Here is a 57,671-nt window from a genome sequence, read left to right on the forward strand (position 1 = left end):
CATATGACTTTATGAGCTTGATTGTAGAATTTCTCTCATTCATATAATCCAACTTTGGATGCTCTACTGCATTATTTTGCGGAGGAATCCTTGTCTTTATGTCAAGCTCATCGCACAGTTTGTATAACTTCTTTCGATTATATGCCCTATCTGCATATATCGTGCTTATGTTATACTTGGTATCCACTCTTTCAATAAGATCACAGGCTCCATAGTGGTCGGAATAAACTCCACTACTGTATTTTGCAGCTATAACTTTTTTACTACCTATCTCTAGCATTACATGTAGCTTTCTTGTTTGCTCATAGCGGCGATACTTTCTATCTGTACCATTTGCCTTACTATGGCCTGGAATATTATTGTAGATGCTGATACCTGTACTATCTATAGCAATTTCAATATCTTCCATATCGTTCTTATCAACTCTGCAGTCGTTGATTTTGATATTAAGCTTTTTAAACCTTCTTGAAGCCTGCGAATAGCTGATAATTTGCAAAATTTTCCCTATTTGCTCAAGATATTTCTCTATAAATCCCACTGTTTGCCTAAGACCAATCCTGAATAGATAGGTTATTATGTGAATTAGAATCACTACTTTGTCGCTGTAGACATTGTTGCCACCTGCTACTTTTGGACTATTTTCGTACCAATTTTCAATGGCATCGTTGATATAATGAAAAACATTTCCCCTTTCTTGAAGAAATTTGTTATATTCATTGCAGTTACTGACTTTCATTCTTATTGGCATATTTTTCCTTTGTCGGCTAAATATCTATTTTATAACAAATTCCATCAGTAACTGCCTGTTCTTTCCTTGAGTGGTGCAACAAAGCCATTCCAGTGTCAAGCACTGGGATGACACCGAATAGGCTACTTGAATAATACCGAAAGAGCTACTGGAACGACAAGGGGCTGTTTGAATAGCACCCTTCCGGTGTCTCAAACTACAACAGTTGTGAATAGAGAGTAATACGAAAAATTATACAATCAACGAACTACCTGTCATCTCGTTTGGCTTTTTGAGTCCAAGTAGCTGTAAAATAGTAGGAGCAATATCAGATAATTTTCCATCTCTCAGTTTTAAATTTTCACAAGATATAATAAATGGAACTTTATTTAGAGTGTGCGCTGTGTGAGGTGTGTTATTTTCTTCATCGAACATACATTCCACATTACCATGGTCTGCTGTAACAATGAGTGCAGTATTACCCACTTCTTTGACAACGCTGAGTACTTTTGCAAGGCAATCATCTACAGCGAGCACAGCTTGCTCGGCCGCTTTTATATTACCTGTGTGTCCCACCATATCAGGGTTAGCGTAGTTTACAACTATCAGCGCAAATTCTTGAGAATAAATTTTTTTTACAAGCTCTTCTGTGAGCTCAAAGGCTGACATTTCAGGCTGCAGGTCATAAGTTTTAACTTTTGGTGAAGGAATGAGTATTCTTTCTTCACCAGAAAAAGGTTCTTCTCTTCCACAATTAAAAAAGAAAGTCACATGCGCGTATTTCTCAGTTTCAGCAATGCGCAGTTGCCGTAATTTATTGTCTTCTATTATCTGTCCCAAAGTGTTGGCAAAAGATTCAGGAGGAAAGAGATAAGGGATTTTTAAGTCCGCTTTATATTGCATCATACTTAAAATTGAAGAAAATTTTGCTACCTTAGCGTAATCTGTTTTGCCTAGCAAAATACTTGCCAATTGTATCATTCGATCAGCACGAAAGTTAGCCAATAGCAATCCATCTTCTGGTTTTATACCTTGATAATCTCCTATTATTGCGGGCCTGATAAATTCATCGGTTATATTATTTTGGTAATTTTCATCAATAAGCGATACTGCATCATCATAACGAGGCGCCTTTGCAAATGCGATGGCTTCATAAGCTTCAATTGTTCTTTCCCACCTATTATCACGGTCCATAGCATAATAACGCCCAGAGATAGTGGAGATTCTTATATCATTTTCCTTTATGCTTTCTGTAAATTCTTGAATGCATCTTTTCCCTGAATTTGGCAGTGTGTCTCTGCCATCTAAAAATGCGTGTATTACAACTTTAATTCCGTGCTGTGATATTTTGTTTGCTAAAGATGAAATGTGCTTTTGATGCGAATGAACACCGCCATCTGATATCAATCCCATTATATGGCATATGCCATTCTTACTTTTTAGATCATTAATAAAATTCTGTAGATTTGCATTATTTTCTATCGTTTCGATTTCTTGATTAATACGCTGAAGGCTTTGCATTACCACTCTACCACTGCCAATATTCATATGGCCAACTTCTGAATTGCCTATTTGGCCTTCTGGTAATCCAACATCAGTTCCACAGGCAGATAAACTGCACTTTGGATAATTAGAGCTAATATGTTGCCAACAAGGTGGATTTGAATTGCTAATAGCATTGTATTTACTATTTTCTATTCCATTACCCCAGCCATCTAGTATACATAAAACGACTGATTTAAAGTTCATATAAAAGTTAACATCGAAACCCTCAATGGTACCAAAAACAAACTCTTCTCACAACTTTTGTGTTAAAATAAGAGATAGAAAAAGCTGCTTGGAGGCAATGGTATATGAAGTTTTTCATAAAATATTTTATTAAAGTGATTGACAGTTGCTGAAGTGTTTACTAAAACACTTTCATAGCTTTAATAGTGAGGTCAAATGAGTTATAGCCAATATGTAAAGGATAATACTTTAGCAACATCAGGTGCTATAATTAATGTTGATAGATTAGTAAACTTTTTAAAAAGCAATACAAACATTACAAGACTTATTTTACGATGTTCAAAAATTAATTATGAGGTTATAAAAGAATTAGCTCAGCTTTCTCATCTTACTTCACTTGATCTAAGTTGCAGTTATGTTGGTACAGAAGGTGCAAAGATTTTAGCAAGCGGGAATCTTATAAATCTTACTTCGCTTGATTTAGGAGGAAACGAAATTGGTGATGAAGGTGTAGAGGCTTTAGCCAGTGGAAATCTTACAAGTCTTACTGAGCTTAAATTATATGATAATAAAATTGGCGATAGGGGGGCAAAAGCTTTAGCAAGTGGAAACCTTCAAAAGCTTATTTTACTGAGTTTAGGATGGAATGAAATCAGTAATGAAGGTGCAGAGGCTTTAGCAGCAAGTGGAAACCTTAAAAATCTTATTACACTTAAAGTATATGATAACAGCATTAATTACAGAGATGTACAGACTTTGGCGAGTGGAAATTTGGTGCGTCTTACTTCGCTCATTTACAATTATTGCAGTATTGATGAAACATTGCCAAAAAATGTCCTTCCTCAATTAAAAAGGAAATGTAATAAAAGAAAAATAGGAGAGGAGCCAGATAGCAAGCTAAGTGAAGCGCAGACATCTTTGCATTTTGACAGTAAAGGCTTTAAAACTATATAACTTCACACGTTTTGTCTGTTTAAGAGACAAAAAAAAGGTAGTGAATTTTGGGCTAAAAGTGAAATGTACAGATTGTATAAAATAGTGCTCCCCGGGCCGGATTCGAACCAGCGACCAATTGGTTAACAGCCAACTGCTCTACCACTGAGCTACCGAGGAATAAACTGCTTTCAACTTATCACATTGAACGCCGATTGTAAACGATTTTTATGTAGACTTTAGACCTAGATATCATTCCAGTGCATGGAGCTGTAATCTAGTTCTTATTACCTGATATGCTCATTTGACAGTTAAGTCTTCTCTACCCCTATTTGCATAATACCTTCGTTTACGGTTAAAAGATATCGAGGTAGTAGGGTGTATTAGTTTTTGCAAGCTGTTATTTTGCTATGGATTGCTGTAATGGCATCATCTATTTTATTGTTATCACAGCCTGTTTGGGCAAGTTCGGCATTTCCACCGCAATCCCTTCTGGTTAAAGTAGATACTAGCTCTTTTGCATTGATCTTATTAGTTAAATCTTTACTTACTTTGACAATCAAAACTGTTTTATCCTTTTCTGTTACCATGAAGGCTATTACAGTTTTCGGTTTTTGTTGCTGTAGAGCAAATTCCCTTATGATACTTCCTGGAACGTCAGTAAAAGTGTGGATTACGAAATTTATTCCATTTATTTCAGTACTTTTTATATTTTCTACACTGATAATCTTTTTATAAAGATTTTTTATTTTGGTTTCAAATTCTTTGCGCTCTTGGCTTAAAATACTGAGTCGACTTATTATTTCATTTACTGGTGCTTTTACGCATTCTGCAACTTTTTTTAAGCTAATTTCGTTATTGCGTACATAATTAATTGCTTCTTGACCGGTTAAAGCTTCAATTCTTCTTACTCGAGATGCAACGGAACATTCTGCTGCTATCTTAAACAAACCAATTTCTCCGGTACGCTCCACGTGTGTACCACCACATAATTCTTTTGAATCTCCAATTTTTACAACCCTAACATTATCACCATATTTTTCACCAAATAAGGCCATCGCTCCTTCGTCTATTGCCTCATCCATACCTTGAACTTTTGTGGACGTAGAAAGATTTTCTCTGATTAGAGAGTTTACTATATCTTCTACTGAAGACAGCTGATCCTGAGTGACTGGCTTATTGTGACTAAAGTCAAATCTTAGTCTATTTGGTGCGACTAGAGAACCTTTTTGAGTAACGTGATCACCTAAGATTTTTCTGAGTGCAAAGTGTAGAAGATGTGTAGCTGAATGATTTCTTCTTAAGTCTTGTCTTCTTTTTTTGTTAATACTAGCTGTAACTGTATCACCTTTACGAACTGAACCAGACTCCACTATACATCTGTGTAAATATAGGTCATTAATCTTGTTGGTATTTTCCACTATGATTACGCCTAAATCTGGTGTCATTCCAGCGCGTGACGCTGGAATCTGGATCCCAGTATCAAGTACTGGGATGACAAGAAGGAACTTTCCAATATCTCCCACTTGTCCACCTGACTCTCCATAAAAAGGTGTTTTATCAAGTATAATAGTTATCTTTTCTCCTTCTTTTGCAGAATCAATTACTTCATTTTTAGAGGAAATTATTGCGAGTACTGTTGCATCCTTTACTTCATCACGTTCATAACCAACAAATTCCGTTTTGCCAAACTGATCGATTAAATTAAACCATACTTGTTCAACAGATTTTTCACCAGATCCAGTCCAATTAGCACGTGCTCTTTCTTTTTGCTCTTTCATTGCATTATCAAAACCTTTTTGGTCAAAATTTATTTTCCTTTCTTTCAAAATATCAAGTGTGATATCCAAAGGAAATCCATAAGTGTCATATAGTTTGAATGCTGATTCTCCAGATAGAGTGTCACCTGATTTTAAATCTGCAGTGAATTTGTCCAAGAGATTAATGCCTTTCATTAAAGTGTCTTTAAAGTTTTCTTCCTCTGATTTTAACGTTGTTTCTATTAAGCTTTTAACTCTGATTAGCTCTGGATAAGCATCTCCCATATAAGCCAAACTTGTGCCATCTATGAGTGCAGGAAAAACAAGGTTCAATAGAGAATCATTATATCCAAGTAGGTGGATATAACGTGCTGCTCTCCTGATCAATCTGCGTAGTACATAATTTCTTCCTTCATTTCCAGGAAGCACTCCTTCTGCGATGAGAAATGCAGCTGCACGAAGGTGATCTGCGATAATCTTATGAGCTACTTTATTTTCCGTATTTCCACAGTACTCTTGCGATTTACTTACCAGAGCAGAAAATAGGTCAATATCATAGTTATCATGAACGTTCTGCATAACAGCTGCTATTCTTTCAAGGCCCATTCCGGTATCGATGCATTTTTTTGGTAATTTTTGTAAATTACCTTCTTCATCTTTATTAAATTCCATGAACACCAGGTTCCAAATTTCAACAATTCTGTCGTCTTCATGTAAAGCGGAATTTCCATGATAGTAAAAGATTTCAGAACATGGGCCACATGGACCAGTATTGCCCATGCTCCAAAAGTTATCATCTGTTGTAATTCTTATGATTTTATCATCTGAAAAGCCACTTATCTTACGCCAAATTTCATATGCTTCATCATCAGTGTGGTAAACAGTTATGGATAGTCTGTTTTTATCAAGAGACAATTCTGCAGTAATAAATTTCCACGCAAATTCTATCGCAGTTTCTTTAAAGTAATCACCAAAGCTAAAATTTCCGAGCATTTCAAAAAATGTGTGATGCCGAGATGTATAGCCAACATTTTCAAGATCATTGTGTTTACCACCTGCTCTGAGACACTTTTGACTTGAGACGGCACGTTTCATTTCAGTTTTTTGCGTGCCGGTAAAGATGTTTTTGAACTGTACCATACCAGCATTTGTAAACATGAGTGTTGGATCATGCTCTGGAATCAAAGGAGAAGAAGGAACTTGCTCGTGATTATTATTTACAAAAAATTTTATAAATCTTTCTCTAATTTCGTTTAGCTTCATCGTTTTTACTGAGGTTATCTATGCATAATAAGTTGTAACAGAAGTAAAATCAATTTATCAATCTAAATATTAATATATACATTACTTAGTATAATAAAAGTAACTTTTACATAAAAATTTTAATAAAAAGATATAGGTTTAAATATTTTATCCACTAACATAGAGAAGTATTTGTTAATTCAAATAATATTTTTGTTAATTAATTTAAGGAGTGTGAAATGCCAAAAAAATTCCAAAACACTAAGAATAGCATGCGAAAGAGAGAAACAACAAATAAGCAGGAGATGGATGGTCCAACAATTAGAATTGTATCTGACTTGGAAAGTATAAAACAAAACAGAAGAGTAGAATTTTTAATTAAAGGAGAGAATTTAACAGTAAAAGACCTCTCTATATCTTCTAGAGCAGCTGAGATAGGCTTGGTTACAGGAATAGTAAATTCAATAGACATTCCTCAAGCAATTCGTGAATCGACAATAGATGGAATTATTTTAGGTCTTAAGAATGGAGAAATAGAAAAAAGTAAAGAATATAATTATAGAGAATTTAAGAAAATATATCTAAAAAACCTTGTAGATGAATTGGGTAAGGATAGTTCAAAAAAGCTAAAAGAAAGAACTGATGAAAATAGCCAATTGAGAGAATCTACTACTGAAGAAATTGATTATCAGATGCAGGAAGATGTAACTATCGAATCAGCTTCTTTAACAAAACAAGAATTCGATTTTGCATCAAGCAAAGTAACTACTAAAGAGATTAATGACGTAATAAATGAAATAGAAGAATCAAATGCTAGTTATGGAATTACTCTTGAAGATATAAGTAGTGTTTCCCGTTTTGATAGTAATTCACAAGAAGTGTTAGATCATTCTATATTTAATAGCACAGATGTGGAAGGGCCTAAATTACCCGAAATAAATGGAGGACAGTATATAGGAATAGCAGGGATTGCTGGTGGTATATTTGGTGGAGTGCTAGCAGTAGCTTTTGCAGGATTAGGATACTTTGTATGGCATAGAAAAAATAGGGAAGGTAGCTACGATGTTGAAAAAGCGATGAAAAACCTTCCTGAACAAGCTCAACTTGAGCATTCCGGATCTACATCAGAAATAGAATCTTTGCTCAGCAATGCTACATCGGTAGCACATCTATCTTCTCAGATTAGTGTCGAGTAAGATTCCAGAGTTTGATGGCACAACAGTGCCATCAACTTAGCTCTTACAGCACTTATATGCTCTGGAACCAAAGGAGAAGAAATTTTCCTGTCTTACAAAAAATTTTATAACTCTTTCTCTAATTTTATATCGTTTTTACTAAGGTATAATAAATTGCAATGAGAAATTCAGATATTAATATATGTATTATTTAGTATAATAAAAATATAAAAATCTTAGTGAAAAGATGTGGACTTAAATAATTTATCTTTTATACATAAGGAAATATTGGTCAGCTTGGGGGTCATATATGTCAAGAAGATTTAAAAATACTGTAGGAAAAAAAAGATCAATCAATAAGGAAAAAAGGAATAGATGGATTAGTATTGAATCAGAATTGCGAGATGTAGAACAAAACAGAACAATATATTTTCTATTGGGAGGAGGTGATTTAAAACTTAAGTATGTATGTATGCTTGACGATACATCTTATCGTATTCTTGTTGCTGAAGGAGAAATAGTGCATGCAGAAAATCCAAAAGTGATGATTGATGATATTGTTTCTGATCTCAAGAGTGGAAAAATACGAAGTTATAAAAGATATAATGCCAAAGAGTTTTATGAAAAGTATCTCAAAGAGTTTTTGAGTAATGAGAACTTGCAAAAGCTGGAAGCTGGTGATATTGAAAATACAACAGCAGAACTACCAAACTTAAAACAAGTAATGGAAGAAATGAAAAAATCAAACGCTAGCAATGGAATTACAATGCGAAATATAGAAAGTGTTCAAAATACGACGAATATTTTGGGTAATCCTATGATTCATGATACAAACTTGAGAGAGTTTAAATTATTGGAAACACCTTCAAACGAGAAAAATAATATAGTGTTCACAGTAGGTATGTTAGCAGTAACAGTAGCTTTGGTAGCAGCTGTACCATTTAAATGTTGGTTTTATAATAGAAAAAATAAAAGCCATAGTAGTGCTAAGGAAGAAACTCCATCTAGTTATTTATTAAGTGCAATAACTTTAGAAAGTGGAACTAATTCTATTCGTTAGCCAAAATATTGTAAAAATAGAATTTTTTTATTATTTTTTTACAGTTTCCTCATTTAATAATTTTTATGCTCTAATTATTATACTTAATTTATCATTACCTGTTGTGTAAACAGGATGAGAATTTTCAATAATCTACATCCTTTAGTAAGAAAAAATCAATACATTCACGATAAATTTACCTCATATCTGTGTTTTATATGTGGAATTTCGAATGGAAAATTATGCAGGCAAAGAAAGAAGAATAGTGAATATAGTTACTCAACATTGGAGTGATATAAAAGGATCAGATAGAGAATGGCCAGAAAGACATGAAATAGACACTGCAGAAATCATGGAGTCATGGCAGCATTGTTTTATCATTGAAGTTAAAGATCGAGGTTATATTTGTGAAAATGCAGGAGAAAAAGCTATTGAATTCTATGGTTTTGAAAAAAAGATGTACATCGATGATAAGTATGCAATTGATGCACCATTTTTGCGGTTATATAAAATAGATGCAGTTATTGATAAACTTGAGACTGTAATAGAGAGTAAATGCTCAATTAACGAAGAGGAAGAAAGTGAAAGTGTTAAAATAAGGCAAGTATTGCTACCAATTGGGAATGAAGAAGGTATAACACATATACTGGGTGTGATTACATTCAAGCTGCTTTAAAATACAATTTTAATTTGATTCTTTAATAAAATTATCTATACTCATACTTAATTACTAATAAAGAACTAAATAGTGGTGTTTGTAAATTTGTTTAGAATATGACGAAAATAAAATTAAAAACAAAATCTTCTGTCAAAAAGCGCTTTCACCTTACAGCTAAGGGTAAAGTCATCTCTACTCAGTCAGGTAAGAGACATGGCATGGTAAAAAGAAGTAAATCTAATATTCGTAATCAACGCGGTACAACGATTCTCAATAAATCTGACTCGCGTATAGTTAAACTTTATATGCCTTATGGTATTTAATAAAATGGAGGTAAGATAAAAATGGCTCGGATAAAGCGTGGAACCGCTACTCATGCTCGTCATAAAAAGGTATTAAAATTAGCAAAGGGTTATAGAGGACGGGCAAAGAATTGTTATAGAATTGCATTACAAAGGGTTGAAAAAGCACTACAGTATGCTTATAGAGACAGAAGAAATCGCAAGCGTGATTTTCGTGGTTTGTGGATAATACGTATTAATGCAGCGGCAAGAGAACATGGACTTACTTATGGTAGGTTTATGCATGGTCTTAAACTTGTTGGAGTTGATTTGAATAGAAAAATTCTTGCTGAGATGGCTGTTAATCATAAGGATGATTTTGCTAAATTAATAGAAACTGTAAGTAGTAAGTTAGCAGAAAATTCCTAAAGCAAACACACCTGAAAATATGAGAATTATTTTCATGGGGTCACCGGGGTTTGCTGTTGGTGCATTAAACTTACTATTGAAATTACAGAGTGAAGTAGTAGCAGTATATACCAAAGCTCCAAAGCCTTCTGGACGTAGGCAGAGGTTAACAAAATCGCCAGTACACATCCTTGCTGAAAAAAGTGACATAGAGGTATGTACTCCTGCCTCTTTAAAATCTTCGATAGAGCAAGAAAAGTTTGGAAATTTTAAGCCAGACGTTGCAGTTGTTGCTGCGTATGGATTGATACTTCCAAAAGAAATTTTAAATATTCCCAAATATGGTTGTATTAATATTCATCCATCATTGCTGCCTAGGTGGCGCGGTGCAGCTCCGATACAGCACACAATTTTAGCCGGAGATCAAGAAACCGGAGTTAGCATTATGCAGCTAGATGAAGGATTAGATTCTGGCCCTATTTTAAAACAGAAAAAATTTCTTATTGAAAAAAGCGATAATTATAAGACGTTGTATGATAAATTGTCTGAATTAGGTAGTGATTTACTGCTGAAAGTACTAAACGAAATTGAAAAGCAAGTTCCCTTAAAACAGAGCGATAACGATGCGTGCTATGCTGACAAAGTAAAAGACTATAAAATTTACGCAAGTGACACCTGTGAAATTGCTTATAGAAAGGTTAAAGCATTTTATCCAAAAGCATTCATTAAGGTAGAGAATAAACGTATCAAGATACTTGATGCTGAATTTGAAGCCTTCACTTCAGGACAAGGTGAGATCATTAATGATAATATGCATATAAGTTTAAAAGGTGGTACTTTAATTCCTAAAGTTGTACAAATGGAAGGAAGAAATCCTTGCGATATTAAAGATTTTGTTCGTGGCTTAAAATCAAGTTTAACAAAAAAATTTATAGAATAGACTACTTTGAAAGGAGAGTGAGGAGAGCTAAAGCAACTTCTACAATTTGGTATTCCGCTGCTTGTTAGCGGAATCTACAACAAGATACCGCGTTTTGGTGTACGAACATTGCAATTTGCAGGTAATTTGAGTAGTAGATGGTCAGTGCTTGACACTGGAATGGCTTTGTTGCACAGCTCTTCGGATAGTGGGTAATGTATAATAAATTCATGAAGCTATATCAAACTTAGCCATGCCTATTTCAGTAAATTTGTTAAGCAAATAACACTTGAGTAGCAGTTCCTTCTCACGATTAATCTCAGATTTATTCCTAAAACTAAATCCAAATATTTGCTTCAGTCGCGAGAAAAAACTTTCTATATAAGATCTCTTCCAATAATTTATCTCTTTTTTCCACCTCTTCATACCATCTTCATCATATGACTTTATGAGCTTGATTGTAGAATTTCTCTCATTCATATAATCCAACTTTGGATGCTCTACTGCATTATTTTGCGGAGGAATCCTTGTCTTTATGTCAAGCTCATCGCACAGTTTGTATAACTTCTTTCGATTATATGCCCTATCTGCATATATCGTGCTTATGTTATACTTGGTATCCACTCTTTCAATAAGATCACAGGCTCCATAGTGGTCGGAATAAACTCCACTACTGTATTTTGCAGCTATAACTTTTTTACTACCTATCTCTAGCATTACATGTAGCTTTCTTGTTTGCTCATAGCGGCGATACTTTCTATCTGTACCATTTGCCTTACTATGGCCTGGAATATTATTGTAGATGCTGATACCTGTACTATCTATAGCAATTTCAATATCTTCCATATCGTTCTTATCAACTCTGCAGTCGTTGATTTTGATATTAAGCTTTTTAAACCTTCTTGAAGCCTGCGAATAGCTGATAATTTGCAAAATTTTCCCTATTTGCTCAAGATATTTCTCTATAAATCCCACTGTTTGCCTAAGACCAATCCTGAATAGATAGGTTATTATGTGAATTAGAATCACTACTTTGTCGCTGTAGACATTGTTGCCACCTGCTACTTTTGGACTATTTTCGTACCAATTTTCAATGGCATCGTTGATATAATGAAAAACATTTCCCCTTTCTTGAAGAAATTTGTTATATTCATTGCAGTTACTGACTTTCATTCTTATTGGCATATTTTTCCTTTGTCGGCTAAATATCTATTTTATAACAAATTCCATCAGTAACTGCCTGTTCTTTCCTTGAGTGGTGCAACAAAGCCATCCCAGTGTCAAGCACTGGGATGACATCTTTCTTGATCTCTTGTATCACAATGTTCGTACAGCTATGTGCTTGTTAGCGGAATCTACAACGAGATACCGCAGTGGTATGACGTAGTAGCTATATATAGACAAATTTTCTTTTCTTAGATATAATCTTAAGAAACCTTCCATATGAAAATTAAAAGAGCTTTAATATCAGTATACGATAAGACAAATATAATTGAACTTGCATCGTTTTTGATGCAGCAACAAATAGAAATTCTCTCAACAGGGAATACTTATAAAGTGCTATCAGGTGCGGGAATAAAAACGCAAGAAGTTTCAGATTACACACAATTTCCAGAAATACTAGATGGCAGAGTGAAAACTTTACATCCTAAAATTCATGGAGGAATACTCTGTGATCGAAAAAGGCACGAAAAGGAAATGCAGAATCTAGAAATTAAGCCGATAGATCTGCTTATAACTAACTTATATCCATTTTGGAAAACGGTTAATAGCAACTCAAGTGAGAAGCAAATCATAGAACAAATAGATATAGGTGGAGTAGCATTAATTAGAGCTACAGCAAAAAACTTTCATTTCACTTCAGTGATTTCTAGCATTCAAGATTACGAAACACTGAAAGCTGAGATGATCAAAAATAACAATCAGACAACATTAGAATATAGAAAACATCTAGCAACTAAAGCATTTGCTCTGACTGCACAGTATGATTCTAATATTTACAATTGGTTTTTATCACAGGGTAAAAGCAATGAGTTACCAGAGTTTTTTACTTTATATGGATGTAAAGCACAAGGACTCAGATATGGTGAAAATCCTCATCAAAAAGCTGCATTTTATAGCAATCAATTTAGCAAGTATCCACTGGAGAAAATACATGGAAAAGAGTTGAGCTATAATAATATAGTCGACATAGAGTCTGCACTTAACATAATTTCTGAGTTTCAAGAACCTGCAGCAGTGATAATAAAGCACAATAATCCATGTGGCGCTGCTGTTAGTGATAGTGCTTTAAAAGCATATGAAAAAGCTCTATCATGTGATGAAATAAGCAGTTTTGGTGGAATAGTTGCTTTCAATCGGGAGATAGATTTAAAGCTAGCAGAGAAATTAAACGAGATATTTTTGGAAGTGATGATAGCACCATCGGTAAACAATGAGGCACTAAAAATTTTACAAAAAAAGAAAAATTTAAGAGTGATTATTCATCAATCTCTTCAGCAAAATGCAAAATATCAAATCAAAAATGTTGTTGGCGGGTTCTTAGTGCAAGAAAATAATAACCATACAGTAAAAGTAGAAGAAATAAACCGAGTGACAGAATGCACTACAACAAAAAAAGAGAAGGAAGATCTTATTTTTGCTTGGAAAATATGTAAACATGTAAAATCCAATGCAATAGTGATAGCAAAAGACGGTTGTGCTATTGGCATCGGTGCAGGACAAACAAGCAGAATAGATAGTGTGAATATTGCAGTAAAAAAAGCAGGTGAAAAATGTAAAGGCGCAGCGCTTGCTTCAGATGCATTTTTTCCATTTCCAGATAGTATAGTAGAAAGTGCAAAGCATGGAATTACAGCTATAATTCAGCCAGGTGGCTCATTGAAAGATCAAGACGTGATAGCAGCTGCAAATGAGAATAAAATTGCCATGTTTTTCACTGATGTTCGTAACTTTCTCCATTAAGCTTTGTATCCTGTCAAAATTATACCCACACAGGGCTTTGTTGCATAGCAGCTTATAGGTATGAAAATTGTAGTAAATTTATGTAGTTACTTTAAACTCAACTATACCTATCTGTAATTGTAAGCTGTACTCTTGAGCTCCTGATGCGATTTATAGCAAATCCTAAAATGCCTTGCTGTTTTTCCTTATAGACATTCAGCTTACCTTGTACATTAGCCTATCTGGATGACATTTTACTTTTTCTAGAATATAATAATTCCCTAGAAATTACCCTACTCAATTCTATTGTACCTTGTTTAACATTGAAACATGAGTCTGGAATCTAGAAATTTTTTAAGAACAAAAGTTATTCTAAGTTTTTGTTGGTAAGAAAGACTCGATTCCAGTGGGCTTTGTTGCATAGCTCAGATAAAAAGAACTGGAAGTTACTGACGAAATTCACTATAAAACAGGCATTTAACCTACGAAAGAAAAATATGTCACAAAAAATGAGAGTCAGTAACTGCCATGGATATAACAGATTTCTGCAAGAAAGAGGAAATATTTTTCATTTTATTAATGAGGCAATAGAAAATTGGTACGAAAATAGCCCCAAAATGCGAGGTGGAAATTATATTTATAGTAATAAAGTTGTGATTTTAGTGCATATAGTCGCTAGTCTCTTTAGAATTGGCTTAAGACAAACGGTAGGGTTTATAAAAGGATATTTGCAGCAAGTAGTTAGCAGTCATTAGCTATTCGCAGGCTTCAAGAAGGTTTCAATATTAAGATCAATGATTGCAGAGTTGATAAAAACAATATGGAAGATATTGAAATTGCCATAGACAGTACAAGTATCAGATAATACACCTGGTCACAGTAAGGAAAATAGCGAAGTATCGCAGTTATAAACAGGTAAGAAAGCTACACGTAATATTGAGTATAAATAGTAAAAAAGCTATAGCTGCACAATATAGCAATGGTGCCTACTCCGACCATTATGGTGCTTGCGACTTGCTCAGCTTTCAGCATGCTATAAAAGCATTATATGCAGACAGAGCCTATCAAGCTTTATAAATTGTGCAAAAAATATGATATAAAGACAAAATTTTACCGAAAAATCGTGCAGCGGAGCATACAAAATTGGATTATATGGCTGAAAGGAATGCTTCCATTAGATTATGTGGTAAAGACGGTGTGAAAGAGTGGAAGAAGGAAGCAGTTTATGGAAAAAGGTCATATATTGAAGGATTTTTTTCAAGATTAAAGCAAATATTTGGGTTTAGTTTTAGAAATAGATCTGAAGTAAATCGAGAAAAAGAGTTGCTAATAAAATGTTACTTACTCAATAAATTTACTGATATTGGCATGGCTAAGTTTTAGGTAGTTTCATGAATTTTTTATGCTTTACCCACTATCCGATAAGCGATGCAACAAAGCCATCCAAGTGTAAGCTACTCGGTTGACACCATCATAGAGATCAGCTACTTGGATGATAAAAGTAAGAAATATCGAAGTGTTGTGCTTGTATTAAACAAGACTTGATCTGACACTTTAAAAAAGTAAGTTATAAAATAATAAAAGAAAGGAGTGTTAGATATGAGTACGATACAAACAAAAATACTAAAACCAAAGTTAGGGTTATTAGAACTAGCAAAGCAATTAGGTAACGTATCACAAGCGTGTAAGGTGATGGGTTATTCGCGTGATACATTTTATCGATTTAAGGAGTTATATGAAAGTGGGGGAGAAGGAGCATTACATGAAATAAGTAAGAAAAAACCCCTATTAGCAAACAGAGTTTCCGAAGATATAGAAAGGGCAATAATTGGCATAGCTACAGAATTTCCAGCATATGGACAACAAAGAGCTGCAAATGAGCTGAGAAAAAGGGGTGTAATAATTTCCGAAGGTGGCGTAAGATCTGTATGGCTAAGAAATGACATTGAAACGTTCAAAAAAAGACTTAAAGCCCTTGAAGCAAAGGTTGCACAAGACGGCATAATTTTAACTGAAGAGCAACTTGCAGCATTGGAAAAAGTTAAAGAGCAAAGAGAAGCTCACGGTGAAATTGAAACAGAACATTCAGGTTATTTAGGGTCTCAAGATACTTATTACGTAGGCAATATCAAGGGCGTTGGGCGCATTTACCAGCAGACTTTTATTGATACATATTCGAGAGTGGCTTTTGCTAAGCTTTATACAGATAAAACTGCTATTACCGCTGCCGACTTGCTGAATGATAGAGTAATACCATTTTTTGATGTACAAAACGTGCCATTATTGCGCATTTTGACTGATAGAGGTACAGAATATTGTGGTAAACCAGAAAATCACGCTTATCAGCTTTATTTGGGAATTGAAAATATTGATCATTCAAGAACTAAAGCCAATTCACCACAAACTAATGGCATATGCGAAAGGTTTCATAAAACTATGCAAGATGAGTGTTACAATATTATCTTTAGAAAGAAAATCTACAGTTCTTTAGAAGATTTGCAGATAGATGTTGATCATTGGTTACGCTCTTACAATGAGACCAGGCCTCACTCAGGTAAATATTGCTATGGTAAAACGCCTATGCAGACTTTTCTTGATAGCAAACACATTGCTTTTCAGAAAAATATTAGTAACGTTAAACAAGAGACTGATATTAGTTTTCAATTCTTCTGTCAGTTAATTCGTTGCTGTCAGATTAAGTTGTGTCTAGTACACTCACATAAATCATGAATTGTGCACGCTTCACACAAAGGTTTTTGTGCCTTGCAAATGTATCTACCGTGTAAAACTAGCCAATGATGAGCATAAAGTAGGTATTTTTTTGGCACTACATTCAAAAGAGACTGCTCTGTTTTAAGTACATCTTTTTCTTTCACAAGCCCAACTCTATTGCTCACTCTAAAAACGTGAGTATCAACTGCCAATGTTGGAATACCAAGCCCTGAATTTAAGAACACATTAGCGCTCTTTCTCCCAACCCCTGGTAAAGATACCAAATCATCGAAATTAGTAGGCACTTTGCTATTGTACCTCTCAATCAATATTTTGCTGAGCCCGATTATATTTTTTGCTTTGGAATTATATAAACCAATACTGCTTATGCATTTTCTCAGCTCACTTTGCCCAAGATTCAACATCTTTTCTGGCGTATCAGCGATACTAAATAGCTCCTTTGTAATTTTATTAACACTTATATCGGTCGTCCGCGCTGACAGAACTATTGCAACTAATAACGTAAAATGATTGGTATAATTTAGCTCTATTTTTGGCGCAGGATTTGACTGTTGAAATTTTTCAAATATTAATTCTACTTTTTTTGAGTCCATGCATAGAGCTAAAAGCTTATACTATACTGTTTGCTGTGCAAATTCAATTGCTTGAGGATTAGATAGTCCTTCAGTATTAACATCAGACATATCAGTTTTTACCTCATCAAAATTCCTCTCAGCAAATTTGCTTGCCACTTCTGCAAAACACTTTCTAACAAGAGGCATAATTATCGGCATTAATAGCCTTCGTGGATCATACCGTCCTAACAGATCAGTCTCCTTTTGCACTCTATCTCTTGGATCCTCTTCTAGTAAATCTTTTGTGTGCTTGTCAGCATATATTTCACAGCCTTTTGAGAAAACAGGAGCTAACATTTCAATTAATACTGCCAATAACAATAGTGGACCAAGTACAGCTCCACCAACAGTTAATCCATTAGCAATGAAATTTATTGTAACTAAATAAACAGAAAAAGCAGCTAAAGGATAGTTGATAAGAAGCTTACTACTTAGCTCGATATAGCTCATTTTACTCATGAATTCATCAGTAGAAATTTCTGAATTTTTATACTTTTCCATATAATAATTCACTAATAAACCAGAGGCTCTACTAATAGCGATGTTAAATGCTATGATCCACCATGAAAAATAGCAACCTATAGTAACTGTAGTTAACAGGCCTAAGGGTAGAACACTAAGAGTCCGAATAAATAGTAAGGCATTTTTACGTTCTATAAATCTTAACGCTAATTCTTTTTTATCCTCATCTACTAGGTTCTTTTTTTCCTTTAGAGGAGAAATATAATTGAATAATTGTATGCTTGGCTTTGCTATATATTGATATAACTCTTGCATTAACTTTGCACTTTGTACACTCCTCTGAAAATTATCTAAATTTGGATTTAGCAAAATCCTCTCTATTTGAGCCTGAAGTTCATTATAGCTTTTTAGGTCTTCTCCAAACGAACAATCATTTCTTTTTAGTATAGCAATCAACCCATCAAAATCTTTACCTACAGCTTCTTCCTCACTGATTTTTAGCTCGTTAAACAACTTTCTCCTATAGTGAAACTCTCTTGCCGTTAAACGTCCATTACTTTCAGCATCAACGCTGACTTTAACACAAGGATTTCCTGACTCCAAAGGTTTAATGTACTTTTTTAGCTCTTGATAAGCTTTATAAATCTGATCAAATCTATTTTTGTTTCCACCTTTGTCAGGATGGTTTACAAGTATCAATTTATTATATTGTTTTTTCAGAAACTTGCTAAGAGCTTGATAATCTTTACCTACAATTTGTTCAGCTTTTATCTCTAGTACGTTAAACAGACCATTACTATCATAAAACTCCTGACCAGTTAACTTAAAATGTTGACTCATTACTACACCTCACATAAATACACGATGCTATTAGTATAATATATTTAATGTTTCACACAAGCATAAAAATATCAAGCAACCACTAAGAGAAGAAACCCTCTTTCCCATCATACAAATACAACTTATCCATTCTCACCACATCAAAATTGTGTTCCTCAAATTTGATTAGCAAGTTATTCACATCACTATTTGTAATTTCATTATTTGCAATAAACCTGCAGATTATTTGGTCACTTGAAGACTTTGAGCCTCCTGGCCAAATTGCAAGTCCTTTTGAGTATATTGCTATCATTTTCAGATTACTCGATTCAAATAACCTAACTATTTGATCAAAATTGTTGGATTTGTCCCAAGCAAGCGTTATATCACTACCCACTAGCTTTTTAACTTTGTAATCTTGTTCGTAATTGTCTTGTACTTTATTTATTTTACTATCCGAATCACTGCTAATTATAAGCTCAGATAACGTTGTGGGTTTTTTCCCTAGATTATCTATAACAGCTTTTGCAAATTCTTTTGTTCCAACCTTTTGTTTACTCTTTTTCTCCTTATATAAATCAGCGGTATGTACTCCATCTTCCAAAGTCTTGAGCCATGCATCGTAGATTAGTTTTGCAGTACTCACTTGACCAATATAGACCAACATATGTACTGCGGCATTTAAAAGACCAGAAGGATTAGCTATATTTTTTCCTGCAATATCAGGAGCAGAGCCGTGAACCGCTTCAAACATTGCATATTCATTACCTATATTGCTACTTCCTGCAAGCCCTACAGAACCTGAGGTTTGTGCTACTATGTCTGATAATATGTCGCCATATAGATTTTCAGTTACTATAACATCGAAATTCTCGGGTTCTGTGGCAACACGTGCCATTCCAATATCAACTATATAATGTTCCGCCTTTATATCCGGATATTCTTTTGCAATACGATCAAACGCTGCATGAAAAGCGCCGTCAGTCATTTTCATTATGTTGTCTTTAGTCAGGCAAGTTACTTTCTTTCTGTTATGTTTTTTCGCATATTCAAAAGCATACCTGCATATTTTTTCTGAGCCAGATCTAGTAATAATTTTAGTGCATTGGTACGAGTCACCAGTGAGCCTATGCTCTATTCCGGTGTAAACGTCCTCTTCATTTTCGCGTATTACAACAACATCAAATTTATCGAATTTATTTTCTATAACAGGGTGATACGAAATGCATGGTCTAATGTTTGCATACAGCCCTAAGTTCTTTCTGAGTGCAACGTTTAAGCTTTTGTGCCCTTTACCTTGAGGGGTTGTTGTTGGAGATTTGAGTAATATCTTTGTCCTTTCGATAGATTCCCAACCACTTGGAGAAATGCCGTGAGACCATTCTTTACTATAAACACACTCTCCTATTTCAATAATATCTACTGAAATCTTTGCTTTCGCTTCACGCAATATCGATAGCACCGCTTCCATAATTTCTGGTCCGATACCATCACCATACGCAACTGTGACTGATGTTGACATAACTTCCTTAACTGTAAATGATTTAATGTTAATTCAAATAATATAGTGGCACAAGCAGCTAGTACTGTACAAGTTGACATATTTACAGTTATTTAATAACATGTTCTTATGTCAGTTAGTAATGCGGGTGGGGTTATATGGATACTAAAATAAGCTATGCAAGAGTTACGAGACGCATTTTTGCATTTGCGTTTGATCATATTTTATTAACGGCGATAAAGTATTTTATTGGATTTAACGTTGGATGTACCTTAGGTTCTTTAACACCCAATGCGGTTAAAATAATTTCAGACAACGCAACAATTCTTAATGTAACAGGGCTAATATTGGCATTAGCATTTTATGCATTTACGATAATAGAATTCGGCGGAACTCCGGGACAATTATTGCTTCGTATGCATATAAAAGACAAAAATACACTTGAAAAAATCACTATAACACAAACAATAATCAGAACAGGAACTTTTGGAGTGTTATATTTTATAATTTTTTATACAATATTGAGTATTTCTAGTCTATTTATAATTTTACCAATTATTATCATATTGTTTGCAACATTTGATAAGCATAAACAGTTCCTTAATGACAAAATTGCAAAAACAGTAGTGATAGACTATAAACCTAGTTGATGTTTTTCTTTAGTTGTTATCACCAAGGGTGTTATTCCAGCGCGTGACCCACATCTGTACGAACATTGCAATTAGCAGGTAATTTGCATAATAGACGGTGTCATTCCAGTGCTTGACACTGGAATGGCTTTGTTGCACAGCTCTTCGGATAGTGGGTAATGTATAATAAATTCATGAAGCTATATCAAACTTAGCCATGCCTATTTCAGTAAATTTGTTAAGCAAATAACACTTGAGTAGCAGTTCCTTCTCACGATTAATCTCAGATTTATTCCTAAAACTAAATCCAAATATTTGCTTCAGTCGCGAGAAAAAACTTTCTATATAAGATCTCTTCCAATAATTTATCTCTTTTTTCCACCTCTTCATACCATCTTCATCATATGACTTTATGAGCTTGATTGTAGAATTTCTCTCATTCATATAATCCAACTTTGGATGCTCTACTGCATTATTTTGCGGAGGAATCCTTGTCTTTATGTCAAGCTCATCGCACAGTTTGTATAACTTCTTTCGATTATATGCCCTATCTGCATATATCGTGCTTATGTTATACTTGGTATCCACTCTTTCAATAAGATCACAGGCTCCATAGTGGTCGGAATAAACTCCACTACTGTATTTTGCAGCTATAACTTTTTTACTACCTATCTCTAGCATTACATGTAGCTTTCTTGTTTGCTCATAGCGGCGATACTTTCTATCTGTACCATTTGCCTTACTATGGCCTGGAATATTATTGTAGATGCTGATACCTGTACTATCTATAGCAATTTCAATATCTTCCATATCGTTCTTATCAACTCTGCAGTCGTTGATTTTGATATTAAGCTTTTTAAACCTTCTTGAAGCCTGCGAATAGCTGATAATTTGCAAAATTTTCCCTATTTGCTCAAGATATTTCTCTATAAATCCCACTGTTTGCCTAAGACCAATCCTGAATAGATAGGTTATTATGTGAATTAGAATCACTACTTTGTCGCTGTAGACATTGTTGCCACCTGCTACTTTTGGACTATTTTCGTACCAATTTTCAATGGCATCGTTGATATAATGAAAAACATTTCCCCTTTCTTGAAGAAATTTGTTATATTCATTGCAGTTACTGACTTTCATTCTTATTGGCATATTTTTCCTTTGTCGGCTAAATATCTATTTTATAACAAATTCCATCAGTAACTGCCTGTTCTTTCCTTGAGTGGTGCAACAAAGCCATCCCAGTGTCAGCTACTTTCATGACAAGAAAAGAAGCACTGGTTTCACATGAATCTGAACAGATATCATGTTTTTCTTTAGTTTACTGCTTGCAAAGTGACTTTTTTCGTTTCTGCATGAGCTAAATTAACTACCAATATCATACCTGAAGAACCCACCTGACCATTCTAGAAAATTTAATGCTGAGTACACTTTACTTTTAGCTTCTTCCACAGTGTTTCCTTCTCCTACTATATTTAGTACCCTTCCGCCATCGGAAATCCAATTACCATTTTCATCTAGCTTAGTACCAGCATGAAATACTAGCACTCCAGGAATGTTTTCAATTTTATCCAATCCTTTAATTACCTCTCCTTTTTGATAATCACCAGGATAGCCTTTACTTGCAACGACTACACAAACTGTAGTTTTGTGATTAAACTCCACCATTTTTGTATTTAACTTGCCTTCTGCAACTGATAACATCAACTTTAGCAAATCACAATTTGGATCAAGTCTAGGTAACATAGATTGTATTTCCGGATCCCCAAACCTAACATTATACTCAAGAAGCTTTGGACTATCTTTGCAAATCATTAAACCAGCAAAGAGTACTCCTTTATAGGATGTTCCCATGTTAGTCAGTGCTTGAATTGTAGGATATATTATTTTTTGGATAATTTTTTGCTCCATCTCCTTACTTATAATCGAAGGTGATGAGTATGACCCCATGCCTCCAGTATTTTGTCCCTCATTATTTTCACCAACTCTCTTGTAATCTTTTGCACACCCAAGGGTTACTACCTTCAACCCATCAATAAGAGCAAAAAAACTTACTTCCTCTCCAATTAAAAACTCTTCTATGATTATTTCTTCACCTGACTCACCAAGATTTTTCTCCACTAGCATTGAATCTATTGCTGAAAAAGCCTCATTTTCTGTGTGGCATATTATGACACCTTTCCCTGCTGCAATTCCATTTGCTTTAATTACAAGCGGCAATTTTATTTTATTACTACGGACAAAATTTTTAGCTAACCTTTCATCAATAAAACGTTCATACTTGGCGGTCGGTATACCATATTGTTTACATAGTTCCTTCGTAAAAGACTTTGATGCCTCAAGTTTTGCAGCTGCTTGACTTGGAGCAAAAACGTTTATCCCCTCCGCAGTTAAATCATCAGCAAGTCCATTAATTATCGGTTGCTCTGGACCAATAATTACTAGCTCTATATTTTCTTTCTTGCAAAATTGTGTAACATCCACTGAATCTTGAATATTTATATTCACAAAAACTCCAAAATTCTCCATGGCCGGGCGACCAGGAGTAACATATAACTTAGTCAAGATAGGAGACTTCTTTAGAGCCCAAAGTAAAGCATGCTCACGCCCACCAGAACCTATAACCAAAACCTTCATCTTTATTTCCTCGCTTTTCTATATATGTCAAAATTATTGTTTGCTTATAACAGTATCATTACTCATGTATCTTTGCAACACGTTTGGTATTGTAACTGACCCATCGGAATTTTGATAATTCTCCATTATGGCAACAATTGTTCTTCCTATGGCTAAAGCTGAGCCGTTTAAAGTGTGAACGTATTTTTTTGTTTTTCTGTCATTTTCTAAGAAGTATTTAGTGTTCATTCTTCTTGCCTGGAACGTACCGCAATTTGAGCAGCTTGATATTTCTCTATATTTATTTTGCTCAGGTAACCATACCTCTATGTCATAAGTCTTTTGTGCAGCAAAACCCATATCGCCACTGCAAAGTAGCATTACTCTATACGGTAGTTCTAATTTTTTTAATATTTCCTCAGCAGCATTTGTCATGCGTTCAAGCTCATCATTTGACTGGTCTTCAGTTGTGATGCTTACCAACTCCACTTTACCAAATTGGTGTTGCCTTATCATACCTCTTGTATCTCGTCCTGCGCTACCAGCTTCTTTACGAAAACATTCTGAATATGCAGTAAAACGAATAGGCAGTTCTTTTTCTTCTATTATTTTGTCAGCAACTAAATTTGTTAAAACTACTTCACTTGTGGGAATTAATCTTAATTTATCGGTAGTTAAATATGAATCATCAAAAAATTTTGGTAGTTGACCAACATTATACATCGCCCTATCCTTTACTAAAACTGGATGATGCACTTCAGTATAACCAAATTCATTAACATGTGTTTCCAGCATAAAATTTATTAATGCTCGTCCAAGCTTAGCTAACTGTCCTTTTAGTATTGTAAACCTTGATCCAGAAATTTTTGCTGCTTGTTCAAAATCCATCAAGCCTAACCTTTCTCCGAGTTCATAATGAAATTTTGGTGTAAAATCAAATTTTCTTCTCTTTCCATATTTTCTGATTTCTACGTTGGAGCTCTCATCTTCACCTGTTGGTACATTTTGTGCAGAAATATTTGGTAAGTTAGATAAAATATCCACTAACTTATTTTTTTCTGTTTGCTCCTTGAGGCTGATTGTCTCTATCTCACTTGTGATGCTTTTTGATAACTTTACTTGTTCTTCACATGGGCTTTTGTTCATTTTAAGCCTCTTTATTTCTTCCGTGACCTCGTTTCGTTGCTTATTTAAAGCTTGCAATTTAGTAGTCAGTGATCTTTTTTTATGGTCAATCTCTAATATTTCTTTTGCAGTAAATTCTTTCACCCCTCTGCTTTTTATTGCTTTTTCAAATCCTTTAGGGTTTTTGCGTATATGTTCTATATCATGCATATGTTGTGCTATTACTAACATCATTACTCTACTTCAAAAGCTTTGAATGCTCAATATTTTTACATATAAATGCTAATATTGATTTTACCTTCATAATTTGCTAGAATTAATAAACGTGAAATATAATATGTTAGCCATCATAGAAAGATACAATAAATCTAAAGAGAGTACTCACTTCACTAAACTTAAGGCTAGTGGAAGATTTGCTGTCTACGCTTTTTGTATATATTTGGCGACTACATTTACCATTGGCTGTTTGGGATTAATAATGGGATCTTTCCTCTTAACCTTACCACTTGCTATGCTCATCTCCAACCCTATAGCTTGGATCTTAATGGGAATAGTGCTTGCAGCGACATACAAGATGGTTATTGAACCTTTATTTTACTTGGTAAAAGGTTATGTTGATGAAAAAGGAACTGTAAAGGAAGAAAAGAGTCCAAAAGAGCAAAAATTCACAAGAAGTAAATCACTGGATAGTGGACTAGATACTATATCAAGACAAACAAATGATTCGGATCAGAGGGTACGTAGAAATTCCTATTCTCCATCTACAGATAGTGGTATTGTACCAGGAAGTGAACCTGCCTCAAGTAACAATAGTCGTAGAAATTCTAATGCTTCAGGAGATAGTGGTTTGGGTGGCAAAGAGTTTCATGAAAATTTACAAACTCTTATGCATCAGACAAATAGAGAAAATTACTATTACTGGCTACAAGAACATGATATTTCTCATATTGCAAGAGCTGTATATAACTATTCAGAAAATTCAAGTGGCAATGTAGTTTTTTGTATTCCTGGTGATGTGAGTACTTTAAACTCAAAACTGAAAGAGTATAAAATAGAACAAGGGAACACAAAAAAAATCTTTGCCTCGATTATTAATTTAGGAGGAAATCACTGGGTAACACTGATAGTCACATGTAATGGTAACAGACAATTTAGAGCTTATTATTGTGACTCATTTGGTAATAAATTACCAAATGAGGTTGAAGGAAAGGTAAAAGACGATATAAGTCTTGCTAATGAGATTGCTGAGAAGTGTCTAGTACCCTTAAATAATGAGGTGGGAAGTTTAATACGGAAAAGAGAAAATAATCCAGATAATGCTAGCCTTAAAGAGAAAAAAGATGATGTTGAAAAAACATTAGGTCATGCAAGAGAATATAAAAATAAGTTAGTTAGTAAGCCAATTGATACTAGTTATATAGTGGGCATATTGCAGGAAACCTTAGAGATAGGAAATGATAGCATAAAGAGTTCTGCGGTTGATCAGCAAAAAGATGGCTGTAATTGTGGAGTATTTGCTTTAGAAAATGCTCATAGGATTACGGAAATGCTCAACGAGGATAAATCATTTGATGAAATTGACAGAGAGTTATCAAAGTACAAGCCTAGTCCAGGACAATTGCACGAGAAGAGAAGAGAGTTCGCAAAAGCACTTATGGAGGATGAAGAGTGGAAAGAATCCATTGCTGAAGGTGGAATTTTACATGATACTATACAGCAGCTCATTTCTGAAGATAGTAAGAAAGAGGAGGCACAATCTACCATAAGTTCGATTATTCAAAATGTTACCACAACGTGTGCAAGACGTTTGGGCTTAAGTAATTAATCTATAAAATCTATGTCCCTACAAATAGGAAGTTTGACGATTGATTCTCCTGTTATTTTAGCGCCAATGTCTGGAGTGACTGACTATCCATTTAGGAGTATTGTAAAGAAACTTGGTGCAAGTTTGCTAGTCTCAGAAATGATTGCAAGCAGAGCTATGATCATGCAAACTCGCCAGAGCATGCAAAAAGCAAAAGTCGATGAACTAACCGCTGTACAACTTGCTGGTTGTGAGCCTGATGTTATGGCGGAAGCTGCAAAGTTAAATGAGGGCATGGGTGCAAAAATCATAGATATAAATTTTGGTTGTCCAGTTAAAAAAGTTGTAAACGGTTACGCAGGGTCAGCACTTATGCGTGATGAAAAAAAGGCTGCTGAGATAATAGAAGCTGTAGTCAAGGCAGTGAGTGTGCCAGTTACAGTAAAAATGCGTACTGGATGGAATGACGAAAATCGTAATGCTCCGCGCTTGGCAAAAATTGCAGAAGATTTGGGAGCAAAGATGATTACTGTACATGGAAGGACAAGGGCACAGCTTTATAATGGTCAAGCAGATTGGAAATTCGTTAGAAATGTTAAAGAGCAGGTAAAAATTCCAGTTATAGTAAATGGAGATATTAAGAGTTTGAATGATGTTCAAAGTGCACTTAAAGAATCTGGGGCAGATGGAGTAATGATAGGTCGTGGTGCTTACGGCAAACCTTGGCTGATTAATCAAGCAATAAACTTTTTGAGTGGAAATAAAGTTTCTGAGCCAACAGCCTCAGAGAGATTAAGCATAATACTCAAGCATTATGACAGTATTCTTGAGTACTATGGAAGCGATACAGGAATAAAGATGGCCCGCAAACATATAGGATGGTACAGTAGCGGGCTTCAAAACTCATCTGAATTTCGTGTAAGAGTAAATAACATAATAGACAGCACAGAGGTGAAAGAAAATATAATCGATTTTTTTAGTTAAAAACAGATTAAACATACTACCTCATTAGATATATTCAATTTGACTGATCATAGTGCGATGCCACCACACTCTCTTCTTCATCAGAATGTAATTGATAACTATTATCACTCAGCAATTTTTCGTCATAAGTCTCAATATCAAAATATTTTTCATATTTATCTATATTTTCACAAAGCGAAAGTGCTTTCACCTTATTCATAATCAGACCCGTACCAGCAGGAATTAACCTTCCTACTATAACATTTTCTTTTAACCCACTCAAAGGATCACTCTTTCCGCAAAATGCTGCTTCCGTAAGTACTTTTGTTGTTTCTTGGAAAGAGGCAGCAGAAATAAAGGAATTAGTTTCAAGGCTTGCTCTAGTAATTCCCTGCAGAATAGGAAGATAATGAGCAGGTCGTTTTCCAGAGTTATTCATAGCATCATTTTCTCTATCAATTTCCAGCCTGTCAATATTTTCTCCAATTAAGTACATAGTATCACCAGGATCGGTAATTTCTACTTTTTGTAGCATTTGCTTTAAGATCACTTCTAAATGCTTGTTATCTATGCGCACACCTTGCAATCTATAAACTTGCTGTATTTCAGAAATCATATAGTGTGCTAACGCTTCTAACCCAAGCACACGTAGAATATCATGAAGATCAGGATCGCCATCCATCAATAAATCACCTTTACGCACAAAATCACCTTCATTAACTATTACATGCTTACTTCTTGATACTAAATACTCAACTGGAGAAGCTTGCTTATCTACAGGTTTAATTACTATACTGCGTTTTCCTCTACGGTCTTTTTCAGAGAACATTACATAGCCATCTATTTCACTAACGATAGCATGCTCTTTAGGACGACGTGCTTCAAATAATTCTATAACCTTAGGCAAGCCACCAGTAATATCACGAGTTCTAACCGACTCTCTCGGCGTTCTTGTGATAACATCACCTGCATGAACCTTTTGGCCATCCTGTACATTAAGCACTGCACCAACTGGTATAAAGTAACATGCTTCCACACCACTTGAAAGTGTTATTACTTTTTCATTATCATCAAGCAGTGCAATACGAGGACGTAAATTAGCTACACCAGAGTACAATTTCCAATCTTTTACTACTCTATTTGATATCCCTGTAGATTCATCCATCACTTCAGTGATTGAAATTCCATCTTTTAAATCCTGGTAAGATATTGTACCACTCTTTTCCGTAATAATAGGTAGTGTATACGGATCCCATTCCGCAACTTTATCACCAATTTTTACTAACTCACCCTCATTTACATAAAGTTTAGCACCATAAGGCACACTGTGCTTCAATTTTTCACTACCAAGGCTATCAATTAAAACGACTTCACAGGAACGGCTTATCACAATTTTATTTCCGTTTTTATCTATAATTATATTACTATTGTTTAATTTTATTCTAGCATTAATAGAAGCTATAATATTTGAGGATTCAACACCTCTAGTCATTACCCCACCTATATGGAAAGTACGCATCGTTAACTGAGTACCTGGCTCTCCAACAGATTGAGCAGCGATAACACCAACTGCTTCACCTATTGAAACAATTTTACCAGTTGCAAGGTCTCTTCCATAACACAAAGAACACACACCAGGACTTATTTCACAAGTTAAAGGCGATCTAATTTTTATAACATCAAGACCTGCAATGTTGATTTGCTTTACTTTACCTTCATCAATTAGTTCCCCTGCTTTTAATAATAACTCTTTGGTTACTGGGTTATATATATCATTTGCAGCTGTTCTACCCAGTACAACACTCTCTAGAGATGCAACTATAGTACTACCTTCAACTATAGCTCTTACAATAAGGCCATTTTTCGTTTTACAGTCATGTTTTGTAACTATGCAATTTTGAGATACATCAACCAAGCGACGAGTTAAGTATCCAGAGTTTGCAGTTTTAAGTGCAGTATCAGCTAAACCTTTACGCGCACCGTGAGTAGAATTAAAGTATTCAAATACATTTAATCCTTCGCGAAAATTAGAAATTATAGGTGTTTCTATAATTTCACCAGAAGGTTTGGTCATTAACCCTCGCATTCCTGCTAACTGCTTCATCTGGGAAGTAGAACCTCTTGCACCGGAGCTAACCATCATATATATTGAATTGTACTTACTATTTTCATCATACAGAGATATCGCTTTTAACATATCATTCGCTATTATATCTGTGCACTTAGACCACTCATCTATAACTTTATTATACCTCTCACTTTTAGTGATTAGTCCGTCTTGATACTGTGCAGAAAATTTCTTAATTTCACCCCTTGTATAATCAACGTGTGTAGCTTTAGTTTCAGGTATGACCATATCGCAACGACTAAAAGAAGTACCAGAAAATGTAGCATACTCAAAGCCAAGTGTCATCAATTTATCAGAAAATACCACTGTAGCACTTTGACCGCAGCTACGATATACTAAATCAACAATACTAGTTATTTCCTTAACTGTTAATACCTGATTTATTAAATCGAAGCTTAGATTCTCATGTTTAGGAAAAATCTGCCATAATATTAAACGTCCAGGAGTTGTACAAATAGTTTTATACTGAATGTTTCCATCGCTATTGATGTGTTCCATTTTGTACTTTATATGAGAATGAATATGCAGAGTACCGTTGTTTAAGGAATGCTCAACTTCACAAAAAGCACAAAAAAGTGGTAAATCATCCTTCTTAAGTTGCTGTAAAGTTAGGTAGTATATACCAAGCACTATATCTTTACTAGGAACTATAATCGGTCTTCCATTAGAAGGACTTAAAACGTTATTAATTGACATCATCAACACTCTAGCTTCAAGTTGAGCTTCCAATGAAATTGGCACATGTACTGCCATTTGATCACCATCAAAGTCAGCGTTAAATGCTGTACAAACAAGTGGATGAAGCTGTATTGCTTTACCTTCAATAAGGACTGGCTCAAAAGCCTGAATACCAAGCCTATGTAGCGTAGGCGCTCTATTTAGCAAAACAGGATGCTCTTTTATTACTTCTTCAAGCATATCCCAAACTTCTGGCTTTTCTGCTCTTATTAACTTACTAGCAAATTTAATAGTTGGAGCCATTCCATATATTTTAAGCCTTGAGTAAACAAAAGGCTTGAATAGCTCAAGAGCCATTCTTTTCGGTAATCCACACTGATTTAGTTTCAAAGTTGGACCAACAACTATTACAGAACGTCCAGAATAATCTACCCTTTTTCCTAAAAGATTCTGACGGAAACGACCTTGCTTTCCTTTCAGCATATCGCTAATAGACTTTTTATATCCAGTAGCGCCAGCTTTATTTACCAGAGCATTACGACGACTATTATCAAAAAGAGAATCAACTGCCTCTTGTAACATTCTTTTCTCATTACGAATCATAATCTCAGGAGGATTTAAACTTAACAATTTTCTCAATCTATTATTTCGATTAATAATAGTTCTATAATGATGATTTAAATCAGAAACTGCAGGTCGACCACTTTCAAGCGATACCAAGGGACGCAAGTCAGGTGGTAAAATAGGTATAGCTGTAAGTATCATCCACTCAGGTCTGTTTCCAGACTTGATAAAATTTTCAACAATACGTAATCTCTTTATAATTTTCTTTCTTCTCATTTCAGAAGCAACAGACTCTAACTCCTGTCTTAAATTCTTCCTAATTTCATGTAAATCAAGGCGTATTAGCAATTCTCTTATAGCTTCAACACCTTGCATAGCTATAAAGCTATCGACCCCATAGCTATCTTTAGCTTCATTATAAGCTTTCTCACTAATAATTTCACCTTTTTCAAAAGAGGAAACAAGAGGATCTATTACAACATAATTATCACTATACAAAATACTTTCGATATCTCTAAGAGACATATCTAATAATGCTCCAATTCTTGAAGGAAGTGACTTCAAAAACCATATATGAGCAACAGGAGATGCAAGCTCTATATGACCCATTCTTTCTCTTCTTACTTTAGAAGATGTAACTTCTACTCCACATTTTTCGCATATACGGCCCCTATGTCTTCTTTTTTTGTACTTTCCACATAAACATTCATCATCATTGACAGGACCAAAAATTTTAGGACAAAATAATCCACCTTTCTCAACTTTGAATGTACGGTAGTTTGCAGTTGAAACATCTGTTATCTCTCCATAAGACATACGTTTAATACTTTCAGGGCTAGCAATGGAAATGCTAACCTCATTAAAAGATTGCGCGATGTTAGTATGAGATATATCTTCAATTACTATGTCATTTTGCTTCAAATCCACATTAAAACACAAGGAACGCAACTCTTTTATCATGACATTAAAGGATTCAGGAATTCCACATTCAAAGTTACTGTCACCTTTTATTACCGATTCATAAATCTTAACCCTGCCATTAATATCATCAGACTTCACAGTTAACATTTCCTGCAAAGTGTAAGCAGCACCATAGGCTTGCAATGCCCAACATTCCATTTCACCAAAACGCTGACCACCAAAATGAGACTTTCCTCCAAGAGGTTGTTGAGTAACTAAGCTATAAGGTCCTACTGAACGCGCATGAATTTTACCATCTACTAAGTGATGCAACTTAAGCATGTACATGTAACCAACTGTAACTTTGCGATCAAACTTCTCACCCGAGCAACCATCATATAATACAACTTGCCCAGAGTTATCCAATCCAGCAAGTTCAAATAGCTTTACTATTTGTTCATCTTTTGGACCTTCAAATACAGGTGCAGTAACAGGAATGCCATCACGCAACTTATACGCAAATTCAATGAGGTGATTATCATTAATATCGCGAATGTTATTACAAATAGATAAATTACTGCCACAACTATAAACCTCAATCAGGAAGTGACGTAAACTACTGTGTGCATCTTTACAAGAGTTGAAATAATTCTCTACTAATGTAGTCAATTCATTATTTAATTCATCCTTATTAGGCGTATCTAAAATAGAAGCCGTTATTTCATCATCATTAATATCCTCAAATTTTTTATTATCAAGATATAATGCTGCAAATTTTTCAAAATCATCATCACTGAGAGATCTAATTGCCTCACAAAAAGCACGTTTGATTTTATTGATCTCATCAAGAATATTGCCTACTTTTTCTCCTAATTTTTTACAAGCCCAACCTACATGCGTTTCCAATATTTGACCTACATTCATTCGCGAAGGAACGCCAAGAGGGTTAAGAATAATATCAATAGGAGTACCATCTTCTAAATAAGGCATATCTTCTACTGGAACAACTCGAGAAATCACACCTTTATTTCCATGTCTACCAGCCATTTTATCCCCTGGCTGCAAACTATGTTTTACAGCAATAAAAACTTTTACTGACATCGACACACCTTGAGGCAGATCATAGCCTTCATGCAATTTTTCTACTTTTCGCTTAAAGTTTGCTATCGCATGTGATACTTTTTCATCAAAATCTTTTTTTAAGCTCTCAACTTGCTTAGAAATAGATTGGTTTTTCAATCCTATATCCCACCATCCCTCACGTTCAATAAAATTAATACTTTCTCGATCTTGAGAGCCAGAATTAATAAGAATTTTTCTTAATTCATCATAGAAATATTGATTAATAACATTGATTATATGGTCTCGTTCTTTCTCAAAGTCGTTTGCCTCTTTTTGTTTAATAAGAAACGCCCTTTCGTTTTCTTCTTCCCCTCTGCGTGTAAAGACCTGCACATCAATCACTATCCCTTCAATATCTGGAGATGTATATAAAGAGGAATCCACACAATCAAATGACTTTTCACCAAAAATTGTCATTAACAATTTTGTCTCAGGAGGCAATGAAAGAGAATGCTTAGGTGTAACTTTCCCCACCAAAATATAACCTGGACCAACTCTTGTACCAACCTTTACTATACCACTATCATCCAAGTGATAAAGATTTTCTTCATTAACACCGGGTATGGCACGAGTTATTTTTTCCGACCCTAAAGGAGTGTCATGTACAACACATTCAAATTCTTCTATATGAATAGAAGTAAATAGATCTTTTTTAACAACTTCACTAGAAATAATGATTGAGTCTTCAAAATTATAACCTTGCCAAGACATAAAAGCGACTAGCAAGTTTTGGCCAAGTGCCAATTCACCGTTATTAATAGCAGGACCATCAGCTATCACATCACCTTCCTTAACACAATCACCTACATGCACCAGTGGTTTCTGGTTAATACAAGTATTATGGTTAGAACGCTGAAATTTTCTTAGATGATAAATATCTACATCCAAGTAGTTAATTCCTCCTTTGTCAAAAGCACGTATAACTATAGAGTTACTATCTGAGCTGTCAACTATGCCACCACGTTTTGCTAAAACTACAGCACCAGAGCCAGAAGCTACGAAAGATTCCATGCCAGTAGCAACCAAAGGAGCAGTAGGCTTCAATAAAGGTACAGCTTGACGCTGCATATTTGAACCCATTAACGCTCTATTAGCATCATCATTTTCTAAAAATGGAATTAAAGAAGCAGCAACCGATATTACCTGCTTAGGAGATAAATCAATGTAACTTACTTGATTACTATTTACCATTACAAAGGTACCAGCATACCTACAGTATAACATATCATCAACAAAGCAGTTGTTCTCATCAAGCTTTGCGCTGGTATCGGCTATATAATATAAACCTTCATCTATAGCAGACAGATACTCAATTTGATCAGTAACAACCTTATTAACTACTTTCCTATAAGGACTTTCAATGAACCCATATTTATTAATACGAGCGTATATAGCTAAGCTATTAATTAAGCCTATATTCTGCCCCTCAGGAGTTTCAATAGGGCAAATTCTTCCGTAATGAGTTGGATGAACATCACGCACTTCAAATCCCGCCCTCTCTCTTGTTAAACCACCAGGACCTAACGCTGACAACCTTCTTTTATGTGTTATTTCAGATAATGGATTAGTCTGATCCATAAATTGAGATAATTGGGAAGAGTTGAAAAAATCTCTTAAGACATTGGTTAACACTTTTGGATTTATAAAATCAGATGGAGAGACTTTATCTAAACTAGAAGTAGACATAGAATCAACTACTGCCCGTCCCAATTTTAATAATCCAGTTCTAAATTGATTTTCTATAAACTCTCCAACTGAACGGACTCTTCTATTTGCTAAATGATCAATATCATCTACAGATCCTTGACCATCACGTAACAATACTATTTTTCTTATAATTTCAATAATGTCTTCATGTGTTAAAGTAGTTAAATTTTCCTCATAATTTAACCCAAGGCAAGAGTTAAGTTTTAATCTACCAATGTTAGACAAATCATAATATTCCGAACTGAAGAAAAGATTACGAAAAAACTCCTCTACTATCTTTAAAACAGGAACTTCACCAGGACGCAAAACCTTATATATTTCATATAGAGCGTTCTCATAAGACATGTTTTCATCTAAGAAAAGTGTGTTTAATATGTAAGGTCCAACAGAAACATTATCTATGTTCAACACTGATATTTTATCTATAGATAATAATTCAAGCTTTTTTATATCCTCTAATTTTATAGATTCACCAGCAGATAAGACTTTTGTAGAACTAGCACTATCTATTAAATCTTCTGCAAGAAATAAACCACATATAGAATCATAAGGAATTAGATACTCTTTCAATCCGTTATCATATAGATTTTTAGCTAATTTTGAAGTAATACGAACATTGGCTTTAAGTAACACATTGCCTTCAACATTCTTTAAATCAAAAGGAAGCCTCACTCCCTTGAATTTATCAGGGGAAAAAGGTACTCTCCAGCCACTTTTATGTTTTATACACTCTATTTTTTCATAAAATTTATTAAGTATGTCATTATTTGATAAGCCCAAAGCCTTTAATAAAACTGATATTGGCAACTTTCTCTTTCTATCAATACGAAAATACAAATGATCTTTAACATCAAACTCAATATCAAGCCAAGAACCTCTATAAGGAATAACTCTAGCAGAATAGATCAATTTGCCAGAATTGTAAGTTTTTCCCCTATCACTATCAAAAAACACTCCAGGAGATCTATGCATTTGTGAAACGATAACTTTCTCTACGCCATTGATGATGAAAGTACCTTTATCAGTCATCATAGGCAGTTCACAAAAGCGAACCTCCTGCTCTTCAGCAGATTTTATAACAGTTGCAAGCTTAGAATGATCATCATCTTCTTTAATCTCTTGATATTTTTCAAGAGAAACACCATCCTGCATAATAACAAGACGTATAGAAGCAATAACCTGAGCAGAAAAAGTTATACCACGTTTTATACATTCAGATTCACTATACTTAAGATCATCTACCCTACAATTCAAAAATTCGATAGTAGCCCTATGCAAAGGATCAGATATTGGAAAAATTGTATGAAAGATAGCTTCAAGTCTTTCATTACTCTCATTATTAGGAGTAAAGGAATTATATGACCCCTTTTGGACTTTAACCAAATCCAACAAAGAATCTTTTAAATCAATCGACCTGGAATAAGAAACTCTAGGAACAAAAGCACTAGAAGCACACATATAAGAAGAATCAACCATTAAAATACCTTCACTAATTAAAAGAGCTATATCAACATAAAATTAATATACTAACATTTTATTCAAGCTCAACTTTAGTTGCTCCTGCTTCAATAAGTTTTTGCTTTATTTTTTCTGCTTCGTCTTTAGAAACATTAGCAGTCAAATCTTTGGGTAAAGACTCAACTAATTCTTTCGCTTCTTTTAAATTCAATGTAGAATTAACTTCTCTAATAGCTTTAATCACTCCTATTTTTTTGCTTGCATCAATCTCTTTGATTACAACTTTATATTCAGCTTTTTCTTGAGCAACAGGAGCATTAGCATTATCACTAATAGGCACCCCAGCACCAACAGCTCCACCAAGAAAAGAACCACTAGGCAACCCTATTTTTTCTTCTAGAACTTTTACAAGTTCAGAAGCTTCTAATAGATTTAAAGATAATATTTTATCAACCAAATCACTTGTTACATTATTCATACTGACCACCTTATTTAACAACAAATTTATTTTTTAGAACTATAGTAATCCAAAACTCTCATGAGCCTCATAGAAGATGAATTAATAGACAATGCTAACCGAGCAGGAATATCATAAGATATTAAACGCATAATTTTAACACGCAATTCATCCAGAGAGGGAAGCTTAGCCAATTTGTTAACATCTTCCACTGTTAACAATTCATTTATATGAGCCGCACAAATCACAGACATTTTTTCTTTGTTAGCATTAATAAAATCAACTATTAACTTTGCAGCTTCTACTATAGCACTAGAATATATAATAGCAACAGAACCAGAAAATTTACCTGATAAATAAGAAAATTTACCAGTCCTTTCCAAAGCCAAGCAAGCTAGAGTATTTTTAACTACTAACATCCCACCCATTACAGATTTTAGACTATTCCTAAGAATTAATGAATTGCTAACATTCATAGACTTGAAATTTACCAATATTAAGAAATCATTATTTACAAACACATTCATTATGTTTTGTATAAATTCATCCTTATCTTTACGCTTCACAATTTCGCTCCCTTAAATTATATCTTCTACTTTGTTTATTTTATGAGCTTTACCCATAGTTGAATTTAAAAAAACGCTTTTAAAGTAAACTCCTTTCACAGAAGCAGGTTTATTGTCTCTAATTACTTTAAGAAAGGCTTTTAAATTTTCCAGCAAATCATCAATATCAAATTTAATACTTCCTAATTTACCATGAATAACCCCATTTTTATCCGTCCTGAATTTTATTTGACCAGACTTAATGGTTTTAGTAGCTTCCGCAATGTTAGAAGTCACAGTACCAAATTTAGGGTTAGGCATCAGCCCTTTAGCACCCAATACTTTTGCAATAGGAGTGATTTTTGCCATGAAATCAGGAGTAGTGATGCACCAATCAACATTCAACTTTCTACCTTTTTTTATCTCTTCAATTAAATCTTCTCCTCCTGTAATATCAGCACCAGCTTTTTCAGCTTCTAATAAATGTTTATCTTGAGCAAAAACAGCTACTTTAATATTCTTCCCGATACCTTTAGGCAAAACTACTGTACCACGCACCTGCTCTTCAGATTTACGTGAATCTACACCTAAATTGACTGCGATATCAACTGATTCATTAAATTTTGCTGAAGCAGACTCAACAACCTTCTCCAAACATTGCTTAGAATTATCATTATATGTACTCATTTACCTAACCTTCCACAACTTCTATACCCATAGATTTTGCAGTGCCTATAACCATCTTCACTGCTGAACCTTCATTATCCACTTTCATATCAACCATCTTACACTTTGCCACTTTAATGATAGCAGACATAGATAATTTAGCCACTAATTCTTTACCAGAATTACCAGAAGCTTTACTTAATTTAGCTTCCTGCTTAAGCAAATAAGCCACAGGCGGACCGCTGACAGTAAAATCATGAGAGCGATCATCCTTTATGGAAATTCTCACTGTTACTAAATCACCTACTTTATAACTAGCGTTAGCAGCGCTAGTAGCTTTATTAAAAGCTTCACAAAATTTAGGAACAGGTATACCACGCGGGCCAAGTACTGAAGCAATTTTCGGTCCTGGAACTGCTTTTCCAGCTTCCATAAGCAAGTTAATCTTAGCAACTACATTACTCATAATTAATCCTCTATTTTCTCTACTTGAGCCAAATCAAGCTCTATTATTGTTGGCTTACCTAAGATTGATACTTCAATATTAATAATTTTTTTCTCATCATTTACCATATCTACCTTACCAGTAAAATTTTGAAAAAGACCATCATTAATTTTTACTTTTTCACCTTTCTCATAACAATAACTCAACTTTTTCGTTTCTTGAGCATTGTAAAGCGCACTACACATTGAGCGAATCTCATTATCCTCAATCACCTTTGGAACATTACCATTTTTCAAAAATCCATAAACCTTAAGAGATTTTGGTATATTATTAATAAAATTTAATACCTCATCGCATAAATTCATGTATAAAAAGACATAACCAGGAAAGGACTTCCTTCGTTTAGCATTTTTTTTAGATTTTAAATCCATCTCACTTAATTCTTCACAAGGAATAAAAACCCTATTAAAATAATTATTAATATTCAATCTCATAGAATTTTCTAATATATATTGGCGCACTTTCTCTTCATAATTAGAGGCAACTCTTAAAATGTACCACTTATATCTATTAAATTCCTTACGTTTTAAAATTACCTCATCATCTGAAATCATCTCAAAATGACCAGACTCATCACCACAAAACCCAGTCATTTGATTCAAAATATTTTTGCTTTCATCACACAGATGCATACATATATATACTTCACATAACTCTTTTATATCAGATTTTACATCACATACTGTCTGATAAGGAATAAACACCTCCTTAAAGTAAACAGTATTGGTTGCCAACTCGCATATATCCTTCTCATACCCGTAATCGACTTTAATGATATACCATTTATACTTATATTCCATAAATAATTCCAAATAAAGTCTTAATTACGTAAAGAGACATAAAATCTACGAAGCAAAAGAAAATCGAAAAGCATAATATAACAGTTATTACAATAAACAAAGATGACAATACCTGCTGTTTTTTTATCCAAGCAATTCTCCTTATTTCTTGCTTTATATCGCAAAAAAAAACATACAGGTTTTTTAACATTTCTACCATAATATTAATGCAGGAGCGATAGGAATTGAACCTACAACCTCTGGTTTTGGAGACCAGCGCTCTACCAATTGAGCTACACTCCTATAATTCAAAGTTTACTCTAAAATTTCCGAAACAACGCCAGAACCAACAGTTCTACCACCTTCTCTTATCGCAAAACGTAATCCTTTATCCATTGCTATTGGTACTTGCAACTCCACTTCTATACTTACATTGTCCCCTGGCATTACCATCTCCTTTCCATCTAGCAATTTTATGCTCCCAGTTACATCCGTTGTCCTTAAATAAAACTGTGGCTGATAATTTCCAAAAAATGGTGTATGCCTTCCTCCTTCTTCTTTCTTCAATATATACACCTCCGCATTAAATTTCTTATGCGGGGTTATTGTCCCTGGTTTTGCCAATACTTGCCCTCTCTCCACTTCTTCTCTCTTTGTTCCTCTTAGTAGTATTCCTACATTGAGTCCTGCACTTCCCTTATCTAGCAACTTCTTAAACATCTCAACACCAGTACATATCGTCTTTTGCGTCGCTTTCAGACCTATTATCTCTATCTCATCTCCTGCCTTTATCTCCCCCTTCTCTATTCTTCCTGTTACTACCGTACCTCGGCCCGATATTGAAAATACATCTTCTATTGGCAACAAAAACGGCAAATCTATAGGCCTTGGAGGTACTGCCACATACTCATCTAACTTCTCCATCAATTTATCTATTGATTTCTTTCCATACTCACTACTATCATCCTCTAATGCTTTTAACGCAGACCCAACTATCATAGGCACTTCATCACCTGGAAATCCATACTTACTCAGCAACTCTCTCACTTCCATCTCTACCAAATCTATCATATCAGCATCAGCAACATCAGCTTTATTTATATATACCACGATATATCCAACACCCACCTGTTTTGCCAGCAATATATGCTCTCTCGTTTGTGGCATCGGCCCATCAACCCCTGACACTACCAATATCGCTGCATCCATCTGTGCTGCACCTACTATCATATTCTTTACATAATCAGCATGTCCAGGGCAATCAACGTGTGCATAGTGTCTCTTTTCTGTTTGATATTCAACATGCGCTGTTGCTATTGTTATACCTCTCTTTCTTTCTTCTGGCGCTTTATCTATTTGATCATATGCTACAAAATTACCATAATGCTTTGTTATCGCCGCTGTTAACGTTGTCTTCCCATGATCCACATGTCCTATCGTTCCCACGTTTACATGCGGCTTTCCAAATGCTTCTACTATCGCTGTCATAATTACTAACCTTTAATTATACTTTAACTTTAACTCATCAACCACATATTGTGGCACTTGTTCATAACAAGAAAAATGCATACTATACTGAGCTCTTCCCTGAGATATAGAACGCAAAACATTTATATAACCAAACATATTTGCAAGAGGAACCGAAGCAGTAATTATTTTGCTATTATTACCTAAATCCAGCATATCAACAACACTGCCTCTTCTACTATTTATATCACCCATAACATCACCCATATATTCTTCAGGAGTAATGATTTCCACTTTCATTATAGGTTCTAGCATTTTTGGACCAGCTTTATTTGCCATTTCCTTAAAAGCACCTTTAGCAGCAAGTTCAAAAGCCAAAGGACTAGAATCAACATCATGAAAAGCACCATCAAGAAGAGTAGCCTTAAAATCAATCAATGGAAAGCCAGAAATTATACCACCTTCTTTTATCAACTCTAAGCCATTTTGCACTCCAGGTATATACTCTTTTGGAATAGCACCGCCTACAATTTTACTTTCAAACTGAAAGCCAAAACCAGGCTCAAGAGGTTCGAATTTTATTTTAACTTTAGCAAACTGACCAGCACCACCTGATTGTTTTTTATGAGTGTAATCAATTTCAACAGATTTAGTGATAGTTTCACGATATGCAACTTGAGGCGCACCAACGTTAGCTTCAACATTAAACTCGCGCTTCATTCTATCAATAATAATCTCAAGATGCAGCTCACCCATACCTTTCAATATAGTCTGCCCACTCTCTGCATTTACTGACATCCTTAAAGAAGGATCTTCTGCAACCAATCTATTCAAAGCAACACCTAATTTTTCCTGATCTGAGGTGGTTTTCGGTTCTATAGCAATTTCAATAACAGGATCAGGAAATTCCATACGCTCTAATAGTATAGGAAAATCAGATGAACATAAAGTATCACCAGTAATTGTTTTCTTTAATCCAACTAAGGCAACTATATCACCAACTTTAGCTTCGTTTATATCTTCTCTGTTATTTGCATGCATAAGCAACATTCTACCAATTCCTTCAGTCTCATTCTTTCCAGCATTTAATACAGCAGATTTAGATTTTAACTTACCGGAATAAATACGAATAAACGTCAAGCTACCTACAAATTTATCCGTCATCACTTTAAACGCAAGAGCAACGAATTTCTCTTTTTCTGAAGGTTTGATCTCAATTTTCTTTTCTGAATCTTTAGGATCAGTTCCAATAATTACATCAACATCAATAGGAGAGGGTAAAAAATCAACCACACCATCTAAAAGTGATTGCACGCCTTTGTTTTTAAAAGCTGACCCACATAATACAGGGACAAATTTTCCTTTAATGGTCCCGCTTCTCACACACTTTTTCAACAAATCAATTGGCAGATCGTTAGATTCAAAGTAAGTATTTATCGCCTCATCATCCATTTCAGCTGCAGTATCTAATAAAAGATTTCGATACTCTTGAGCCTTATCAAGCAAATCAGAAGGAATATCTTCATAAGAAAATTTAGCGCCTAATGTTTCTTCTTGCCATATAATAGCTTTCATAGAAATAAGATCGATTATGCCTTTAAAATCTTTCTCACTTCCTATTGGCAACTGAATAACTAAAGGTGATGCGCCAAGCTTCGTTTTTATCATATCGATACATCGATAAAAATTTGCCCCTATTCTATCCATTTTATTAACAAAGCAGATACGAGGAACGGTATATTTATCAGCTTGACGCCAAACCGTTTCAGACTGAGGCTCAACTCCAGCAACTCCATCAAATACAGCAACTGCACCATCCAAAACCCTCAAAGATCTCTCAACCTCAATAGTGAAATCAACATGACCAGGAGTATCTATTATATTAATCCTATGATCATTCCAAAAACATGTTGTTGCAGCAGAGGTAATTGTAATGCCACGCTCCTTCTCTTGCTCCATCCAATCCATAGAAGCCGCACCATCGTGCACTTCACCAATCCTATTTTGTTTACCAGTATAAAATAAAATACGCTCTGTTGTGGTGGTCTTGCCAGCATCTATATGAGCCATTATTCCTATATTTCTATACCTAGATATTAAAACTTCCATACCACAATCAATCAGCTAATATTAAAAACGAAGATGAGAAAATGCCTTATTAGCTTCAGCCATTTTATACTTTTCTTCACACATCTTAAATGCACCACCACATTTATTATAAGCATCTAATATTTCAGACTGCAAACAATAAACAGTAGTTCTACCACTCTTTTTGCGAGCAGCAGAAGTTGCTCTAGCAATCCACCTTAATGCCAAAGAAATTGCTCTATCTTGACGAATTTCAACAGGGACTTGATAAGTTGCACCACCAATACGCCGAGAGCGTACTTCTATAGAAGGGGTAACATTTTCTACTGCTGTTTCAAAAATTGATAAGGCATCTTTGCCTATTTTCTTTTCAGCTAAGGACAAAGCACTATAAGCAATCTTTTCTGCAATAGACTTTTTACCACATTTCATAATTATATTAATAAAACGCATAAGCAAGACACTACCATAACGAGAGTCAGGGCTTGTTCTTTTTTTTGCTTTATTACGACGTGCCATAAATTTTAACCAGATTTCTTTACACCATATTTCGAACGGGCTTTCTTTCGATTTTGCACACCACGTAGATCAAGAGCACCTCTTATTATGTGATAACGTACACCCGGCAAATCCTTAACTCGCCCACCACGTATTAAAACAACGGAATGCTCTTGTAAATTATGACCTTCGCCAGGTATATAAGCCGTCACTTCACCGTATCCACTAATCTTTACTCTAGCTACCTTACGTAGTGCTGAGTTAGGCTTTCTAGGAGTTGTAGTATATACCTTAGTGCAAACACCCCTTCTTTGAGGATTGCATTTTCCCAAAGCTGGCACCTTCTTCTTGCGAGTTAACCCTGATCTACCCTTACATATTAATTGATTTATCGTAGGCATATACTGTAAATTTAAAACTCTGAAAATAACTAAGTCTTAGTTATAAAATAATAAACCTCAATAGTCAATATAAAAATAAACATTACTACTCTAATAATCTCAGCCCAATTGCTTTGAAAGCTACTGATAATTATATGCTAAAGCGCATATTGGTTTTAATATTAAGAAATTATCACTTGCTGTGGTCGAATTAATATAGATATGGAACAAGTAATATACTGTGATGGCTATCAAAGAATATGCAGAAAATAATCCTTATAATAGAGCCAAGAGTTTCTAACATTAATGCAAAAATACTAACCGAATTACCAGTAAAGCCAGATGATTTTTACAATCCTACTCTTGACACTTAGATTTAATGCAGCTACCCTAAGTTCAAAATTCTATACTCAATTTTGCTGTTCTTGCATACAAGGAACACGTTTTTAGAATAATGAAAACAATCAGCGCTTTAATTAAAGAAGGGTCAAAGCTACTATCATCACATAGAATTGAATCACCACATTTGGATTGTGAAATCATCATGCAGTACGTACTTGGAGTAGAAAGATCATTCACAATCATGAATCACACCAATCAGGTACCAAGAAACAAAGAGCTTCTATTCTGGAAATTAACAAAAAAAAGAGCAGAAAGATATCCAATATCGCAAATAATAGGTAATCGTGAATTCTGGAGTAAAAATTTTATAGTTAACCAACATGTTCTAGATCCAAGACCAGATAGTGAGACAGTAATTTCAACAGTGTTAAAATATTACCAAAATAAGAAGCAAAAAATAAAAATTGCAGATTTTGGCACAGGCACAGGCTGTTTGTTGATCTCCATACTTAGTGAGTATGAATATGCTATTGGAGTTGGTTTTGAAAAAAGCCTGGAAGCATACAAAATTACCTACCAGAACACAAAGAAACATAATCTTCTCAACAGAGCTAAAATATTTCCAAATTCGTGGACAGAATGTAGAGATTTATTTGATCTTATAATAAGCAATCCTCCATATATTAAAAGAAGTAAGTTAAAAAATCTGCAAGCTGAAGTGCAAAAAGAGCCAAGAATTGCTCTTGATGGTGGTATCGATGGATTGAGCTGTTACCTGAGTATTTTTCCAATATTGAAAAAGTGCCTTAAAAAAGATGGGTTTGCGATACTGGAAATAGGCGAAGATCAGAGCAATATTGACAAAATAATACCCTTATATGGACTGGCTTTTCAGGAATACGTATACGACTTGGCTGGAATGAAAAGATGCATTGTTGTAAAGCAAGATAAAGAACATGACTAGTAGAACGCTAGCTTTCTAAGAACCTGTTCATAATCTCAAGAAAGGCATAAAGTAAGAAATAGAGTGTATAAATTAGGATATATGAGGAGTGTATACCCAAGTGACATAAGTCGAGAGAAGTTTGAGATTATTTCACCAGATCTGGAGTCTTGTGGAAAAAACAAAACCAAGAAAACTTGATTTGTATGAATATATTTTGCGGAGTGTTGTACGCCCTAAAAAGTGGTTATCAGTGGAGGATGCTACCAAAAGAGTTTCCCAAAACGGCGCAATTGTTATGATTATTTCAAAAATGGAGTGAAAAAGTAAAAGGAAATAAAAAAAAGTATTTTGGAGTGCATGTTAAAAAAAATAGTTAGTGTGGTCCGACAAAACAATGTTTGGAAAGAAAAAATCAGCTTTTGCATAATTGACACTCAGAGTGTAAAGAACGCAGACACTGATGAAGAAAAAGGCTATGACGCTGGTAAAAAAATCTCAGGAATAAAACGCCATATCGCACGAGATATAGATGTTTGCTATTTATTCTTAAGCTTGGGAGTGTTAAATAGCATTTTACTTTTTTTAGTATGTAGAGATTTTCTAGGAATTATTCTATTGAATTCTATGATATTATTTTCTGTAGCATTGTTATACATACCATAAGAGTGAACTGACGAAATTTGTAAAGGAGTTTTATGGCTTAGCTACATGGTACTAACACTCAAGTAAATTTTCATCAATGACGCAATTTGCTATGTCTATATCTCACATAGCTTACAACTTGCTTTACTCCTTTTACTTTTCTTGCAATTGCTATTACAGCTTTTAATTCCGCCTTATTTTGAGCTATACCCATCAAATAAACGACTCTATCAACTGTATTAACGCTATAATTAATTGATTTAATATTTCTTTTTCCCAGAAGCCTCGTGCTTATCTCTGCTGTTATCATACCATCTACAGTAACATCTAGCATAGAAGTCATTTTAATTGGTGTGACTCTTATTTCATTTATCACTTCTTTAATCTCTTTTTGCTGCCAAGCTATTTTCTCTGCTGTGAGTTGCTTTTCATGATTATCAACATTTCCAATGAGTAATACTCTTCCTTCACTCACTTTAACTTTTATAGATGAGAACAGTCCGTGTTTTAAGAGTCCCTTATTGATTCTTATTACTATAGTTGTATCATCAATAATGTTTCCCAAGGATTTATCTTGCATTGTTATTGCTGTAGCCGCTGCAGTTGCTGTTACCACTATACCACTTACAAGAGTCGTACAGCCACTCTGTGTAATCAGAAAAATTGCGAGTAAGAAGCTTGCTATTAATCTCATTATTAATTTCCAGAGTTTAGAGCCTTAATTAAAGAATATTAATAAGCTTTTTTTATTGTGTAAATACTATAAATTGAATAAGCCTTGAATATTTCTAAGACAGTACTTATCTTAATAGTGTTAGTTAAAGTAATTTAGGCTTAGACTCATAGTGGAGTTAACCAGTATTATAAGTTCAGTCTGTGGTACTAAAATCTAATCTTTAAATTGCATAAGATGACAGAAGTGGTTATCTATAAGTTAATGAAGGGCTCTTGCGGATATGGCGAAATTGGTAGACGTGCCAGGTTTAGGTCCTGGTGAGCTTGCTCGTGGGGGTTCAAGTCCCTCTATCCGCACTTAAAGTCATGTAACTCAGGTTTTAAGAGAAAATTTATAATCACTAAGTACACTTTTGTTTGTATAAGAACCTGTTCTTAAGGATTGTATTTAACTTAAATTCTGGTAAAATGGCTTTATTAAAACATAAATAAAATATTGATAACAGGTTGTAATGTCTAGTAATATACCTAAAAATGCAGTCGAAGCAGATACATTAAGTAATATATATACCTATAAGGAACTTAGTGTAGATAAACTAAAGTATGAGTATGAAATCACAGTTAGTAGTGATTATATAGAACAAAAGATAAACTCTAGATTACAAGAAATAGCGAAGAATGCAAAATTTCCTGGATTTAGATCAGGAAAGATGCCTTACGATCTTGTTATTACAAATTATAAAAACGAAGCTTTGGAATATGTGATAAACGATACGATTGACTATTGCTCAAGTGATTTAATGAAAAAAATCGAAGTTAAGTCTCACATCCATCCTAAGGTTGATATTATGTCATTACCAAACCTTGATAAAAAGGATAAAAAAGGTGACTTTCTGTACAAATTATCTTTTGAATCGATGCCAAAAGTGCCAGTAATAGATCTTGATAAAATAAATTTGAAGAAAGTTAAGGCAAAAATCAAAGAGGGAGACATAAAAGAATTTATTGATTCTATAAAAACAAAATTTCCTAACTTTGTCTCTGTTGATGATGCTTCTTATCAAGCAAAAAACGAGGATAAACTGATAATTGACTTTGAAGGGCGAATTAGAAATAAGCTCTTTCAAGGTGGAAGTGGCAAAAATTTTACTGTTAATTTAGGATCTGGAACATTTATAAATGGTTTTGAAGATCAATTAATTGGCATGAAAAAAGGGGAAACAAAAAGCTTTAAGTTGAGATTTCCTGAAGATTACCAGGTAATTTCCCTTGCGGGACAGGAGGCTGCTTTTTCTGTTCGAGTTAATGACATTCAGATTGCCAAAGATTTGCAAAGTGATAATGAAATAGCTAGGAGAATTGGTTTTGAAGATCATTCTTCGCTAATAGATCATGTAAAAGAAGTAATTGATAATCAGTGTAAAGAAATGGAAGATCTCTTAATTAAGAAAGAGCTATTTGATTGTTTGGATGCTAGTTATAGTTTTGATTTGCCTATAGAAGTAGTAAAACAGGAACAGCAGAGAGTGGAAAGAGAGTTGAATGCTAAAGATGATTCGTGTAAAGAAGCTGAAAGACGCGTAAAGCTTGCAATGCTATTCATGGAGTTCAGTAAAGAACATGAAATATCATTAACTCAAAGTGATATTATGAATGTTATTGTAAATCAATATGTCAGTAAAGATGTATCATTTGACAGGGTATTTAAACATTTTAAATCAGATGGACAATTTCAGGAATTAGTTAGAGGGCAAGCGCTTGAGTATAAAGTGACGGATTATATGATAGAAAAAGCTAGTAAAGAAGAACAGATTGTTTCTGTGAAAGAATTAAAGGAATTATTTGATAATATTTGATAGGAAAAGGTATGACTCTTATACCAATTGTAGTTGAACAAACTAGTCGCGGTGAGCGGGCTTATGACATATATTCAAGGCTAGTAAAAGAAAGAATAATTTTCGTAACTGGCCCTATTGAAGACAACATGGCCAGCGTAATAGTAGCACAGCTTTTATTTTTAGAATCGGAAAATCCCGATAAAGACATTTGTATGTATATTAACTCACCAGGTGGTGTTGTAACTGCTGGTTTGTCGATCTACGATACAATGCAGTATATAAATCCAGACGTTTCAACTTTGTGTATAGGTCAAGCTGCATCTATGGGTTCTTTGTTGCTTACAGCTGGTGCGGAGGGTAAACGTTACTCGCTACCTCATTCAAGAATTATGATACATCAGCCATCTGGTGGTTATCATGGGCAAGCAACTGATATAGAAATACATGCTAATGAAATTTTGCGAGTTAAGAAAAAATTAAATCAAATTTATGAAAAACATACTGGAAATTCACTAAAAAAAATTGAAGAAATGATGGAAAGAGATAAATTCATGGATCCTGAAGAAGCAATGAAAACTGGCTTAATTGACAGAGTAATAGCTGAGCGTAAAGATATGAAGATTGAAAATATTAAAGTTAAACAAAAGGTAGTTTAATGGATAACAATAATGATTTACACTACTGTTCTTTTTGTAACAAGGCACAAAACGAAGTAGATAAATTGATTACTAACTCTTCAGATGGTTTAAAGGTGTTCATTTGTAATGAATGCATAGAGTTATCCCATAAAGCAATAAGTCAAAAGAAAGAGAGAGCTTTTAATTCAGATCATATATCTGATATGAAGCTATTACTAAAGAAACCTGAAGATATAAAAATTTTTCTTAGTAAGCATGTTGTAGGTCAGGAACATGCGCAACACGTTTTATCTGTGGCTATGTATAACCATTGTCAATCCATGGTGCAACTTCATTCTATAAGTGATATTGAAATTGAGAAGTCAAATATAATGCTTATTGGCCCTACTGGTTCTGGTAAGACTTTGCTAGCAAAAACACTTGCTAAAGTTTCAGATGTGCCATTTGCTATGGCCGATGCGACAACTTTAACTGAGGCAGGTTATGTAGGTGATGATGTAGAAAGCGTGTTGTCACGTCTATTACAAGCTGCAAATTATGATGTTGCAAAGGCACAGCATGGTATAGTGTTTATCGATGAAATAGACAAGATTACAAGAAAATCTGAAAGCACTTCAATAACCCGTGACGTTTCAGGTGAAGGGGTCCAGCAAGCTCTGCTTAAGATTATGGAGGGTACAGTTGCTTATGTTCCGCCACAAGGAGGGCGAAAACACCCGCAACAAGAGTTTATACAAGTAGATACTAGTAATATACTATTTATTTGTGGAGGAGCTTTTGAAGGCCTAAATAAAATTATTGAGGCAAGAAAAAAGGGAACATCAGTTGGCTTTGGAGCAGATATAAGTCAGTCTAAAGCACAAAAGAAAAAAAATGCTTTACGCGATGCTCAACCTGAGGACTTAATCAAATTCGGTTTGATACCCGAATTTGTAGGACGAGTTCCAATAACTGCTGTTCTAGATGAGCTGGATCACGAAGATTTAATACATGTGTTGACAGAGCCAAGAAATGCGCTAGTAAAACAATATAAAGCATTGCTTGCATTTAGTAAAGTAAACCTTGAGTTTTCAGATGAAGCAATATCAGCTATTGCTAAAAAAGCTATAAGCTATAAAACAGGTGCAAGGATATTACGTGCTATCTTAGAGTCACTTTTGCTTGATGTTATGTATATATCCGGCAACGGAGGTTTTGAAGGTAGCACTATAACGGTTACTAAGAAAATGGTAGAATTAGGCAAAGTGACGATTAATCATAATAATAAGGGTAGTGTTATAACGGTTAATGATTAATTTGAGGCATATATTATGAGTATTGGACGTGCTGTAAACTTTAATTCTACTGTATTACCAGTATTACCTCTAAGAGATGTAGTAATTTTTCCAAATATAATGTTGCCTTTATTCGTAGGTAGAGAAAAATCTGTTCATGCACTAGAGTATGCAATAAGTAGCAGTAGTCACCAAAACGAGATTTTTCTCATAGCACAAAAAGATGGTTCTATTGATAATCCAGAGCCAGAGAATCTTTATGAAGTAGGTGTGTTAGCAAACATTATACAACCATTAATAAAACTGCCTGACAATGCAGTAAAAGTCATGATTCATGGGGTAAGAAGGGGAAGAGTTATAGAATATATTAGCTCTCACACTTTGTTACAGGCCAGAGTAGCGTTAGATGGTCATTATGAGTATGGAGAAAATGAAGATAATATTGATTTAGAAGCTTTAAGGCGTTCTGTTATAGATGCATTTGACAATTGGTGTAAACTAAGCAAGAAAAGTCGGCCCGAGATTATTATTGACCCCATTGATCAAGTTAAAGAGGTTAATCAAATTGTAGATATGATAGCTTCGTACTTAAATATAAAGGTATCAGACAAGCAAAACATACTTGAAGTTTATAACCCAAAAGAGCGTTTAAAAAAAGTTTTTGCTCTTATTGAGAGAGAAATAAGTATTTTGAGTGCACAAAACCGCTTGTATAAGACAATTAAATCACAGGTTGAAAGTACTCAAAAAGTTTACTACCTTAATGAGCAATTAAAAGCTATACAGAAAGAATTAGGTGAGTTTGAAAATGGAGATGAAGGGAATATACTCAATGAATTTGAAAAAAAGATAAATGAAACAAAGCTTTCTGAGGAAGCAAAAGAGAAAGCCATAACTGACTTAAAGAGATATAAGAAAATGAATCCCATTTCTCCTGAAGCAACAGTTATATCTAGTTACTTGCATTGGTTGCTTGATTTGCCATGGGGAAAGTACAAAGATGCAAAAATTAACTTAAATGCGGCTAAAAAAATCTTAGATGAAAATCATTATGGCATAGAGAAAGTAAAAGATAGAATAATAGAATTTTTAGCAGTATTAAAGAGAGTAAAAGAGATAAAGGGTCCTATACTTTGCTTAGTTGGACCACCTGGTGTTGGTAAAACTTCTTTAGCTAAGTCTATGGCAAAAGCAGTAGGAAGAGATTTTGTTCGCATATCTCTTGGTGGTATACGTGATGAGTCTGAAATACGAGGACACAGGAAAACTTATATTGGCTCAATGCCTGGTAAAATCATTCAACACATGAAAAAAGCTAATTCATGCAACCCGCTTTTCCTGCTTGATGAAATAGATAAGATGGGTTCTGATTCGCGTGGTGATCCTGCATCTGCATTACTTGAGGTTTTGGATACTGAGCACAATAAACATTTTACAGATCATTACTTGGAAGTTGAGTTTGATCTTTCAAGTGTAATGTTTGTAGCCACAGCAAATAGCTTAAATTTACCGCATCCTTTGCGTGATAGGATGGAAATTATACAATTATCTGGGTATACCGAAGACGAGAAGATCAGTATTGCTACACATCACCTTATTCCAAAATTAAAAAAAGAGCATGGTTTGCATCAGAAGGAGTGGGAAATAACCAATGAAGCATTATACGAGTTGATACGTTTATATACACGTGAAAGCGGCGTGCGAAGCATGGAAAGGGAACTTGCAAAACTCATGAGAAAGGCAGTTAAAGCAATATTAACTGATAAAAATAAGAAAATATCCGTAGAGACTGGTAATTTACAAGATTATCTAGGGGTACGTAAGTATACCTTTGGCATTGCAGAAAATGAGAGTTTGGTAGGGATAGTAACTGGTCTTGCCTATACTGAAACAGGTGGTGATATTTTAATGATAGAGTCAGTCCTAATTCCGGGCAAGGGGGAAATAAAATACACAGGAAAGCTTGGAGAGGTTATGCAAGAGTCTATAAAAGCTGCGTATAGTTATGTGCGATCAAATTGTTTATTTTTCGGTATAAAACCCGAAAAATTTCAAAATAATGATATACATTTGCATGTACCTGAGGGTGCTGTGCCAAAAGATGGTCCCTCTGCTGGCAGTGCAGTATGTACATCTATTGTTTCTCTTATGACAAATATACCAGTTAACAAAAGTGTTGCTATGACAGGTGAAGTAACATTGCGTGGTAGAGTGTTGGCTATTGGGGGTTTGAGAGAAAAATTGCTTGCTGCGCTAAGAGGATCAATCAAAACTGTGATTATACCAAGTGAAAATGAGAAAGATATGCAAGAGATTCCTGCAAATATAAAAGAAGAAATCAATGTAATTTTTGCTGAGAATATTGATGAAGTTATAAAAGTTGCTTTGATGCACCCTATTACTTCAATTGATGATAATAACGAAATTAGTGTGTCTACCTCCATAGAAAATAAGGATAATACCTTCCCTTCATCAGAAACATTAAAGCACTAAATTGAAAAGGTTTATGCAATTTTCGTTTCTTTTTTTTAACCTCAAAGCTCTGATTTGAATATATAAATTACAAGTAACATATATGGCAATTTCATAAGTTCATTTTTCAAGCATATATTGCAATATCTCACTAGCAATTGCAACATCTTGGCGTGGAGTTTTACCATGTTCTATAAACACTGAGATTGCATAGCGCGGATCATGGTAGGGGCCATAAGCGATAAACAATTTATGACTTTCACCTTTAGAGTTTATCTCTGGTGTTCCGGTTTTGCCAGCAATTTGTATACTGCCTAGTCCTTTTCTATAGTTAGAATTCACCACGTCAAACATAGCTTTTCGAACCACACTAAGATGCTCATGATTCACATCAATATCAAGAAAGTCTTGCCCTGATTTACTCATCTCAATGTGGGGAATTACCTCCTTTCCTGTTGCAACCCTCGCTGCAAGAACTGCAAGCTGTAATGGCGTTGTAAGTAAATACCCTTGTCCTATAACTAAGTTAATGGTATCACCTAAATACCACTCTGAATATAGCTTGCGTGCACGCCAATCCACATCAGGCAACAATCCCGGAGCTTCTTCCTTAAACATTCCAATTAATGGTCCACTTCCTATACCAAATTTGCTAGCCATTTCTAGTAGAGAATCTACATTTATTTTTTTTCCTATATTATAAAAGTAAGTGTTGCATGAGAAGGCCATTGCCTCGTTTAAAGATACATATCCATGGACTTTGCTTTTTAGGCAACGAAATTTTCGTTCACCTATTTTCATATAGCCCCTACACGAGAACTTTTCTTCTGGTGTTATTATTCCATCTTTTAAACCCGCAAGCGCATCTATTATTTTAAATATTGAACCAGGTGGAATTTGATATGATAATGCACGGTTTACAAGCGGTAATGAAGGATTGTTTAAATTTTTCCAAGTTTCATTTGATAATCTGCTAGTGAAAAGATTATTATCGTAAGAAGGTGAATTATATAATGCTAAAATTTCTCCGTTATTTATATCAATTACCACTGTGGAACCTTGGTGATCTTTAAATATCTCTGCAATTTTCTTCTGTAAATCAACATCAATTGTCAGCTGTATATCTTGTCCATCTTGCTGCGGTATGCTAGATAACTCTCTCATGGTACGCTTCTTAGAATTTATTTCCTGCTCAGATTTTCCGGTCTTGCCTTTTAATACATGATCATATGTATATTCAATTCCACTAACCCCTGCTTCATTTATGTCTTGCTGTTTTTTTGTATATCCGATTATATGAGAACATATCGAACCAAACGGGTAATAACGTTTATAAAGAGCAGTTATTTTTGTATCTGATGATTTTGTTGTATCAGGTTTAATTTCTGATAACATCTGCAAATCAACTTCCCTAGTAAAGGTTTTTTGCCCATCAAATAAAACAATATACGAAATTTTGTTTACTGCGAGTTCAACGCTATTCCTATCCAAAATCCTGCCTCGTTTAGGCACAATAGTAACAACTTTTATCCTATTATTATTGGATAGCACTTCATATTTTTGTCTATCTCGTACTTGTAAAGTATACAACCTATAACTAAAAATAGCAGAAATAGTAAGCTGAATACCACCTAATATGAATGCCCTGCGGTTGAAGACCTTGTTTTTTGTCCACATAGAATTCCTTTAGAACGCACTCATTCTCCTTTTATTGACACATTTCTAGCTTTCACTACATCACAAACCCTTTCTTCCCACTCACTTAAGGTAACAAGTTTGTAACCCGATTTTTTTAGTATTTCAATAATCTGAGATAAAGCTTCAACTGTATTTGATTTGTTATCGTGATCATGGAACAATATAATCGCTCCATTATGTACATTGCTTAAAACTCTTTCAACCAGAATTTCTGATTTATCGCCTTGCCAGTCCAGAGAATCAACTGTCCATAATATGGAATACATATTTAATCGATTAGTATTTTTGATCAAATTATCGTTATGACATCCATATGGTGGACGAAACCATTTTACATTCTGTTCTGTTGCATTTTTAATTGCCACATTTGTCTTTTCCAGTTCTTGCAATTGCTCCTCACTTGAAAGTGATGTCAACTTCCTATGCGACCAAGAATGATTACCTAATTCATGACCTGCTTTATGGATTTTGTTTACTATTTCAGATGTTTTTTTATTTATACGCTCACCAAGCACAAAAAATGTCGCTTTTGTTTCATTGCTCTCCAGAATATTAATAATATCTCCTGCTCTATTATAAGACGGTCCATCATCAAACGTAAGTGCAACGAACTTATCTTTGTTATTCAATAATTTCTTTATATTACTTAAATTTCTATATGATAGATCCAAATCACAACTGAGCCCACGATATGGTAAGTTAAAGTTACAATCACTACAGAAAACTGCGCTTGAATATAGCAAAAGAAAAGCGATTATTCTTATAAACATATATAATCAGCAAAGTGATAGAGTACTACACTTTTTTGCTAAATTAAACCACTTTTAGCAGCTACTGTTTACTTCGTTACTTTGTCAATATATTATATTAATAACTTTATATAATATAGTATGATTGCAAATATAAATACCGTTGCTCTTCAGGGAACCAGCACAGTAAATATTAATGCACAAATTCACATGGCAAATGGTATTCCAGCTTTTAATATTGTTGGACTGCCGGATAAAACTGTTGCAGAATCCAGAGAGCGTATCAGAGCAGCGTTAAATTCAATCAATCTTCTGTTACCTCCAAAAAGGATTACGGTTAATCTTTCCCCTGCGGATTTGCTTAAAGAAGGTAGTCATTATGACTTAGCTATTGCTGTTGGATTACTTGTTGTAATGAATGTGATACCAGTTGAAAAAGTTCAGTCTTATATAATCATGGGCGAGCTTGCACTAGACAGCAGAGTCATACCAATCTCAGGAGTACTTCCAACAGCAATCAATGCAAAACAGGTAAATAAAGGAGTAATTTGCCCAAGGGGAAATGGAGTAGAAGCTTCATGGGTAAAGAATGTTTCTATTCTGGCTATAGAGAAATTAACCGATATTATCAGACATTTTAAGGGTGAGCAGTTAATTCAGCCGGTAACTTTTAACTATAGCGCTGCGCCCAAAGAAAAAAATTCAGTTCCAGATATAAAGGATATTAAAGGTCAAGTTGTTGCAAAAAGAGCAGCTGAAATTGCAGCAGCAGGTGGACACAATATGCTTCTTGTTGGACCTCCTGGTACTGGAAAGTCAATGCTTGCTAAGCGATTTATAGGGCTATTACCCGATTTGACTGAACAAGAGATGATTGATGTTAATATTATCTCTAGCATAACAAAAGCCAGTAACGAAACATTTAAAGTAACTCGTCCCTTTCGTGAACCTCATCACTCATGTTCCATGCCAGCGATGATAGGAGGAGGAAAAAATGCAAAGCCTGGGGAAATTACCATGGCTCACAATGGTGTGTTATTTCTTGACGAGCTACCTGAATTTCCAAGGCTTGTGCTTGATTCTCTACGCCAACCACTTGAAGATAGAAAAGTCACTATCGCAAGGGCAAATGCTCACATTACTTATCCAGCTAATTTTCAACTTATAGCTGCAATGAATCCCTGCAGGTGCGGTTACTTAGGTGATGCAAGTAGATCGTGCAACAAAGCTCCAAAATGCGGCACAGATTATAGAAATAAAATATCAGGACCTTTGCTTGATAGAATAGACATATGCATTGAAATGCCAAACGTTAGTATACTCTCTCCTGAAATTTCTTCAGAAGGAGAAAGCACTGAAAATATTAGAAAAAGAGTGATAGCAGCGAGGAAAATTCAAGCTGAGCGTTATAGTAAATTGAATATTTATTGTAATGCAGAAGTAAGTGGTGAAGCATTAACTAAGCCAGACGAGGAAGGATTAGAATTACTAAAATACGTACTGAAAGAAAATTACATTTCCAATCGAGGCTACATACGCATATTAAGAGTTGCAAGAACCATTGCAGATCTTGCAAAAAGTGAGGAAATAAAAAGAGCACATATTGCAGAAGCACTAAATTACAGAATAAGAATGTATAAATAAGTTAATTTACTTGACAGGAAACTTTTTTTGCCATATACTACCCTTAGTGAAATTTTAATATTTTTGGAGTATAGTTATGGGAAAACTTGAAGCAATAAAAAATAAATATAGAGACGAAGGACTTTGGTCAGCAGCTAAAGAAGTGCCTGTGCAAGGTTGGGATCTCGTAAAAGAACATAAAGGCAAGACAATTGGTATTTCTTTAGCAGTTATAGCAGTAGCTTCACTTACAGCTGCTTATTTTTTAAGTCCAGCTTATGCAACTTTTGTTGGTACAGTTGGAACAAAGGCTGCAACACTTGTTAGTCCTGCTATTACTGCAATGTCTGCATTTGCAGTTGCTCATCCGCTCATTGCTAGTTTGGTAATTGTTGCTGCAGTAGCAGCTTTAATAACTGCACCTGTGCTTGCATATAAAAACAGTGGTAAATCAGAGGAAATTAAAGCCCTCAATGGCGACATCGACAAAATATCAGCAATAGTAAAAGACGAGAATAAACAACCAGATACTAAGATTAATGAACTTAAAGGAATTCCTTCCTTGGTGAAGGCCCTCTCTGTATAAATTATGCTTTCAACAAAAAGGACAGGCTTCTGTCCTTTTTTACTTACAAGTACTTTCTGTTTTTTTTGCATCTTAAGTAGTGTTATTTGAAAGTATGTAGTCATTATATCTATTAATGTTAAGAATAAGTAAATCTTGTTTACTATTTGCATATATCAAAATGAAAAATGTTTGCATATTGTTAACAAAGATAGTAACTTGTTATCAAGTGAATTCACTAATATTTGAGTAATTTAAATGTCAATTGACCTTAGTTTACCAGAGCTACCTGTATTACACCCAAGGATTACCGTTGTGGGAGTGGGTGGTGCTGGTGGAAATGCTGTGAACAACATGATTCAATCCAATTTACAAGGGGTAAATTTTGTTGTAGCAAATACCGATGCTCAAGCGTTAGAGAAGTCATTATGTGATAAAAAAATTCAGCTTGGTATTAACTTAACTAAGGGCCTTGGTGCTGGTGCTTTGCCTGATGTTGGTAAAGGTGCAGCAGAAGAATCAATTGATGAGATTATGGAGCATATAAAAGATAGCCATATGCTCTTTATCACAGCAGGTATGGGTGGTGGTACTGGAACAGGTGCTGCACCGGTAATTGCAAAAGCAGCAAGAGAAGCAAGAGCGGTAGTTAAAGATAAAGGAGCAAAAGAAAAAAAGATACTGACTGTTGGAGTTGTAACTAAGCCGTTCGGTTTTGAAGGTGTGCGACGTATGCGCATTGCAGAGCTTGGACTTGAAGAGTTGCAAAAATACGTAGATACACTTATTGTCATTCCCAATCAAAATTTATTTAGAATTGCTAACGAGAAAACTACATTTGCTGACGCATTTCAACTCGCCGATAATGTTCTACATATTGGCATAAGAGGAGTAACTGATTTGATGATCATGCCAGGACTGATTAATCTTGATTTTGCTGATATAGAAACAGTAATGAGTGAGATGGGTAAAGCAATGATTGGTACTGGAGAGGCAGAAGGAGAAGATAGGGCAATTAGTGCTGCAGAGGCTGCGATATCTAATCCATTGCTTGACAATGTATCAATGAAAGGTGCGCAAGGAATATTGATTAATATTACTGGTGGTGGAGACATGACTCTATTTGAAGTTGATTCTGCAGCCAATAGAGTGCGTGAAGAAGTGGATGAAAATGCAAATATAATATTTGGT

The 57,671-nt window shown here is 34.5% G+C and carries 44 protein-coding genes, 3 tRNA genes and 2 pseudogenes (2 of these 49 only partly in view); 23 read left to right on the plus strand and 26 right to left on the minus strand.

Annotation, left to right across the window (positions count from 1 at the left end):
- Nucleotides 1–748: the 5' portion of an IS5 family transposase gene (locus ACQ4M0_RS02855; protein ID WP_213863789.1), read on the minus strand. 209 nt of this gene lie to the left of the window's left edge; 748 of the gene's 957 nt are visible here — the first part of the coding sequence; its start codon is at nucleotides 746–748; its stop codon lies off the left edge, out of view.
- A gap of 231 nt (nucleotides 749–979) precedes the next feature.
- Complete coding sequence (gpmI, locus tag ACQ4M0_RS02860) at nucleotides 980–2,476, minus strand: 2,3-bisphosphoglycerate-independent phosphoglycerate mutase (RefSeq protein ID WP_438456647.1); 1,497 nt, start codon at nucleotides 2,474–2,476, stop codon at nucleotides 980–982.
- A gap of 195 nt (nucleotides 2,477–2,671) precedes the next feature.
- On the opposite strand from gpmI, the gene ACQ4M0_RS02865 reads away from it, so the two are divergent.
- Nucleotides 2,672–3,409, plus strand: a complete 738-nt coding sequence (locus ACQ4M0_RS02865; RefSeq protein WP_213864013.1) for a hypothetical protein — start codon at nucleotides 2,672–2,674, stop codon at nucleotides 3,407–3,409.
- A gap of 87 nt (nucleotides 3,410–3,496) precedes the next feature.
- On the opposite strand, the gene ACQ4M0_RS02870 is transcribed toward ACQ4M0_RS02865, so the two are convergent.
- Nucleotides 3,497–3,568, minus strand: a tRNA-Asn gene (locus tag ACQ4M0_RS02870).
- 203 nt (nucleotides 3,569–3,771) lie between these two features.
- Nucleotides 3,772–6,411, minus strand: a complete 2,640-nt coding sequence (gene alaS / locus ACQ4M0_RS02875) for an alanine--tRNA ligase (RefSeq protein WP_438456648.1) — start codon at nucleotides 6,409–6,411, stop codon at nucleotides 3,772–3,774.
- 218 nt (nucleotides 6,412–6,629) lie between these two features.
- Here alaS and ACQ4M0_RS02880 point away from each other — a divergent pair, with 218 nt between their 5' ends.
- The 6 genes from ACQ4M0_RS02880 to fmt all read left to right on the plus strand — a co-directional run bounded on the left by ACQ4M0_RS02880 (nucleotide 6,630) and on the right by fmt (nucleotide 10,891).
- The gene (locus ACQ4M0_RS02880) at nucleotides 6,630–7,586 is read left to right on the plus strand and encodes a hypothetical protein (RefSeq protein ID WP_438456649.1); all 957 of its coding nucleotides are present in this window, start codon (nucleotides 6,630–6,632) and stop codon (nucleotides 7,584–7,586) included.
- Between the two features lie 289 nt (nucleotides 7,587–7,875).
- The gene (locus ACQ4M0_RS02885; RefSeq protein ID WP_007302083.1) at nucleotides 7,876–8,625 is read left to right on the plus strand and encodes a hypothetical protein; all 750 of its coding nucleotides are present in this window, start codon (nucleotides 7,876–7,878) and stop codon (nucleotides 8,623–8,625) included.
- 211 nt (nucleotides 8,626–8,836) lie between these two features.
- A complete protein-coding gene (locus ACQ4M0_RS02890; RefSeq protein WP_019236701.1) occupies nucleotides 8,837–9,280 on the plus strand; it encodes a PAS domain-containing protein in 444 nt (147 codons plus the stop codon).
- A 98-nt stretch (nucleotides 9,281–9,378) separates the two neighbouring features.
- Nucleotides 9,379–9,585: a 50S ribosomal protein L35 gene (rpmI, locus tag ACQ4M0_RS02895; RefSeq protein ID WP_006013548.1), complete on the plus strand. Its 207-nt coding sequence runs from the start codon at nucleotides 9,379–9,381 to the stop codon at nucleotides 9,583–9,585.
- Nucleotides 9,586–9,606: 21 nt separating this feature from the next.
- Nucleotides 9,607–9,972, plus strand: a complete 366-nt coding sequence (gene rplT, locus ACQ4M0_RS02900; RefSeq protein ID WP_007302081.1) for a 50S ribosomal protein L20 — start codon at nucleotides 9,607–9,609, stop codon at nucleotides 9,970–9,972.
- Between the two features lie 19 nt (nucleotides 9,973–9,991).
- Entirely contained in the window at nucleotides 9,992–10,891 is a 900-nt protein-coding gene (fmt, locus tag ACQ4M0_RS02905) for a methionyl-tRNA formyltransferase (protein ID WP_438456650.1), read from the plus strand.
- Between the two features lie 207 nt (nucleotides 10,892–11,098).
- Here fmt and ACQ4M0_RS02910 read toward each other — a convergent pair whose 3' ends face one another.
- Nucleotides 11,099–12,055 (minus strand): IS5 family transposase, encoded by a 957-nt coding sequence (locus tag ACQ4M0_RS02910; RefSeq protein ID WP_213863789.1) that lies wholly within the window; start codon nucleotides 12,053–12,055, stop codon nucleotides 11,099–11,101.
- A 258-nt stretch (nucleotides 12,056–12,313) separates the two neighbouring features.
- Here ACQ4M0_RS02910 and purH point away from each other — a divergent pair, with 258 nt between their 5' ends.
- The 3 genes and pseudogenes from purH to ACQ4M0_RS02925 all read left to right on the plus strand — a co-directional run bounded on the left by purH (nucleotide 12,314) and on the right by ACQ4M0_RS02925 (nucleotide 16,543).
- The gene (gene purH, locus ACQ4M0_RS02915; RefSeq protein ID WP_007301976.1) at nucleotides 12,314–13,834 is read left to right on the plus strand and encodes a bifunctional phosphoribosylaminoimidazolecarboxamide formyltransferase/IMP cyclohydrolase; all 1,521 of its coding nucleotides are present in this window, start codon (nucleotides 12,314–12,316) and stop codon (nucleotides 13,832–13,834) included.
- Between the two features lie 476 nt (nucleotides 13,835–14,310).
- Nucleotides 14,311–15,196: pseudogene (locus tag ACQ4M0_RS02920) on the plus strand (IS5 family transposase).
- A gap of 216 nt (nucleotides 15,197–15,412) precedes the next feature.
- Nucleotides 15,413–16,543: an IS481 family transposase gene (locus tag ACQ4M0_RS02925; RefSeq protein ID WP_438456651.1), complete on the plus strand. Its 1,131-nt coding sequence runs from the start codon at nucleotides 15,413–15,415 to the stop codon at nucleotides 16,541–16,543.
- On the opposite strand, the gene nth is transcribed toward ACQ4M0_RS02925, so the two are convergent.
- The 3 genes from nth to icd form a co-directional block, all read right to left on the minus strand.
- Nucleotides 16,504–17,139, minus strand: a complete 636-nt coding sequence (gene nth, locus ACQ4M0_RS02930) for an endonuclease III (protein WP_438456652.1) — start codon at nucleotides 17,137–17,139, stop codon at nucleotides 16,504–16,506. The genes ACQ4M0_RS02925 and nth overlap by 40 nt on opposite strands.
- A gap of 21 nt (nucleotides 17,140–17,160) precedes the next feature.
- Nucleotides 17,161–18,462, minus strand: coding sequence for a molecular chaperone DnaJ (locus tag ACQ4M0_RS02935; RefSeq protein WP_213864012.1), 1,302 nt, complete (start codon nucleotides 18,460–18,462; stop codon nucleotides 17,161–17,163).
- A gap of 82 nt (nucleotides 18,463–18,544) precedes the next feature.
- Nucleotides 18,545–19,963, minus strand: a complete 1,419-nt coding sequence (gene icd / locus ACQ4M0_RS02940) for an isocitrate dehydrogenase (protein ID WP_264376920.1) — start codon at nucleotides 19,961–19,963, stop codon at nucleotides 18,545–18,547.
- A 137-nt stretch (nucleotides 19,964–20,100) separates the two neighbouring features.
- Between icd and ACQ4M0_RS02945 the strand changes: the two genes are divergently transcribed.
- The gene (locus ACQ4M0_RS02945; protein ID WP_438456653.1) at nucleotides 20,101–20,592 is read left to right on the plus strand and encodes an RDD family protein; all 492 of its coding nucleotides are present in this window, start codon (nucleotides 20,101–20,103) and stop codon (nucleotides 20,590–20,592) included.
- 171 nt (nucleotides 20,593–20,763) lie between these two features.
- Here ACQ4M0_RS02945 and ACQ4M0_RS02950 read toward each other — a convergent pair whose 3' ends face one another.
- The 3 genes from ACQ4M0_RS02950 to serS form a co-directional block, all read right to left on the minus strand.
- Nucleotides 20,764–21,720: an IS5 family transposase gene (locus ACQ4M0_RS02950; protein ID WP_213863789.1), complete on the minus strand. Its 957-nt coding sequence runs from the start codon at nucleotides 21,718–21,720 to the stop codon at nucleotides 20,764–20,766.
- A 213-nt stretch (nucleotides 21,721–21,933) separates the two neighbouring features.
- On the minus strand, nucleotides 21,934–23,205 hold the full coding sequence (purD, locus tag ACQ4M0_RS02955) for a phosphoribosylamine--glycine ligase (protein WP_438456654.1): 1,272 nt from the start codon (nucleotides 23,203–23,205) through the stop codon (nucleotides 21,934–21,936).
- Between the two features lie 33 nt (nucleotides 23,206–23,238).
- Nucleotides 23,239–24,519: a serine--tRNA ligase gene (gene serS / locus ACQ4M0_RS02960; protein ID WP_213864010.1), complete on the minus strand. Its 1,281-nt coding sequence runs from the start codon at nucleotides 24,517–24,519 to the stop codon at nucleotides 23,239–23,241.
- Nucleotides 24,520–24,646: 127 nt separating this feature from the next.
- Between serS and ACQ4M0_RS02965 the strand changes: the two genes are divergently transcribed.
- Together ACQ4M0_RS02965 and dusB are read left to right on the plus strand one after the other, a co-directional pair.
- Nucleotides 24,647–26,134, plus strand: a complete 1,488-nt coding sequence (locus tag ACQ4M0_RS02965; protein WP_438456655.1) for a hypothetical protein — start codon at nucleotides 24,647–24,649, stop codon at nucleotides 26,132–26,134.
- Between the two features lie 12 nt (nucleotides 26,135–26,146).
- Nucleotides 26,147–27,097: a tRNA dihydrouridine synthase DusB gene (gene dusB / locus ACQ4M0_RS02970; protein WP_010402373.1), complete on the plus strand. Its 951-nt coding sequence runs from the start codon at nucleotides 26,147–26,149 to the stop codon at nucleotides 27,095–27,097.
- 34 nt (nucleotides 27,098–27,131) lie between these two features.
- Here dusB and ACQ4M0_RS02975 read toward each other — a convergent pair whose 3' ends face one another.
- The 12 genes from ACQ4M0_RS02975 to rpsL all read right to left on the minus strand — a co-directional run bounded on the left by ACQ4M0_RS02975 (nucleotide 27,132) and on the right by rpsL (nucleotide 43,039).
- A complete protein-coding gene (locus ACQ4M0_RS02975) occupies nucleotides 27,132–35,651 on the minus strand; it encodes a DNA-directed RNA polymerase subunit beta/beta' (protein WP_438456656.1) in 8,520 nt (2,839 codons plus the stop codon).
- Nucleotides 35,652–35,709: 58 nt separating this feature from the next.
- Nucleotides 35,710–36,111, minus strand: coding sequence for a 50S ribosomal protein L7/L12 (gene rplL / locus ACQ4M0_RS02980; protein ID WP_007301986.1), 402 nt, complete (start codon nucleotides 36,109–36,111; stop codon nucleotides 35,710–35,712).
- Between the two features lie 26 nt (nucleotides 36,112–36,137).
- On the minus strand, nucleotides 36,138–36,656 hold the full coding sequence (gene rplJ / locus ACQ4M0_RS02985; RefSeq protein WP_007301987.1) for a 50S ribosomal protein L10: 519 nt from the start codon (nucleotides 36,654–36,656) through the stop codon (nucleotides 36,138–36,140).
- A gap of 12 nt (nucleotides 36,657–36,668) precedes the next feature.
- Nucleotides 36,669–37,322, minus strand: a complete 654-nt coding sequence (gene rplA / locus ACQ4M0_RS02990) for a 50S ribosomal protein L1 (protein ID WP_007301988.1) — start codon at nucleotides 37,320–37,322, stop codon at nucleotides 36,669–36,671.
- Between the two features lie 4 nt (nucleotides 37,323–37,326).
- Entirely contained in the window at nucleotides 37,327–37,767 is a 441-nt protein-coding gene (locus tag ACQ4M0_RS02995; protein WP_438456657.1) for a 50S ribosomal protein L11, read from the minus strand.
- 2 nt (nucleotides 37,768–37,769) lie between these two features.
- Complete coding sequence (nusG, locus tag ACQ4M0_RS03000) at nucleotides 37,770–38,606, minus strand: transcription termination/antitermination protein NusG (RefSeq protein WP_438456658.1); 837 nt, start codon at nucleotides 38,604–38,606, stop codon at nucleotides 37,770–37,772.
- On the minus strand, nucleotides 38,596–38,805 hold the full coding sequence (secE, locus tag ACQ4M0_RS03005) for a preprotein translocase subunit SecE (RefSeq protein WP_012481857.1): 210 nt from the start codon (nucleotides 38,803–38,805) through the stop codon (nucleotides 38,596–38,598). Before secE ends, nusG begins: the two co-directional genes overlap by 11 nt.
- Nucleotides 38,806–38,815: 10 nt before the next feature.
- Nucleotides 38,816–38,888: transfer RNA gene (locus tag ACQ4M0_RS03010), tRNA-Trp, on the minus strand.
- A gap of 12 nt (nucleotides 38,889–38,900) precedes the next feature.
- Nucleotides 38,901–40,073 (minus strand): elongation factor Tu, encoded by a 1,173-nt coding sequence (gene tuf / locus ACQ4M0_RS03015; protein ID WP_265024966.1) that lies wholly within the window; start codon nucleotides 40,071–40,073, stop codon nucleotides 38,901–38,903.
- Between the two features lie 12 nt (nucleotides 40,074–40,085).
- Nucleotides 40,086–42,161, minus strand: coding sequence for an elongation factor G (gene fusA, locus ACQ4M0_RS03020; protein WP_213864004.1), 2,076 nt, complete (start codon nucleotides 42,159–42,161; stop codon nucleotides 40,086–40,088).
- 21 nt (nucleotides 42,162–42,182) lie between these two features.
- Complete coding sequence (gene rpsG, locus ACQ4M0_RS03025) at nucleotides 42,183–42,659, minus strand: 30S ribosomal protein S7 (protein ID WP_006014699.1); 477 nt, start codon at nucleotides 42,657–42,659, stop codon at nucleotides 42,183–42,185.
- A gap of 5 nt (nucleotides 42,660–42,664) precedes the next feature.
- Nucleotides 42,665–43,039, minus strand: a complete 375-nt coding sequence (gene rpsL, locus ACQ4M0_RS03030) for a 30S ribosomal protein S12 (protein ID WP_010406837.1) — start codon at nucleotides 43,037–43,039, stop codon at nucleotides 42,665–42,667.
- A 433-nt stretch (nucleotides 43,040–43,472) separates the two neighbouring features.
- On the opposite strand from rpsL, the gene prmC reads away from it, so the two are divergent.
- A complete protein-coding gene (gene prmC, locus ACQ4M0_RS03035; protein WP_438456205.1) occupies nucleotides 43,473–44,324 on the plus strand; it encodes a peptide chain release factor N(5)-glutamine methyltransferase in 852 nt (283 codons plus the stop codon).
- A gap of 81 nt (nucleotides 44,325–44,405) precedes the next feature.
- Nucleotides 44,406–44,831, plus strand: a pseudogene (locus tag ACQ4M0_RS03040) (transposase); the annotation flags it as partial.
- Between the two features lie 211 nt (nucleotides 44,832–45,042).
- On the opposite strand, the gene ACQ4M0_RS03045 reads toward ACQ4M0_RS03040, so the two are convergent.
- Entirely contained in the window at nucleotides 45,043–45,642 is a 600-nt protein-coding gene (locus tag ACQ4M0_RS03045) for a BON domain-containing protein (protein ID WP_019236651.1), read from the minus strand.
- 256 nt (nucleotides 45,643–45,898) lie between these two features.
- Between ACQ4M0_RS03045 and ACQ4M0_RS03050 the strand changes: the two genes are divergently transcribed.
- The 5 genes from ACQ4M0_RS03050 to lon all read left to right on the plus strand — a co-directional run bounded on the left by ACQ4M0_RS03050 (nucleotide 45,899) and on the right by lon (nucleotide 51,866).
- Nucleotides 45,899–45,980, plus strand: a tRNA-Leu gene (locus ACQ4M0_RS03050).
- 155 nt (nucleotides 45,981–46,135) lie between these two features.
- Nucleotides 46,136–47,479, plus strand: coding sequence for a trigger factor (gene tig / locus ACQ4M0_RS03055; protein ID WP_438456206.1), 1,344 nt, complete (start codon nucleotides 46,136–46,138; stop codon nucleotides 47,477–47,479).
- Nucleotides 47,480–47,490: 11 nt separating this feature from the next.
- Nucleotides 47,491–48,117, plus strand: a complete 627-nt coding sequence (clpP, locus tag ACQ4M0_RS03060; RefSeq protein WP_007301999.1) for an ATP-dependent Clp endopeptidase proteolytic subunit ClpP — start codon at nucleotides 47,491–47,493, stop codon at nucleotides 48,115–48,117.
- Nucleotides 48,117–49,394 carry an ATP-dependent Clp protease ATP-binding subunit ClpX gene (gene clpX, locus ACQ4M0_RS03065; RefSeq protein WP_438456207.1) on the plus strand — a complete coding sequence of 426 codons (1,278 nt, stop codon included), beginning with the start codon at nucleotides 48,117–48,119 and terminating at the stop codon, nucleotides 49,392–49,394. Before clpP ends, clpX begins: the two co-directional genes overlap by 1 nt.
- 15 nt (nucleotides 49,395–49,409) lie before the next feature.
- On the plus strand, nucleotides 49,410–51,866 hold the full coding sequence (lon, locus tag ACQ4M0_RS03070) for an endopeptidase La (RefSeq protein ID WP_213864002.1): 2,457 nt from the start codon (nucleotides 49,410–49,412) through the stop codon (nucleotides 51,864–51,866).
- Nucleotides 51,867–51,965: 99 nt separating this feature from the next.
- Here the strand turns inward: lon and ACQ4M0_RS03075 are convergent, their stop codons facing one another.
- Nucleotides 51,966–53,522, minus strand: a complete 1,557-nt coding sequence (locus ACQ4M0_RS03075) for a penicillin-binding transpeptidase domain-containing protein (RefSeq protein ID WP_438456208.1) — start codon at nucleotides 53,520–53,522, stop codon at nucleotides 51,966–51,968.
- 20 nt (nucleotides 53,523–53,542) lie between these two features.
- Nucleotides 53,543–54,313 (minus strand): polysaccharide deacetylase family protein, encoded by a 771-nt coding sequence (locus tag ACQ4M0_RS03080; RefSeq protein ID WP_149168629.1) that lies wholly within the window; start codon nucleotides 54,311–54,313, stop codon nucleotides 53,543–53,545.
- Between the two features lie 120 nt (nucleotides 54,314–54,433).
- Between ACQ4M0_RS03080 and ACQ4M0_RS03085 the strand changes: the two genes are divergently transcribed.
- The 3 genes from ACQ4M0_RS03085 to ftsZ all read left to right on the plus strand — a co-directional run.
- Complete coding sequence (locus ACQ4M0_RS03085) at nucleotides 54,434–55,936, plus strand: YifB family Mg chelatase-like AAA ATPase (protein WP_264684951.1); 1,503 nt, start codon at nucleotides 54,434–54,436, stop codon at nucleotides 55,934–55,936.
- A 76-nt stretch (nucleotides 55,937–56,012) separates the two neighbouring features.
- Nucleotides 56,013–56,501, plus strand: a complete 489-nt coding sequence (locus ACQ4M0_RS03090; RefSeq protein WP_438456209.1) for a hypothetical protein — start codon at nucleotides 56,013–56,015, stop codon at nucleotides 56,499–56,501.
- 237 nt (nucleotides 56,502–56,738) lie between these two features.
- On the plus strand, nucleotides 56,739–57,671 hold the 5' portion of the coding sequence (gene ftsZ, locus ACQ4M0_RS03095) for a cell division protein FtsZ (protein WP_213863995.1). Its footprint extends 252 nt past the window's final position; the window shows 933 of its 1,185 coding nt (coding positions 1–933); it begins with the start codon at nucleotides 56,739–56,741; its stop codon lies off the right edge, out of view.

Origin of the sequence: Wolbachia endosymbiont of Kerria lacca (assembly GCF_051602725.1) — a bacterium.
Taxonomy (GTDB): domain Bacteria; phylum Pseudomonadota; class Alphaproteobacteria; order Rickettsiales; family Anaplasmataceae; genus Wolbachia.

Coding starts and splice junctions, on each gene's coding strand:
- gpmI (WP_438456647.1), bottom strand. CDS start 2,476: ATGAACTTTAAATCAGTCGTTTTATGTATACTAGATGGCTGGGGTAAT.
- ACQ4M0_RS02865 (WP_213864013.1), top strand. CDS start 2,672: ATGAGTTATAGCCAATATGTAAAGGATAATACTTTAGCAACATCAGGT.
- alaS (WP_438456648.1), bottom strand. CDS start 6,411: ATGAAGCTAAACGAAATTAGAGAAAGATTTATAAAATTTTTTGTAAAT.
- ACQ4M0_RS02880 (WP_438456649.1), top strand. CDS start 6,630: ATGCCAAAAAAATTCCAAAACACTAAGAATAGCATGCGAAAGAGAGAA.
- ACQ4M0_RS02885 (WP_007302083.1), top strand. CDS start 7,876: ATGTCAAGAAGATTTAAAAATACTGTAGGAAAAAAAAGATCAATCAAT.
- ACQ4M0_RS02890 (WP_019236701.1), top strand. CDS start 8,837: ATGGAAAATTATGCAGGCAAAGAAAGAAGAATAGTGAATATAGTTACT.
- rpmI (WP_006013548.1), top strand. CDS start 9,379: ATGACGAAAATAAAATTAAAAACAAAATCTTCTGTCAAAAAGCGCTTT.
- rplT (WP_007302081.1), top strand. CDS start 9,607: ATGGCTCGGATAAAGCGTGGAACCGCTACTCATGCTCGTCATAAAAAG.
- fmt (WP_438456650.1), top strand. CDS start 9,992: ATGAGAATTATTTTCATGGGGTCACCGGGGTTTGCTGTTGGTGCATTA.
- ACQ4M0_RS02910 (WP_213863789.1), bottom strand. CDS start 12,055: ATGCCAATAAGAATGAAAGTCAGTAACTGCAATGAATATAACAAATTT.
- purH (WP_007301976.1), top strand. CDS start 12,314: ATGAAAATTAAAAGAGCTTTAATATCAGTATACGATAAGACAAATATA.
- ACQ4M0_RS02925 (WP_438456651.1), top strand. CDS start 15,413: ATGAGTACGATACAAACAAAAATACTAAAACCAAAGTTAGGGTTATTA.
- nth (WP_438456652.1), bottom strand. CDS start 17,139: ATGGACTCAAAAAAAGTAGAATTAATATTTGAAAAATTTCAACAGTCA.
- ACQ4M0_RS02935 (WP_213864012.1), bottom strand. CDS start 18,462: ATGAGTCAACATTTTAAGTTAACTGGTCAGGAGTTTTATGATAGTAAT.
- icd (WP_264376920.1), bottom strand. CDS start 19,963: ATGTCAACATCAGTCACAGTTGCGTATGGTGATGGTATCGGACCAGAA.
- ACQ4M0_RS02945 (WP_438456653.1), top strand. CDS start 20,101: ATGGATACTAAAATAAGCTATGCAAGAGTTACGAGACGCATTTTTGCA.
- ACQ4M0_RS02950 (WP_213863789.1), bottom strand. CDS start 21,720: ATGCCAATAAGAATGAAAGTCAGTAACTGCAATGAATATAACAAATTT.
- purD (WP_438456654.1), bottom strand. CDS start 23,205: ATGAAGGTTTTGGTTATAGGTTCTGGTGGGCGTGAGCATGCTTTACTT.
- serS (WP_213864010.1), bottom strand. CDS start 24,519: ATGCATGATATAGAACATATACGCAAAAACCCTAAAGGATTTGAAAAA.
- ACQ4M0_RS02965 (WP_438456655.1), top strand. CDS start 24,647: ATGTTAGCCATCATAGAAAGATACAATAAATCTAAAGAGAGTACTCAC.
- dusB (WP_010402373.1), top strand. CDS start 26,147: ATGTCCCTACAAATAGGAAGTTTGACGATTGATTCTCCTGTTATTTTA.
- ACQ4M0_RS02975 (WP_438456656.1), bottom strand. CDS start 35,651: ATGGTTGATTCTTCTTATATGTGTGCTTCTAGTGCTTTTGTTCCTAGA.
- rplL (WP_007301986.1), bottom strand. CDS start 36,111: ATGAATAATGTAACAAGTGATTTGGTTGATAAAATATTATCTTTAAAT.
- rplA (WP_007301988.1), bottom strand. CDS start 37,322: ATGAGTACATATAATGATAATTCTAAGCAATGTTTGGAGAAGGTTGTT.
- ACQ4M0_RS02995 (WP_438456657.1), bottom strand. CDS start 37,767: ATGAGTAATGTAGTTGCTAAGATTAACTTGCTTATGGAAGCTGGAAAA.
- nusG (WP_438456658.1), bottom strand. CDS start 38,606: ATGGAATATAAGTATAAATGGTATATCATTAAAGTCGATTACGGGTAT.
- secE (WP_012481857.1), bottom strand. CDS start 38,805: ATGGTAGAAATGTTAAAAAACCTGTATGTTTTTTTTTGCGATATAAAG.
- tuf (WP_265024966.1), bottom strand. CDS start 40,073: ATGACAGCGATAGTAGAAGCATTTGGAAAGCCGCATGTAAACGTGGGA.
- fusA (WP_213864004.1), bottom strand. CDS start 42,161: ATGGAAGTTTTAATATCTAGGTATAGAAATATAGGAATAATGGCTCAT.
- rpsG (WP_006014699.1), bottom strand. CDS start 42,659: ATGGCACGTCGTAATAAAGCAAAAAAAAGAACAAGCCCTGACTCTCGT.
- rpsL (WP_010406837.1), bottom strand. CDS start 43,039: ATGCCTACGATAAATCAATTAATATGTAAGGGTAGATCAGGGTTAACT.
- prmC (WP_438456205.1), top strand. CDS start 43,473: ATGAAAACAATCAGCGCTTTAATTAAAGAAGGGTCAAAGCTACTATCA.
- ACQ4M0_RS03045 (WP_019236651.1), bottom strand. CDS start 45,642: ATGAGATTAATAGCAAGCTTCTTACTCGCAATTTTTCTGATTACACAG.
- tig (WP_438456206.1), top strand. CDS start 46,136: ATGTCTAGTAATATACCTAAAAATGCAGTCGAAGCAGATACATTAAGT.
- clpP (WP_007301999.1), top strand. CDS start 47,491: ATGACTCTTATACCAATTGTAGTTGAACAAACTAGTCGCGGTGAGCGG.
- clpX (WP_438456207.1), top strand. CDS start 48,117: ATGGATAACAATAATGATTTACACTACTGTTCTTTTTGTAACAAGGCA.
- lon (WP_213864002.1), top strand. CDS start 49,410: ATGAGTATTGGACGTGCTGTAAACTTTAATTCTACTGTATTACCAGTA.
- ACQ4M0_RS03075 (WP_438456208.1), bottom strand. CDS start 53,522: ATGTGGACAAAAAACAAGGTCTTCAACCGCAGGGCATTCATATTAGGT.
- ACQ4M0_RS03080 (WP_149168629.1), bottom strand. CDS start 54,313: ATGTTTATAAGAATAATCGCTTTTCTTTTGCTATATTCAAGCGCAGTT.
- ACQ4M0_RS03085 (WP_264684951.1), top strand. CDS start 54,434: ATGATTGCAAATATAAATACCGTTGCTCTTCAGGGAACCAGCACAGTA.
- ACQ4M0_RS03090 (WP_438456209.1), top strand. CDS start 56,013: ATGGGAAAACTTGAAGCAATAAAAAATAAATATAGAGACGAAGGACTT.